Below are 53,129 nucleotides of genomic sequence, written 5' to 3' on the forward strand. Positions count from 1 at the left end.
AGACCACCCCGGCCAGCCCCGCCCGCAAAGACACCATCAGGCCTGCCTACCAGAGCCCCACAGGCCCCCGTATCTCGTTACGCAAGACCCCGCGGACTGCGCTACAGTAATCAAGCCCGCTCCAACGGGCACCGGGACGTAGCGCAGTTTGGCAGCGCACTTGACTGGGGGTCAAGGGGTCGTGGGTTCAAATCCCGCCGTCCCGACAGCAACTCAGAGGCCACTTCCGATCATCGGAAGCTGGCCTCTAGTCGTCGGTACAGCCACGATGTACAGCTACACCCGCCCGCCTGGGAGCGGTCGGCGTCATGGGGACAACGAGATCACTTCGGGATCGTTGCTGTACGTGATGTAGTTAGGATGCTTTACCTGGCGGGTTCGCAAGGTGAACGCCAGCAACGAGATCCAGTCTTTCTTGTGGCCCAACTTCACCTCCACCCGCACCTCATGGTCATTGGCCTCAAGTGGGCCGTCCCTGCCGAGCTCAGCGAAGACTTAATGCGCTGAACGTCCCGACACGGGGAAGGGGGCCGCAAACCTGTGCTCATCCTCTTTCGTCGGCCGAAGCTGGGATCGTGTGGTGATCCATGTCAGCGGCGGTTCCTCGTCAACACGGAGCCTGATGCTCTGGACCACGATTGGTCGATAGAAAAAGAGCGGGCACGGCACTAGGCGGGCCAGTAAACGGCCAGTCGGTGCCGTGCACGCTGGAGCCAGGGATTCTTCAAGTCAGTCTCGAGCCCCACCGCCAGTCAACCGCTCCCCAAGACGCCTGAGAGCCTCTCTGGTGACCTCGGTCGGCACCTCCGTGTAGACCTCCATCGTGATGCTGATCTGGCTGTGTCGGAGGATCTCCATCGCCGTCCGAGGGTGCACGTCCAGCGTGGCCAGGAGTCGACCGCAGGTGTGCCGCGTGTCGTGCACCCGGATGGGACGGACGCCGGCGCTCAGCAGGGACCGAAAGACACAGCACGGCCAGGACGGCCCCTTGTCGCGGGCCCGGCATCGAGCCGGCCTCGGCGGTGCCTATCAGGGAAGGGTCATGCAGGGCCGCTCCCCTCCGTGAGTCGCTGGTATTGCTCGTCGCTGAGCTTGATGGCGGCCGCGTGCGCGTTCTCCTGCAGGCGGTGCAGCGTCGCGGTGCCGGGGATGGGGAGCGTCACCGGGGAGCGTCGAAGCAGCCAGGCCAGCGCGATCTGGGCGGTGGTGTGATCGGCGAGCCCCTCAATGTGGGTGAAGGCGCCGAGAGCGGAAAGGTCTCCGCTGCCGAGCGGTCCCCAGGGGATGAAGGCGATGCCCTGCTGCTCGCAGTGGCTCAGGACGTGGTCCCAGTGCCGGGTGGCGAGGTTGTAGTGGTTCTGCACCGAGACGATGTCGACGATCTCGCGGGCCGCCTGGATGTCGGCGATGTCGACCTCCGACAAGCCGATATGACAGATCTTCCCGGCCTCCTGCAGCTGTTTGACCGCGCCCAGGGTGTCGGCCAGCGGCACCCGCGGGTCGATCCGGTGCAGCTGGTAGAGGTCCAGGCAGTCCACGCCGAGCCGGCGCAAGCTGGTCTCGACGCCCTGGCGAATGAACTCCGGCAGGCCCACCGCCTCCCACTGGTCTGGCCCGGGCCGGACGCCGCCGCCCTTGGTGGCGACCACGATTCCGTCATAGGGGTGCAGGGCGTCCCTGATCAGTTCCTCGTTGGTGAACGGCCCGTAGGCCTCGGCCGTGTCGATGAAGTCCATCCCGAGCTCGACCGCGCGGCGCAGAACCGCGATCGCGCCGTCGCGGTCGGCGGGGTCGCCCCAGGTCCCGGGACCGGTCAACCGGATGGCGCCGTAGCCGAGGCGATGCACACGCAGGTCCCCGAGCTCGATGGTGCCGCTCAGATGCGCGGGACGCTGGACAGGGTGAGTGGTCGTCTGCCGGTGATTCATGCACCATAGGCTGACCTCTCAAGCCAACTTGAGCGCAACCTGGAGACGCCGGTGAGTGACGAGCTGTACTCGATCACAGAGGTCGCGCGCGCGTTCGGTGTCCGCGTCTCGGCCCTGCGCTACTACGAGGAACGCGGCCTGCTGCACCCGACCTGCCGACGGGCCAGAGTCCGCTACTACGACCGCGCGGCGCTCCGCTCGCTGGCGCTGCTGCAGCTGTGGCATCTCGACGGGATGATGAGCCTGGACGACACCACGACGCTCATGACAGCGCCGGACCCCGCCCGCTGGAGAGACACCCTCGCCACCCGCGCCCACGACCTCGAACAGCAGATCGAACACCTGCGCGCGGCCAAAGACGCCCTGGACCACTTCCTGAGCTGCACCAGCGAAGACCCCGCAACCTGCCCGGTCGTCGAGGAGATCCTCACCCACCGAATCGACCGAGCCCTGAACGGCCTGCCAGGCTAACCCCCCGCCGGGACGGCTCACATCCCCCTTCTGCCAGCGAGAATCCTCAGAGCCGAGGCGTCCGCCCACGGGAGCGTGAGGGAAGGCCATGAGTTCACGATTGGCGACCCGTGCGCCGTCGAGCTCCTCGGTCAGTTCTCACCTGACCTACCCGATCGAGAGGCCACGCCGCCCACCCTCGAACGCCATACAGCCATCGCGCCGTCAAGTCGGACGCCACACCCACTTTGCCGTTGCCGTGCGTCGCGCGCGTGGGCGTCGTCCTGAACGGCGAGGTTAGGGGGCGAAAGGCAGCGAGGAAGAGACTCGCCCGCGATTGACCGGCTTAGGCCGGGCACTCTGCGCTATTTACTCGGTTCGCGGCCTGGGATACGAGAGGGGACGGAATGATCAATGCCGATCCCCCGGAGGTACGCAATGCCGCGCTCTCCGCTCCGGCCAAGGCGTGCGACCCGCGTCCTGGCACTCATCGTGATCCTGGCACCGGCGGGCGTCCTCGCCGCAGTGCCCGCCGACGCGAACACTGCGACATCGGCCGCGCCACCACGGCCGCGGGGGCCGATGGCGCCGGGAGAATACAAGGCCCGGCAGGACACCTCCGGCGGTCTCGGGCTGCCGGAGCGTGCGCTGGTCAGGGCCTCGGAAGCCGCCGCGAAGGGGCCGAGGCTGCCGGTCGACTGGCGCTCCGAGGGGCCCGCCAACATCGGCGGCCGGGTCACCGGGATCGCCGTCGATCCCAACCGGCGTGACACCGTCTACATCGGCGCCGCCAGTGGCGGGGTCTGGAAGAGCACCGACCGGGCCGCCACCTTGACCTCCGTCTGGCCGCGGCGCAACCCGCAGGCCATCGGCGCGATGGCGGCCGGCTCCGACGGGGCGATCTACGCCGGGACCGGCGAGGCCAACCCCGGCGGCGGCTCCATCACCTACGAGGGCGACGGCGTCTACAAGTCGACCGACGGCGGGCGCTCGTGGAAGCGGCTCGGCCTGCGGAACTCCGCCACCATCTCGCTGATCGCCGTCGACCCGGAGAACCCGCGGCGGATCTTCGTGGCCGCGACCGGGTCGCTGTTCCGGCCGGGCGGCGAGCGCGGCGTCTACCGCTCGGAGGACGGCGGCCGTACCTGGACGCTCGTGCTGGCCGGGGCCAACGACACCACCGGCGCCAACAGCGTGGTGATCGACCCGGGGAATCCGCGGCGCGTGTGGGCGTCGATGTGGGACCGCCGCAGGGAGCCCGACCTGCGGCGCTACGGCGGCGTCGGCTCCGGGCTGTTCCGCTCCGACGACGGCGGGAGCACCTGGCGGCGGCTGGAGAACATCGTCACGCCGACGCCCGGCGACGACATCGGACTCCGGTCCGACCCGCGGCTCGGGCGCATCGGCATCGGCGTGGCGCCCGGCGATCCCGACCGGGTGTACGTGCTGACCTCCACGTACAGCCAGTTCGGCGACGTGAAGGGGTTCTACGTCTCCGACGACGGCGGCGCCTCGTTCAGGACCGGCACGCTGCCGGCCAGCGACGTCCCCTTCTGGTGGACCGGCCACCTCTGGGTGGACCCCGCCGACCGCGACCACCTCTACATGCCCTCGGCCAACCTGCGCGAGTCGGCCGACGCCGGCCGGACGTGGAAGGTCAACGAGGGCATGCACGTCGACCACCACGCGATGGTCTGGGACGCCAAGGTGCCCGGACGTGTATACGAGGGCAACGACGGCGGCGTCTACCGTTCCGACGCCAACGGCGCCACGCAGACCTGGATCAAGGCGGCCAACGAGCCGTACACCCAGTTCTACAGCGTGACCGCCAGCGCGCAGGACGTCACCCGGATGGCAGGCGGCACCCAGGACAACGGCTCGGTGCGCACCTGGAACGGCCCGCGCTGGAACGAGTTCCTCGGCGGCGACGGTGAGGCCAACGTCATCCACCCGCAGAACCACGACATCCTCTACAGCTGCTACCAGTTCGGCGCCTGCTTCCGCTCGGAGGACGCCGGCGACACCCTCACCGAGTTGCGCGGTGCAGCGGCCGACCGCTTCAACTGGTTCAGCCCGATCGAGCTGCACCCGGCCGATCCGAGCGTCGTCTACTTCGGTGGCGACCGGCTCAACCGGTCCGCCAACGGGCTCGACTTCACCCCGATCAGCCCCGACCTCACCGGCGGCCCCGGCCGCGACGAGGTGTACCCGTTCGGCACCCTCACCACCGTGGCCGCCGCCAGGACCGCCCCCGGCACCGTCGTCGTCGGCTCCGACGACGGCCGCATCTCCCTCACCCGCAACGACGGCGCCAACTGGTCGCTGGAACTGAAGGACCAGCCCTGGGTCACCCGAGTCGAAATCGATCCGCAGAACGCCCGCCGGATGTTCGCCACCCTCTCCGGCTACCGGGCCAGCGGCACCGGCGGGAACGTCCTGCACTCCGATGACGGCGGCGACACCTGGCGCGACATCAGCGGCAACCTCCCCGGGGCCCCAGCGAACGACATCGTCATCGGCCCGCACGGGCTGCTGCTGCTCGCCACCGATGTCGGCGTCTACGCCGGGCCGCCGTCCGGCCGCTTCTGGTTCCGCCTCGGCGACCTCCCGCTGGCCGCGATCACCGACATCGAATTCCAGGCGTCCTCCAACCGCCTCATCGCCGCCACCTTCGGCCGCGGCATCTACAGCACCCGACTTCCACGCGGCTTGGCCGGCAAGGTCCACGCCGCCGGCCGCCAGACGCCGTAAGGCCGCCACGAGCAAGCGGCGCAGTGGGCTTCCACCGGCCGCAGGAGACATCGACCACCAGGGCCCGGGCATTGGCCCCACAACAATCAAGGTGCAGGCAATCACGTTCGCGGCCCCTCCTCCCAGGGGCCGCAACGTGATCCGTAAGCGCTGCTCGGTCGTCCGTCCAGTGCCGGTCAAGGCACCGTCCCTTGACTGGCCAGCCGTGCTTCGCAACCGCTTCGTCGCAGACGGGCCGCCGAAACCGCGGTCACAACTCCGCCGCAACACCGTGCGCACCATAGACGTCTGCGGCACCTCATCCAGGTGGGTTGCGGACGTGCTCTGACCTGAATGTGTCCTAGGGTCGCTGTCATGGAGATGCAGCGGGGCACGCGGCGGACCTACCCGGCGGGAGTCACCTCGTGGATCGATGTCGAGCATCCCGACCTCGCCGCCGCTCGTGAGTTCTACAGCGGCCTTTTCGGGTGGACGTTCCAGAAGGTCGGGGGTGAAGGTTCGCAGTACGTCGTCGCGCAGCTCGATGGGCGGGATGTCGCCGGGCTCGCCGAGCGTGCCGATGCCGCCGGGCCCGGCAGCGGAGGTTGGAACACCTACGTCGCGGTCGACGACGTGAACCGGACCGCGGCTCGGGTGACCGCAGCGGGTGGACGTGTCGTCCTTCCTCCGACAACGGCCGGCGATGGCGGACGGCTGGCGCTGTGCGAGGACCCCGGCGGCGTGCCGTTTCGGCTGTGGGAAGCCCGCAACCGCCTCGGTGCCCAGCTGACCAACGCACCCGGCACCTGGAACTTCAGCGATCTCCACTCGGCCGATCCCGCCGGGGCCGCCGACTTCTACACCGCGGTGTTCGGCTGGCAGGTCACCGACACCGGGTTCGGTGCGATGATCCGGCGACCGGGGTACGGCGACCACCTCGCCGCGACCGTCGATCCTCACATCCACCAGCGCCAGGCGGCGATCGAGGCACCACCCGGCTTCGCCGATGCGATCGGCTGGCTGACGGCGGCGGCCGACGACGAGCAGCCTGCCTGGCACGTGACCTTCACCGTGACCGATCGCGACGACGTCGTCGCCAAAGTCGAGCGCCTGGGCGGCACGGTGGTGAGCACCGAGGACACCGACTGGACCCGTGCCGCGGTGGTCCGCGACCCGCAGGGAGCCGCCTTCACCGCTAGCCAGTTCACCCCACCGGCGAACTGAAGACGGCTCAGCGGGCCAGAGCCGACTTACAAGGCTCCAGTTCCGCGGCTCCGATGCTGACGCCAGGGTCCCCGTTGGTGGGCTTCCACGTGTCGAACGACCCGCAGTCCCATCAGATGCAATAGCGATCAGCTGGAGGATCGGACCGCATTCTGCCGGCGGCCCCGGCGCTAACCCGCGCGTCCGGGTTCAGATGAATCTGTGCCTATGCCGCCGCGTTCGATGCTCGTCAACAAGGAGATGGGCTCTCCGTCTCGGTCACCTGGGTTTGTCGCTCATGGTCGGCCGTCTTGTGGTCGAGAGGGCTGTGGCGCGGGAAGTGGGAGGGCCAGGCCGGTTTTGATGGTGTCGAAGGCGACCAGGGTCTCGTAACGCCTGATGTTGTCGTCGGCCTTGAACAGCCGATCGCCGAGGCGGCCGCATTCGCGCATGCTCCGTGCGGTCAGGACGACCACGTAGTCCCATGGTCCCGCGACCCGGTAGCACTGCTGGACCTGCGGGTCCGCGCGCATCCGTTCGGAGAAGGCGCGGTGGTGCTCGAAGGATTCCTGATCGAGGGTCACCAGGACGGTGGCCAGAACGGTTGGTCCGAGGCGGTGCGGGTCGAGGACGGCGACCTGCCTGGTGATGAGGCCGTCCTTGCGGTAGCGGGCGATCCGCCGCTGGACGGCGCTCGGTGACAGCCCGATCTGTTCGCCGAGGTCGTGCAGGGTGCGTCCGGCGTTGTGCTGGAGCAGGTCCAGCAGCAGGGCGTCGATGTCGTCCAGGCGCGGTGGCGGCGATTCGGGCATGCAAGATTATTGCGCCGGGGCGCGATATTTCTCAATCGCTTCGATCGGGAGTTCGAATAACGTCAGCCGGGTCGGCGAGCCTCTGAGGAAAGGTGACAGTTATGGACCTGGACGCGGCGCGCATCGAGCAGGCCATGCGAGTGATCGATCCGGTGTTCCTCAACACCCCTCAGTACCTTGACGAGCAACTGTGCCGGGCGCTGGGCGGCCGCAAGGTGACGGTGAAGCTGGAGACGGCCAACCCGGTGCGCAGCTTCAAGGGCCGGGGCGCCGATCTGATGCTGAGCACGCTCGCCCGCGGCACACCGGTGGTGTGCGCCAGCTCGGGCAACTTCGGTCAGGCCGTCGCCTACGCGGGACGGGCCCGCGGGATGCCGGTCGAGGTGTTCGTGCCCGAGACGGTCAATCCCGCCAAGCGGGAGCGGATGGAGGCCTTCGGCGCCCGGGTCGTTGAGGCCGGGGCGGACGGTTCGTCGGCGCGGAAGGCCGCCGCCGCCCACGCCGGACGCCATCTGGACCGCGTCTACCTGCAGGACGGTCTACAAGCGGCGATCGCCGAGGGCGCCGGGACGAGCGGACTCGAATTGACCCGCGGCTCAGGGGAGCCGGGTTTCGACGCCGTCGTGCTCCCGGTCGGCGACGGCGCGCTGATCAACGGCGTGGCGCGCTGGACGAAAGAGCATGCACCCGGCACCCGGATCGTGGGGGTCAATGCCGAAGGCGCCCCTTCGATGCTGGAAAGCCTCCGCGCCGGCCACGCGGTCCCCATCGAACGCGCCCGTACCTTCGCCGACGGGATCGCGGTGCGCAGCCCGCTGGAGGCCTCGGTACGGCGGGCCCGCGCCCTGGTGGACGAGATCGTCCTGGTGACCGACGAGGCCATCACCGCCGCCATGGAACTGGCCGCGCGCACGCTCGGGATCGTCCTAGAACCGGCGGGTGCGGCGGGCTTGGCGGCGATCGCCGAGGGCGCGGTCGCCGGCGACCGATTGGCCACGGTGCTGACCGGCGCCAACCCGCGTCCCGAACAGGTCTGGGAGCTGGCGGCCCGGCTCACCTGCCCCGCACAGGCGGCGAGGCGCGCCGAACGCACAACCTTCTGACCAACTAGCAGCGACCCGCGACCACCTGCGCGAGATCGCCACGGCCGACGTCCAGGCGGTGCTTGACCCGTTGTGAGATTCAGGTGAGGGCATCAGACGTCTCCGGCGTGCTATCGGTCTCCTCGGGAACGGGGGCCTGCTCGTGGCGGGTCAGCAGACCGATCACGATCGCTCCGGCGGCGACGATGGCGGCGCTGATCAGGGTCGTCACTTGCAGTCCTGTGGTGAAGGCGTCCCGTGCGGCGTCCAGCATCTCGGGGCCGGCCGGTCCGGGAAGCCCCTCCGCGGTCTCGACGGCGCCGGCGAGACTCTCCCTGGCCGCGCTCTCGGCGGCGGGCGGGACGCCGGTGGGCAGGGAGTCGCTCAGGCCGCTCCGGTAGATCGCCGTTCCCAGGCTGCCGAGCAACGCCAGCCCGGCGGCGAGCCCGAACTCCTGGCCGGTCTCCGAGATCGCCGAGGCCGCGCCGGCCCGCTCCGGGGGCGCCGTGGATATGATCCGGTCCATTGCCAGGAGGATCCATGGGCCGAAGCCCAGGCCCATCACGACCAGCCCGGTGATGACCCATGCCAGGCTGCCGGTACTGATCAGTAGCACGCCGGCCGCGACGACGCCCATGGATCCGGCCAGCACCACCGCCGGGCGGAACCTGTCGACGACCTGCGGCGCGAACTGGGTGCTCAGCAGCACCGAAGCGGCCTGCGGCAGCATCCACAGACCTGCTTCAAGGGGCGACAGGCCCCGGACCAGCTGCAGGTACTGGTTGACGAAGAGCATCACGCCGCCCATCGCGATGAGCCCCACCATCATCGAGGCGAGCGAGACGCTGAAGTTGCGGTAGCGGAACAGCCGTAGATCGATCATCGGGTCGGCCAGGTGCCGCTGCCGACGCACGAAGACGACGCCGAGGGCAAGGCCGGCCACGATGGTCACCGCCACTGTCGCGTCCGTGCCATGGGTGGCGATGCGCTTGATGCCGTAGATGAGCGAGAGCACGGTGCCCAGGGAGAGGACGGCGCTCAGAAGGTCGAGCCGTCCGGCCTCCGGGTCCCGGTACTCGGGCAACAGGAACGGCCCGGCGAGCAGCAGGATCGCCATCACCGGCACGCCCAGCAGGAAGACCGAACCCCACCAGAAGAACTCCAGAAGCAGCCCGCCGACCAGCGGACCGATCGCGGACCCCACCATGAACCCGCCCATCCAGACGGCCAGGGCCTTGGTGCGTTCCGCGTCGTCGGTGAACATGTTGCGGATCAGCGACATGGTCGACGGCATCAACGTCGCCCCCGCCACGCCGAGCAATGCGCGGGACACGATGAGCATCTCGGCGGTGGTGGAGTACGCCGCCAGCAGGGACGCCACACCGAAGGCGGCCGCGCCGGCCAGCAAGACCTTGCGCCGCCCGATCCGGTCCCCCAGCACCCCCATGCTCACCAGGAATCCCGCGATCATGAAGCCATAGATGTCCAGGATCCACAGCAGCTGGTTCGCCGTCGGGCCCAAGTCAGCACCCAAGTGCGGGACCGCCAGATGCAGCACGGTCATGTCGATCGAGATGAGCAGCGTGGGCAGAGTAAGCACAATCAGCCCGATCCACCGCCTGCGAACGGTCACCATATCCGGTCCTTCCTCTCTGGAGCTCAGCCGCCCGGCCGCGCGGGCGGGCAGTCGCCTACCAGTAGAGAAGTCGTCAATCGAGCACTCGATTCCGCGACCGACGATCACCGGCGCTTGGCGCGGAGGCGAAAGCGCCGGTTTCAACCGGCGCTTAACGGCAGGACCTCAGTCAATGCGAGCGAGGAGCCTGCCTCATGAGGTAGACCGGTGAGGCTTCAGGTTCTTGCGTTCGTCGATGCAGGCCTGGGTGGTGCGCGGGGTTGGTGGGTCGGTAGGTGAGCACGACGACGCCCGAGGTGAACCTGGTGGTGTCGGTCAGTTCGAGGCCGGTGACGCTGTCGGGGCGGAACAAGGGCTCGCCGGAACCCTTGAGGACGGGGTAGATCCAGACCCGGTACTCGTCCAGCAGCCCTTGCCGGGCGAGGCCGTCGGTGAGCCGGGCCGTTTCCCCCGTGCTGGGCGGCGGCCCGGGCGGGGGGGTGCGGTCAGGTCTTCGAGGCGCTACGGGCCTGGCTCCAGGCGGCGTTGTCCACGAAGTGGTTGTCGAAGCGTTCCTGCGTGCGCAGGACTTCCTGGGGGTCGGCCTGGCCGTGCCGGATCCGGTCGAGCAGGCGGAAGTAGTCGAACCGGTCCACGCCCGGGGTCAGCACGATCAGCACGTCGGCGGCCGAGTCAGGTGGCGCGGCGAAGGCGTGCGGGGTGTGCGGCGGGACCACCAGCAGGTCTCCCTCGCGCGCGGTCACCACCTCGTCTCCGATCAGCACCTGCAGCCGGCCGTCGAGGATGAAGAACATCTCCGCCGACGCGCGGTGGTAGTGCGGGGTCGCGCCGTCCTTGCCCCGGCCCAGGGCGGTGCGGCTGCTGCTCAGGAATCCGCTCGTGGCCGATGCGTCGGCCAGCAGTGTCATCGTGCCGGGCGCCGTGCCGAGCACCTCGGCCTCGTCCCGGCGCACCAGCACCGGCCGGCCCTTCGGCGTGTCCCGTGGGTGTGGTTCGGTCATGGAGGAGATAGTTCCATACCTGATAGTATGGCGTCAAATTATCTGGCATCAAATAGCGCAACCATCGAAGTAGGATGCCCTCATGGCCACCGCTAGCGCAGACTCCCCGGACGCGATCGACGCCGTCATCACGGCCTGGCGACGCGAACGTCCCGATCTCGACCTGACCGCGATCGCCGCCGCCGGGCGCCTCGGCCGTCTGGGCCTGGTGCTGGGCCCGGCCCAGGAGAAGGTGTTCACCGCCTTCGGCCTGCAACGCGGCGAGTTCGACGTCCTCGCGGCGCTGCGGCGCTCGGGCGAGCCGTACACGCTGAGCCCCTCGCACCTCTCCGAGTTGCTGATGCTCTCGCGCGCCGGGATGACCAACCGGCTCGACCGGCTGGAGACCGCCGGATTCGTCGAACGCACCCTGGACCCCGCCGACCGGCGCAGCTTCCGGATCCGGCTCACCGAGCACGGGTACACCACCGTGGACGCCGCGATGACCGAACACACCGCCAACGTCACCCGCCTGTTCTCAGCGCTGGACGACCAGGAACTGACCGTCCTTGACAAGCTTCTAAGCAAGCTGCTGCGGGAACTCACCGAGTAGGGAGCCCTTATTCGCGTTCGGAGAGGTCGGTGCCGACCCGTTCGAGGACGGGTCGCGCGGTCCGGTCGGCGAGCAGCAGGGCGATCGCGCCGAGCGCGAGAAGGCCGGCGAGGACACCGGTGCTGTAGGGGTTGAGCACGCCGGCCGAGCCGATCGTCGCGCCGCTGGCCAACCCCGCGATCGCGGCGATGGTGCCGAGCAGGGCCGACGGCAGGATCATCTCGCGGCGCTGCGCCGCGAGCAGGACCGTCTGGGGGGTGCCGGCCAGCCGCAGGGCGATGAAGGTGTCCCGCTGGTCGAAGATGCGCGCGATCGCGCCGATGATCATCGAGGCGAGCGCGACCAGCGCCGCGGTCGGCAGGATCAGGAAGCCGATGACGACCCCGTCCCGCAGCAGCCACATGTTCGGCAGGTGCTCGGCCATGCTCATCTCCGGACCCCACAGGCCGCTCTCGATCATCGCGGTCCGGGCGCGGTCCTGTTCGCTGTCGGGGCCTCGCGTGTCCAGGGTGAGCGTGGCCCATTCGCTCGCATTGAGCCAGTCCGGCGCCCCGCCCGTCTCCACGTCGGCGCGGATGCCCTCGGTCCGGAGCACGGTCTCGGCCTTGCGGGCGTTGGCGTCCAGGGAGGCGGCGGGCACGACGGCCTGTAGCCGCTCGGTCCCGGACGCGTACGCGCCGACGTTGCCGGCTCCGGCCGGGAGGCTGATGGCGACGAACCCGGCGATGAAGGACGCGAGCGTCAGGCCCCCGACCGTCCGCCAGGCGCTGCGCGGGCTGTCCGACAGGCGCCGTCCAGCGAGGAAGGTCGCCGGACGCCGGGCGCGCCAGGCCAGCAGCCTGCCGAGTCCCGCGACGATCCACGGCCCCGTCGACACCAGTCCCCAGCCGAGGAGCACCACGAAGGTGAAGGCGACGCCGACGAAGGGGTTGCTGCTGCGCAGCCAGAACAGCGCGATCGCCGCAGCGATGAACACCACGGACCACAGCCGCACCCGCCCCGGGTCACGGCGAGCGCGGCGGTAGGTGCCCAGCGGGTCGCGGACCGCCGCCCGGAGCCCGGTCAGCGCGCCCAGCGTCAGCACGCCGACCACCGCGGCCACGGTGGCGAGGGTGAGCACCACCCCTGGCCGCACGTCCGCGGTGAACCATTCCCCGCCCTTGATGGGCACCCGTGCCGTCAACGGCACGAGGACTCGATGCAGCACGGCCCCGCACACCGCCCCGATCCCCGCGAACGTCGCCAGCTCGGCGATGGTCAGCCGGACCACCTGCGAGGTGCGGGCGCCCAGCAGCCGCAGGGTCGCCAGCCGCCGCTGCCGGCGTCCCGCCATCAGCCGGGAGGCCAGCCCGCCGAGGCCGGCGAGCGGAAGCGCGGTCAGGACGATGGCGAGCAGCGCGATGTCCCGGTAGGTGGTCTGGTAGAGATCCGGGGTGTCCGACCATCCGTCGATCCTGGTCGGCGTCACCGACGAGACCTCGTTCCACTGATGCCGCGGCCGCCGGTCGCGCATCGAGGGATCGGACGGACGCCGCCCGACCACCGCGACGAGTTCGTCGGGATGCTCCAGATTCTCCCGGGAGAGTTCGGCGGTGACCGGACCGGGGAACCTGCCGGCGAGCCGGTCTGCCGGCAGGTCCGCCATCAGCTCGGCCAGACGCGGCGAGACCCACACTTCACCCGGCGCCGGGAACCTGCCCATTCCCGGGAGATCGGGCGGGTTCTGCCCCAGGGCGGCCAGTTCGACGACCGCGAGCGGACGCTCCTCGACGTAGTCGGTGAAACCCGTCTGGATCGCCGTGGGCCCGTTCGTCGCCTTCTCGGGGGTCCGCCACGCCGTCCGCTCCGCCCGGTTGTCCAGGCCCTGCTGCAACCCGAGCAACAGCAGCAGGACCAGGGTGATGACGGCGCCCGCCACCAGCGGGAGGCCGACCTCAAGACGGGTGGACCGGCCGCCGCCGCGCAGCAGGCGCAGCCACAGTCCACGCATCACTGCACCCTCTTCGGCTCGGGCAGGGTCCGGCCGTCCACGACCTGGACGATCCGGTCGCAGCGCTTGGCCACCCGCTCGTCATGGGTGACCAGCACCAGCGCCGCCTGCCGGTCCTTCACCGTCGACACCAGCAGGGAGATGACCTCGTCGCCCGTCCGCGTGTCGAGCGAGCCCGTCGGCTCGTCGGCGAACACGACCGCGGGGGCGAGCACCAGCGCACGGGCGATCCCGACGCGCTGCGCCTCGCCGCCGGACAACTCGCCCGGACGCCGCCGTTCGAGGCCGTCGAGACCGAGCGACGGGAACAGCTCCCGGGCCCGGGCGACCGCGTCGCGGCGGGCGGTGCCGTCCAGCATCAGCGGCAGCGCCGCGTTCTCGACCGCCGAGAGTTCTGGCAGCAGGCCGGGGAACTGGAAGACGAATCCGAAGTCCGACCGCCGCAGATCAGTGCGCCCGGCGTCGGACAGTTCATCGACCCGGACGCCGTCGAACACCACTTCCCCGCCGTCGGGCATCACGACGCCGGAAAGGCAGTAGAGCAGCGTGGACTTGCCCGACCCGCTCGGTCCCATCACCGCGACCGACTCACCCCGGTCGACCACGAGCGAGGCATGATGCAAAGCGGTGGTGCGCCCGTAGTTCTTCGCGAGGTCCGCCCCGGCGAGCACTGGACGGGCCGGCCTCGCACCGCCGTCAGCCTGCGTCATGGCGGCGCGGCGCGTAGGCGTGTGGTGAACCGGGCGGAGGCTCGGTGTGCATGGTCTGCGATGGCATGGGCCCAGCCTCACCGGCCCGCCATGCCCCGGGCATCCGCCATTGTCGGGCTTCCGCCTCGGCGGAAAGTCGGAGCCCTCACGGGGCCGACGTACAACTTTCTATTGATGCCCTGGTCGCGCGGCGCGGATAGCGTGCGACCCATGAGGCCGCCAATGCCGATCGACCTGCGCCCCGCGGCGCTCTGGGCGGCCGTATGGGGAGGGCGCCATCGGGTGATCGACGCGCTGGTGGCCGTCGCCCTTGCCGCGAGCGCGCCCTCCGGTGACGGCGGCTCTGGCCGCTCCATGGGTGAGGTCGGAATCACCTACCTCGAGCGGCCACCGATGTGGATCGCGCTGTCGTCGGGGCTCGCGGTGGGCGCCGCGGCCTGGTGGCGCAGGCGCCGCCCAGCGCTGTTCGTCCTGGTCGCCTTGGCCGGCTGGGTCGTGTTGTCCGCCTACATAGCCGTCATGGTCGCGCAGTACACCTTGGCACGGCACATGGCGTCGCGGCGCACGCGATCACAGCGTGCAGCGGGGATCAGCATCCTGGTGGCGGCGGCGGTCGTGGTCGGCGTCCCGATTCAGCGGGCGGCGGGCACCGACGCCGCGACGGCGGTCACGGCCCTGATCTGCGGAGTCCCCGCCCTGCTGGGGCTCTATGTCGGTGCCCAGAGCGAGCTGATCGCCAGGATGCGCGAGCGGGCGGAACGCGCCGAACGCGAGCAGCACCAGCGTGTCCTGCAGGCGCGCAGCGCCGAACGGGCCCAGATCGCCCGGGACATGCACGACGTGGTCACGCACCGCGTGTCGCTGATGGTGCTGCACGCCACGGCGCTGGAGGTGGCGCGGGACCAGGACGCCACCGCCATCGGCACACGGATCGGCGTCATCGGACGCGAGACACTGGACGAACTGCGTTCACTGGTGGAGGTCCTGCGCGCCGACGGCGACAACGCCGCGCCGCTCACGCCGCAACCCACCCTGGCCGATCTCGGCGGGCTGGTCGAGTCGTCCCGCCGTCTCGGCATGCCGGTCACCCTGGAGGCGGTCGACGACTGCGACGCCGCGCTTCCCGCGTTCGTCGAGCACGCCGTCTACCGTGTCGTCCAAGAGGCCCTGACCAACGTGCACAAGCATGCCGCCACCGCACCGACCCACGTCCGTATCCACCACACCCACGACGCCCTTCACCTGCGCGTGACCAACGGCCGCGCGCCGCGCGCCGCCCACGCCGAGCTGCCCGCCGGCGGGCACGGCCTGATCGGCGTCGCCGAGCGAGTCCGGCTGGTCGGCGGCGAACTCACCGCACGACCGACCGCCGAGGGCGGATTCGACATCACCGCCGACATCCCGCTGACACGACAGCACACCCCATGAGCGAACCGATCCGGGTACTGATCGCCGACGACGAGTGGATGGTGCGCTCCATGCTGCGCACCATCATGGAGTCCGCCCCGGACATCACCGTGATCGGCGAGGCCGGCGACGGGGCCGAAGCGGTGACCATGGCCCAGAACCTGCGCCCCGACGTCGTGCTCATGGACATCCGGATGCCCCGCGCCGACGGCCTGACCGCCACCGAACGCCTCGCGAGATCGCCCCGCCCGCCGAACGTGGTCGTCCTGACCACCTTCGACCTCGACGAATACGTACGAACCGCACTGGCCCACGGAGCGGTCGGCTTCCTGCTCAAGGACGCGACCGCCGGTGACATGATCACCGCGGTCCGCAGCGCGGCACGCGGCGAAGCGATGCTCTCCCCCAAGGTGACCCGCCGCCTGCTCCAGCACTTCACCAAGGCCGAATCGGGACGAACCCAGGCCGAACACCGCCTCAAGGCCCTGACCACCAAAGAACGCGACGTGCTCATCGCGCTGGGCAACGGCCTGTCCAACACCGACATCGCAACCAGCCTGCACATGAGCGAGGCAACGGCCAAAACCCACGTCAGCCGGATCCTGACCAAACTCTCCCTCACCAACCGCGTCCAAGCCGCCATCCTCGCCCACCAAGCAGGTCTGCTCGACTAACGTCCCGCAGAGCGCTCGCACCACCGAAACGCGGTGGTAGTGCGGGATCGCGCCGTCCTTGCCCCCCGGCCTCAGGGCAGTGCGGCTGCTACTCAGGAATCCGCTGATGGCCGATGCGTCAGCCGGCAGCGTCATCGGGCCGGGCACCTTGCCGAACACCTCAGCCTCGTCCCGGCGCACCAGCACCGGCCGGGACTTCAGCATCTCCCGCGGGTGTGGCTCGCCCATGGCGGAGACAGCAGCCTTACTCGGCGGTCCGCGAGAACCGTCAGACGATGGCGCCGTGATGGCACAAACGACGCTTTCCAGCACCCCGCAAGACCTCACCAGCCCACACACAGGATCCTCGCGCAGCCCGCTGACCTCGCCAAACCGACCACGGCCAACCTGATCGCCTCGTCGGAATCAGCCAACGCGCGAAGACCGGCAAGAACGACGACTCGGATTCATGCTCGTCGACCAGGATCAACGACAACGCCAGCTGACCGAAATCATAGGGCGGCCGGTTCGCAATCCCGAATATTAGGTATATCTCTCCGCTGCCAGCTGGGGTGAACATTGTTCTGTCGGCCCGCACCATTTCATGTAAGGAGGGCTCGGTGGCGGGCCGCACGGAACGCTGGTGAGGTCAATTCCGGCCGCACCGGTGGGCGTGGCCTTTGGCACCGGAGCAGCCCAGGCTGCCCTTTGCCCTCTGGAACGAGCATGCATCGGAGAAACAAGAATGACAGCGAAGCACAGGATCTTTTCGGCGTGCCTGCTGGCTGCCCCGGCGCTCGCCGCCGCGGTCGTAATGGCGCCGGCCAGCGCGCAGGCCGAGCCGGGTCCGGCTCAGTCCCCGTCCCGGGCGGTCGCGAAGAAGCACTGCGTGGTCTACCTGGCCGAACACGGGAAGATGACCTGCCACTCCACCTTCCGCCAGGCGATGGCGGATGCCACCGGCGGACGGATCACCGACGCCCCCGACAGCCCGGCCGCCGCGGTGTCGGACCGGAGGTTCAACGACCGCCTCAATTCCACTTCCGGCGGAAAGAAGAGCTCGCGAGGCGCCGTCCAAGCCGGCCACATCGTCGTTTCCATCGAGTACATGCACAACGTCGACGGTCCCAGCAGGGTGTTCACGGGAGACCACCTGTGCTCGGGCCCCATCTCCGACGTGGATTTCAGCTTCGGGGACTTGAGGACCGTCGGCTTCGACAACACCATTTCGTGGTTCGCGACCTACGGCAACTGCTACGTGGCGCACTTCGAGGAACCGTACTTCGGCGGTGTCAAAACTGGATTCCTTTCGGGCCCGACGTACATCGGTGACCTGATGAACGACCGGAGCACGTCACTGCAATGGTCGTAACGGCGCCGGTGATCCTGTCGCCTTGCCACAGCGGTTCCGGCCGGCAGTGGCGGCAGTGATCACCATCCTCGCCACTCCTCGGCCCGCCATCGCTCACAGATGGCGGACGCGTCACCAAAAGGAGGCCGTATCCCGGGCCTGGCCCGGGATACGGCCTCAACGACCGGAGTGCGACGTGGTGGTGGGGCCGAGGGGTGTGACGTCGTTCGGGTGCGGTGATGCGCGGCCGGGAATGCGTTCGTTCAGCTCGCCAGAGCGGCGAGGAGCTCATCACGACCGTCCGCGCCGGTCTTTCGGTAGATTGTTTTCAGGTGCTGATTGACGGTGTGCACCGACATCTCCAGTGCGCGGGCAATGCGTTTGGGAGGCGTCGCCGTGCACAACTGCTCGATGACCTGGCGTTCACGGGCGGTGATCTCATGCCAATGGCAGAAGGAGGTCAGCAGCAACTCGCCGCCGGCCGCCTGGACGACAATGGCCACCTCGCCGGAACCATCGGCGTCCAGGGGTTGCCCCTGCAAGGCGATCCAGCGTCCGGCGCTGGTCTTCGACAAGCACATCCATGGCTTCCAGGCCCCCGGATCTGCGATGTTCTCGCGCGTGTGATGCGAGATCTCCGCGGCGAACGGGGCCAGGGCCCGTTCCGTCACACCGCGCTGCCTGGGCAGCCACACCTGCTCCAGCCACTCCTTCGCCTGTGGAGAGATCTGTTGGACCGTGTGGTCGGCGCCGACGATGATCACCCCCGCGGGCAACGCCGGGACGCCCGGGGCCAGCGGTTGCGCCCCCATGAACGTGCGGAAGGTGGCCGCCAGCACCGGACCCAACCGCGCCAACCTGGCCATCTCGTCCTGGTCGAACGGCCTGGCGCCCTCCGCCCTGGCCACGCCCACGAAACCCCATACGCCCCGGCGATCCCGCACCAGCAACCGCAGCTCGCTGCCCACCCCGTGCGCCGCGAGGATCTCCCGGGTGCGACGCTGCCGGGGCCCATCGCCCCCTCCAACACCCACCACTCCCACCGGCACAGGTCGGCGCGCAAGGTCATCGGGTCGGCACGGATCCCCGTCGGCGAAGCGGTCGAGCACCAGTTCCTCGGCGAGTTCGGGCCCGTCGCGATGCCAGCCCCGCAACGAGCCCAGCCACAATCCCGCCGCCGGATTGGTGTGCACCAGCCGCAGCACATCATGTGCCACCTGCGACCCGATCGCACCGCACAGTACCTCGGTCAGTTCCTCAACGCTGACGCCCTGCTCGGCCAAGGCGTGCAGTTCGCGCGCCAGCCGGTCCAAGCTCACTTCCACCACGACCCCCGCTGCGTGAGGAATCAAGACAACAATCACCCCGCACAGCGTCCGGCCTGCGGTGGATTCAGACATCCGTGTAAACCACGACACACATGTCCGGGCACGGCCAATCGGTTGTCGCGGTGAGGTTCGACAGGTGGGGCCAGTCAGAGCGCGCCGGACATTGTCGTGGGTGCGGTGCCGCACGAGCTCGCCGAGGACGTCGCGGTGAGCTCGTGCGGCACCGCGGGGTCACGATACGGCCGGGATCGCGATCGTCTAGTGCCGTGCCCAGAAATGCTCGCTGGGTTCGTGGCACGTCGGGGATGGGGCTGGAACCGCGGCCCGGAGCTGCGAGGCAGAGCAGCCAGGGCCGCTAAGGGTGTCGAGCGGAGTGGGGCGCGAGTGGTGGCAGGGCATCCGAATGACCCTCATTCCCCTCTCGTATGAAGACTGACGGCCGCGCCTCGCCTGTGTTCAATCGGGTCCGTCGCATCGGAGCCGAACATTGGAGGAGACGGCCGTGCACGATGACCGCGTTGCGGGGGCCGGAGGACGGACCGTGGTGGTGATCGGCGGCACCAGCGGGATCGGCGCCGCGATCGCCGGCCGTTTCGCCGCCGACGGGGACCACGTCGTCGCCGCCGGGCTCGACGCTGCGAGCGCCGCGCGCGAACTGGGCGAGAACGTGCGGAGAGTGGAGCTCGACGTCCGGCGGGAGGACGATCTCCGCGTGTTCCTGGGCACGTTCGGCGAGCTGCACGTCCTCATCAACGCGGTCGGCGTCGTCGCGCGCGGCCGGGAGTTCGAGTCCGAGGTGTTCGCCGACGTCGTCGGGGTCAACCTCACCGGCACGATGCGGAGTTGCCTGGCCGCCCGCCAGGCGCTGGCCGGCGCGCGCGGCTGCATCGTCAACATCGCGTCCATGCTGAGCTTCTTCGGCGGCGCCAAGGTCCCGGCGTACAGCGCGAGCAAGGGCGGCGTGCTGCAGCTGACCAAGTCCCTCGCCGTGGCCTGGGCGGACGAGGGCATCCGGGTGAACGCCGTCGCACCGGGGTGGATCCGCACCGGGCTGACCCGCGAACTGCACGAGAGCGCCGAGACCAGCCGCCGCATCATCGACCGTACGCCGATGCGGCGCTGGGGCACGCCCGCGGACATCGCCGGCGCCGTGTCGTTCCTCGCCGGTCCCGACGCCGCGTTCATCACCGGCGCCGTGCTCGCGGTCGACGGCGGATATCTGGCCGCGTGAATCCCGCTCGCTGAACTCCGGAAAGGATCGATGTCCATGGCCGTCATTCCCATGTCCGCCGCCGTACCGCCGGAGATCGCCGTGGCCGCCGTGCCCGACGACGACCGGGTGTGGGTGCCGCAGGCGCCGAACGTGTGGTTCCGCCCGCTGATGTTCAACACCGTGACCGGACAGTGGTGCAACCTGCTCAAGGTGACCGCCGCCGGCATCGTCTCGCGGCACCGGCATCCGGGGGTCGTCTTCGGCTTCGTGCTCAAGGGCAAATGGCAGTACCACGAGCACGACTGGGTCGCCGAGGAGGGCCATTTCGTCTATGAGCCGCCCGGCGAGATCCACACGCTGGAGGTGCCGCCGGACTGCCCCGAGATGATCACGTTCTTCAACATCACCGGGGCCATGGCGTACGTCGACGAGAACGGCGAGCAGATCGGCTACGAGGACACCTTCACGAAGATCGACATGTGCCGGGCCCACTACGCGAAGAACGGCCTCGGCGCCGGCTACGCGGACCAGTTCGTCCGCTGACGGCCCTCAGGGGCCCCGGACGACCCATCTGCACCATTTAACTATCGGTGCGCCGCGGGTAACGTTCTCGACGATCTCGGCTTGTGGGAGGACGGCCATGGACCTCAGCAGCGCGCATCACTACCGAATCGACTGGATCGCGAGCTTCGTGGCGGTGGCCCGCCACGGCAGCTTCTCCGCCGCCGCCCGCACCCTCTACCGCTCCCAGCCACGGGTCAGCAGCCACGTCGCGGCCCTGGAACGGCTGGTCGGCCGGAGGCTTGTGGACCGTTCCGTTCAGCCGGCCATCCTCACCCCCGAAGGCCGCGGGCTGCTGCCGCACGCCGAGGAGATCATCCGCCGGCTCGACCTGCTCGCCGAGACGGCGGCGGGGACCGTGTGCGGGACGGTCCGGCTGGGCTGCTATCCGAGCGTCGCGGCGTACCTGTACCCGCGTGCGGTGCGGGCGCTGCGGGACACCCATCCGCAGGTGCGCCTGGTGCTGCACGAGGGCCCCAGCCTGGAGATCGGGGAGCAGCTCGCGGACGGCGGCGTCGACCTCGCCGTGCGCCCGCTGCATCCGCTGGTCAACTCCGACCGGGTGACCAGCGAGGTGCTGTGGCGCGAGCCGCTCGTCGCCGTGTTCCGGGCCGACCACCCGCTGGCCCGCGAGCCCGAGGTGACGCTGGCGCAGGCCGCCCGGCTGCCGGTGATCAGCATCGGGGAGAGCGACGACGGCCACAGCCGCCAGTACGAGACCAACCTCGCGTTCGCCAACCACGGGCTGCACCCCGTGATCAGCGAACGCACCAACCAGCCGCAGACACTGATCTCCCTGGTCCGGCACGGCCTGGGCGTCGGCATCACGAACGCGCTCGCCATGACCACGGCCAACACCGACGGGGTCTGCCTGGTCCCGCTCGCCGGGGCGGGCTTCGAGCGGGTCGTCGCCGCCTGGTGGCGGCTGGGCGAGGGCGTGTCGCCCGCCGTGGAGGCGGTACGGGACAGCCTGCGCCGGCTGGCCCCGCCCGCATGGCCCTGGCCGGACAGCGCGCCGCCCTCGATGCCGGCCGCCGTATAGCCGCCGGCATCCAATTGTCGAATAACCGCATTCGAGCTCCGCCCTTAACCGCTCCGATAATCCGCTTCTACGGTTTCTGTAGCCGCGTCACCGAGCCGGTCGCGCCATGCCGGAAATTCCTCTCCGGAATGTGGCGCCTTGCAGGGAACGCTTTGCAGAGAACGGAGCCCAGACGACATGACCACGACGCTTCCCACGGATATCATCACCGCGTTCCGTTCCGTCGCCACCGCCTCGGTGGCCGACGCGGTCGAACTGGGCGGCCGCCGCGGCTACCTGTCCGGCAGCGTCCGGCAGATGCTCCCCGGCGCGGGCCGGCTCGTCGGCCCGGCGGCGACGGTGCTGGAGGTGCCCTCGCCCGATCCGGCCCCGCCGGCGCACGCCCTGCGGGCCATCGACGAGTCGGCGCCGGGCAGCGTCGTCTGCATCGCCGCGGGCGGCGCCGACGTCGCCGTGTGGGGCGGCCTCATGTCGGCCGGGGCCGTGGCCAACCGCGTCGCCGGCGCGGTGCTCGACGGCGCCGTCCGCGACGTCGAGGAGATCCGCCGCGACTATCCGGACTTTCCCGTCTACGCCCGCGGCAGCGTCCCCGCGACCACGGTCGGCCGCTACCGCACGGTGTCCCTCAACGAGCCCGTGGAGATGGGCGGCGTCGCGGTGCGCCCCGGCGACCTCATCGTCGCCGACGCCGACGGCGTGGTGTGCGTCCCGTCGGAGAGCGTCGCCGCGGTGCTGGAGGCGGCGCTGGAGATCGAGCGGCGGGAGCGGGAGCAGACGGCGCTGATCCTCGAATCGGGCTCGCTGCGCGGCGGCCTCGAGAAGCACGGCCGGATCTGAGCCGTGGACATCCTCGCGGTGGGCGAACCCCTGCTGGAGTTCAACGCCCGCATCGACGGCGCCCGGCCGGTCGAGGGCGACGACGCCTTCACCGTCGGCTACGGCGGCGACACCTCCAACTTCGCCGTCGCCGCGGCCCGCTCCGGCGCCCGCGCCGGCTACGTCACCCGGATCGGAGACGACGACTTCGGCGCCGCGTTCCTGCGGCTGTGGGAGCGGGAGGGCGTCGGCACCGACCACGTCGTGCGCGAGGCCGGCGGGCGGACCGGCATCTACTTCGTCTCCCGGACGCGGTCGGAGAGCAGGTTCGTCTACTACCGCGCGCACTCCCCCGCCAGCCGGCTCGCCCCGCGGGACATCCCGGCGGACGCCGTCGGCCGGGCCCGGCTCGTCCACGTCACCGGCATCACCCAGGCGATCAGCCCGTCGGCCTGCGACGCGGGCTTCCACGCCATGGAGCTGGCGCGGCGGGCCGGCACGCTGGTCAGCTACGACCCGAACCTCCGCCCCGCCCTCTGGCCGGCGGAGCGCGCCCGCGCCGTGATCATGCGCGGCGTCGAGCTGTGCGACATCGCGCTGCCGAACCTCACGGAGGGCCGTGCCCTCACCGGGGAGCACGGGCCCCGGGAGGTGCTGGACGCCTTCGTCCGGCGCGGCCCGTCCACCGTGGTGCTGAAGATGGGCGCCGAGGGCGCGCTGGTGGCGCACGAGGGCACGGTCACCCGCATCGACCCGCACCCCGTGCGGCAGGTCGACCCCACCGGCGCCGGCGACACCTTCGACGGCGCGTTCGCGGCCCGGCTGCTGGACGGCGCGCCGGCGCCCGAGGCCGCCCGCTACGCGGCGGTGGCGGCGGCGCTCACCACGACCGGCCCCGGCGCGGTCACCCCCATCCCCCGCCGCGGCACGGTCGACGCCGTGCTCGCCGGGGGCCACCGACCCGTCCGACCGTCCAGACCGATCAGGAGATGACCCATGTTGCGCGCGAAACGCCATCTCGCGGCGGTGGCCTGCTCTGGCATCGTGACGATGCTCGCGGGGTGTTCCGGCGGATCCACCGTCGACGACAACGTCGCAGGCGACGGTGCGAACGCCCCCACCAAGGTCTCCGCGGGATACGTCTCGGCCATCGACCAGCTCGGCCTGCCGGCCGGGGTCGAGGCCGGCTATTTCGACGACCAGAACCTCAACGTGAAGCTCGCCGACCCGTTCCCCACAGGCGTGGACGCGCTCAATGCGCTCCAGGCGGGCCAGGTGGACTTCGTGCAGGTCGGCACGCCGGCCATCGCCGCCACCCAGAAGGGCCTCGACCTGGTGCTGGTGGGCAACTACACCGGGTCGGCCAGCCGGCGCAGCATCGACGACACCATGGCCGTGGTGGCGAAGGGCGACTCCGGGGTGGACGCCAAGGACCTGAAGACGCTGCGGGGCAAGCGCGTCGGCGTCTCCGAGGGCTCCATCAACCACCTGTACCTGCTCGGGCTGCTGAAGAAGGCCGGGCTGAAGGCGGCCGACGTCACGATCGTGAACACCGAGCCGCCGGACATGGCGGTGGCGCTCAAGTCCGGCGGCATCGACGTCGCCATCGTCTGGGACCCGTTCTCGATCACCATCACGCAGCAGGTGGCCGGGGCGAAGGAGGTGCTGCGCGGCGGCGGGTACATCCCGTTCGTCGGCTACATCGTCACCACCCCCAAGTACGCCCAGGAGCACCCTGACGTCGTCAGCCGCTTCCTCACCGCGCGGGCGACCGCCGACCAGTGGATGCGGCAGAACCCGGCCAAGGCCGCCGATGCCGCGACGCGGTGGCTGCCCGGGATCAAGAAGTCCGTGGCGTCCGAGGCGATGACGCACAACGTGAAGCAGCTCGACCCGCGCTTCTCGGCCTGCAACTACCTCGCGCTCGACACCGTCGCCCAGCTGCTGGCCGCGCAGGGGAAGGTCAAGGCCGGGTTCGACGTCAACAAGCTCTTCCGTCCCGGACCGATCCTCAAGGTGATGGCCGCCGAGCCGAAGCTCTTCCAGGACCTTCCGGCGATGCCGGCGTCCGCGAGGATCCAGGACGGCTACACCTTCGACCGCGCGGCGGCCGAGAAGGCGTGCCCGTCGTGACGGCGCCGACCGCGAGGCGGCCGGCCGTGCGGCGGCCTCCGCGGCGGCGCGGCCTCCGCTCCACCGCCTCGGGCGCGCTGTGGTTCTTCGGACCGCTCGCCGCGCTCGTGGCGGCGTGGGCCGTCGCGGTGTCGGCGTCGGGGGCGCCGATGCGGGTCTTCCCGCAGGTCACCGACGTGCTCGGGGCGCTGGGCGAGCTGTGGACGAGCGGCGACCTGTGGCGGCATCTGGGCGCCAGCCTGCGGCGGACGGGCATCGGGATGGCGCTGGCGCTGGTCACCGCGCTGCCGTTCGGCATCGCGCTCGGGGCCAGCCGGGTGCTGTCGGCGTTCTTCCTGCCGCTGCTGCGGTTCTCGGTGGCGCTCGCCGGCATCGCCTGGATCCCGATCGCGACGCTGTGGTTCGGCTACGGCGACCGGGCCGTGATCTTCATCGTGTGGAACGCGATGTTCTTCGCGCTGACGTACAACGCGATGCTCGGCGTCCGGCAGATCCCGACGGAGCTGCTGCGGGCCGCCCGCAGCCTGGGGACGGGCCGGCTGCGGATGTTCTGGGAGATCCTGCTCCCGGGCGCGCTGCCGAGCATCGTCACCGGCCTGCGGGTCGGCCTCGGATACGGCTGGCGGGGCCTGGTGGCGGCCGAGATCATCGCGAGCAACGCGGGCCTCGGATACGCGCTGTTCCAGGCGCAGAAGTACTTCCAGACCGACGTGATCATCGCGTCGATGGTGATCATCGGCGTGCTGTGGCTGCTGATGGACCGGCTCCTGCTGGCGCCGCTGGAGCGGCGCACGGTCGAGCGCTGGGGGATGACGGGAGCGCAGGGCACATGACTTCGACCGCCTTCCCGGCGAAGGAGAAGCACGCGGGACGCGGTCCCGGCCGGCGCGGACAAGGCCGGCGCGGACGAGGGGCCCGCCGCGGCCTGGCATGGCGGATATGGCGCCGGTGCCTGCGCAGCGGAACGTTCCGCACGCTGGGGCCGTTCGTGCCGGTCGTCGCCCTGTGGTGGCTGCTGGACGTGCTGGAGGTGTTCCCCGAGTCCTTCTTCGTCGGCCCGCCCGCCGTGGTGGACAAGCTCGGCGAGCTGCTGGAGAAGGGCATCCTGCCCGGCTACCTCTCGGACTCGCTGACCCGGCTGGGCTACGGCGTCGGCTTCGGGCTGCTCATCGGGCTCCCGCTGGGCTTCGCCGTGGCGATGAGCCGCGCGGTGCGCCGCGCCTTCTGGCCGATCCTGCTGTTCTTCCAGGCCGTCGCGGACATCGCGTGGCTGCCGATCGTCATCGTCTGGTTCGGCTTCAGCCTCACCACGGTGACGTTCGTCCTCGTCTACACGATCGTCTTCCCGCTGATGCTGAGCGTCGTCGCCGGGGTCGAGCAGGTGCCGCGCGAGCTCGTCCGCGCGGCGCGCAGCCTCGGCGCCGGCCGCCTGCGGGTGTTCCTGGAGGTGATCGTGCCCGGGGCGCTGCCGTCGGTGGCGGGCGGCATCCGGACCGGGCTCGGCTACGGCTGGCGGGCGCTGGTGGCCGCCGAGATCATCGTCGGCACGAGCGGCGTCGGCTTCATGATGTTCGACGCCCGCCGGGTCGGCGACGTCAGCCAGGTGTTCCTGGGCATGGCGGTCCTCGGCGCGCTCTGGTACGCGCTCGACGCCCTGATTCTGGCCCCGTTCGAGCGGGCGACCGTCGAACGCTGGGGGATGGTTCGCGCGATGGAGGCGGATGGATGACCGCGCTGAAGATCGACCGACTGAACAAGGTCTACACGGACGCCTACAGCGGTGAGGAGGTCACGGCCATCGACGACGTCTCCTTCGCGGTGCGGGAGGGCGAGTTCGTCTCCGTGCTGGGCCCCAGCGGCTGCGGCAAGACGACCGTGCTGAACATCGTCGCCGGGTTCGTGCGGCAGTCCGGCGGGACGGTCGTCGTCGACGGACGTCCCGTCGACGGGCCTGGCCCGGACCGCGGGGTGGTGTTCCAGAGCCACGCGCTGTTCCCGTGGAAGACGGTGCTGGGCAACGTGGTCTTCGGGCTGCGCATGCGCAAGGTCCCCCGGGCCGAGCGCAACGCCAGGGCGGAGGAGTTCCTGAAGCTCGTCGGGCTCGACGGCTTCGCGCACAGGTACCCGCACGAGCTGTCCGGCGGTATGCAACAGCGGCTCGGTGTGGCCCGCGTGCTGGCGAACGAGCCGGCCGTGATGCTCATGGACGAGCCGTTCGCCAGCATCGACGCGCAGACGCGCCGCAAGCTCCAGGAGGACCTGACGGGCATCTTCGAGACGCGCCGCCCGACGGTCTTCTTCGTGACCCACGACGTCGACGAGGCGGTGTTCCTTTCCGACCGGATCGTGGTGCTGTCCCGGCGGCCCAGCCGGGTCCGCGAGATCGTGGACGTGACACTGCCCAGGCCGCGCCGCTGGCAGGAGACGGCGGAGCTGCCGGAGTTCCGCCGCACCGCCAACCGCGTCAACGACCTGCTGGCCGGAGACGAGAACGCGCAGGACGAGGACACCAGCGGCGGCGGCGCCGCGCACGGCGAGGACGCCGAGGGCGGCCGAGTGCGCGGCAAGGACGCGGGGCGCGGCAAGGACGCGGGAGGCGAGCACGGTGCCGCCTAGGACGTCGCTGCTGCGCCGGGCCGCCAAGAGCCCCACGCTCCGCAAGCTGGCCGTGGTGATCGCGATCGTGCTCGCCTACCAGATCTGGCTGAGCGTCCAGGCCGGGGGCAAGGTCGGCCCCGGCGTCGGCGCGGACCGCGACGAGCGCGGCCGCTTCCCGGTCGACGTGGAACTCGGCTTCGCGCCGGAGCGGTACCACATCCTGCGCATCCAGAAGCACGGCCGCATCGCGGGCACCGACGGCCACGTCGTGCACCTGCGGGGCGTCGCGCCGGCGGGGGTGGACGCACTGGCCCGCGAATACTGGATCAAGCGCATCGAGGCGCCGAAGCGAGGGTCCTGACCTGGCCGCGGCCAGGTCCCGAACCCATGGTGAGCACGCCGGCGGCCGCGGACCGCACGGCTATTCGGAATGCGGATCGGCCCCCATCCGAAACCAAGGCCGGGATTGTCCGCCGCCAGGCACGGCGGTAGAGCAAAGGCATGCTCCGTACCGATCTGCGCCTCGAATGGCTCGTCTCGTTCCTCACCGTCGTCGACACCGGAAGCTTCAGCGCGGCGGCGGAGGTCATCCACCGCTCCCAGCCCCGGGTGAGCATGCACGTGGCCGCCCTGGAACGGGAGGCGGGCGTCGCGCTGTTCGACCGGGACCGCCGGCCCGTGTCGCTCACCGACGCGGGCGTGGTCCTCGCCGAGCACGCCCGGACGATCCTGCGGCAGCTCGCCGGCGCGGAGGCCGCCATGGCCGGTTACCGCGGCGCGGCGCGGGGAGTGGTGACGCTCGGCAGCTATCCCAGCGCCAGCGCGGCGTTCGTGTCGCAGCTGCTGGAGCGGATGGCGCGGACCCGTCCAGCGATCAAGGTGATCCTGGTGGAGCGCTCCACGCTGGAGCTGGACGCGGCGCTTGCGGCGGGCGAGGTGGACCTCTGCCTGCGGCCCATGTCGCCGCCGACCGGGCCGTCGGTGGAGTGCCGCCCCCTGTGGCGGGAGGGGCTGATCGTCGTGCACCGCCCGGACCATCCGCTGGCCGGCCTGCCCGAGCCGCTGCCCCTGGCCGAGGTCGCCAAGTACCCGGTCATCACCATCGGCCGCCTCGGCTCGGCGAAGGCGATGGCCTTCGAGCCCTACCGCGCCTTCCATGAGCGCGGCCTCGAACCGAACGCCGTCCAGGCCACGAACCAGCCGCAGACGCTCATCTCCCTGGTCCGCAGCGGCCTGGGCGTCGGAGTCATCAATTTCCTGGCCGTCGCCACCGCCGACACGGACGGTGTGGTGGCCCGCCGCCTCGACGTCCCCTGCGGCCGCCGCGTCGCGGTCCACTGGAGCACGACCAGCCCCCTGACCCCGCCGGCCCGCACCCTCCTCCGCGAGATCGAGGTGTCGGACATCCCGGCGGGGACCACGAGGCTGACCGCGCCGGAGAGACAGCCGCAGCCCGCCGGATGACGTCCCGCGGCACCCGCGGGCGCGGGCGCGCTCCGGCCAGGGCGCCGACACCCGCCGCCGGCACCGGCACCCGCACCGGCACCCACCGGCACCTGAACCGTTCAGTGTTCCAGGAGGAATTCGTGTGCCATTACGACGACCGGAGGAATGCACTTCTCCAAGGAGACCGCCAGCATCCGAACTCCGAATACCGCCATACGAATCACGAGCTTAACGACCACTCCCGCTCGCCTTACCGTTTGACGCACCACGAACCACGAGTCGCCTGGGGTGGACCGGATGCGAACTGAGGGAATATCACGGCGGACGATGCTCGGGCGCGGCGCGGCCGCCGGCGGCGCACTGACCCTGGGACCGCTTCTGGGCGGCGAGGCGGTGGCGGCGCCGAACGGCGGCACACCCGCCCGCGCCGCCGCGAAGGGCCCGAAGGGCGGCTACGAAGCGATCGGCGTGCGCCCGCTGATCAACGGACGCGGCACGTACACCGTCCTGTCCGGGTCGCTGATGCTGCCCGAGGTGCGCGACGCCATCGACAGGGCGGCGCGTAAGTACGTCCAGCTGGACGAGCTCGCCGACGCCATCGGAAAGCGCCTGGCCGAGCTGACCAAGGCCGAGTTCGGGATGGTCAGCTCCGGCGCGTCCGCGGCGCTGGGCCACGCGAGCGCCGCGTGCGTCGCCGGCGGCAACCCCGACCTCCACGTCCAGCTGCCCGACCTGACCGGCTTCACGAAGACCGAAGCGATCATCCCGAAGCACTCCAGGAACGTGTACGAGGCCGCCATCAGCGCCACGGGGCTCAAGGTCGTCGAGGTGGAGACCCGCGAACAGCTGAAGAAGGCCCTCGGGCCGCAGACCGCGCTCGTCTACATCTTCGCCATGCCCCGCGTCGACGAGAGCGAGCTCGACACGAAGACGATCGCGCAGATCGCCCACGCCGCGAACGTGCCGGTGCTGGTCGACGCCGCCGCGGAGATCCTCACCATCCCGAACGTCCACCTGGCGCGGGGCGCCGACCTCGTGGCCTACAGCGGCGGCAAGTGCCTGCGCGGACCGCAGTCGGCCGGCATCCTGCTCGGCCGCGAGGACCTCGTCCGGGCCGCCTGGGTGCACAGCGCGCCGCACCACGGCTGGGCCCGCGGGTTCAAGGTGGGCAAGGAGGAGGCGATGGGGATGCTCGCCGCCGTGGAGATGTGGGTGCAGCGCGACCACAGGGCCGAGTACGCGACGTGGACCTCATGGCTGAAGGACATCGCCCGCCGCGTCTCGGTGGTCCGCGGCGTGACCACGAAGATCGTCCAGCCGGAGGGGCTCTCCAACCGGACCCCGTCGCTGACCGTCCTGTGGGACGCCGAGAAGCAGGGCGTCACGGGCCAGACCATCGTGGACACCCTGTGGGACGGCGAGCCGCGCATCGCCATCAACGCCGCGCGCGGCGGCGACCCGGCGCAGTCCGGCGTGTCCATCACCCCGTACATGCTGGAGCCCGGCGACGCGCGGACCATCGCCCGCGAGATCGTGAAACTGCTCAGGGACCCGCCTCCGGCGCCCGAGCCGCCCAAGCCGCCGACCGTCGACGCGAGCGGCACCTGGGCGCTGGAGATCAAGTACACGGCCAGCACGTCCACCGCGCACGAGCTGAAGCTGACCCAGGACGGCGCGAAGATCACCGGCACCCACCGGGGCGAGTTCGTCAGCCGTCCGGCGACCGGCACCGTCAGCGGCGCGGAGGTGACCGTCCGCAGCTACTACGGCGAGGAGCACGGCGACGCGCTCAGCTTCACCTTCACCGGCACGCTCAAGGGCGACCGCATCAGCGGCAAGCTCAACATGGGCGAATACCTGGGCGCGTCCTGGACCGCCACCCGCAAGTCCTGACGACCACGCCCGCCCCCGCGCTCCTTTGCACGTCCGCACCTTTGCACGTCATGCACTGAACCCTGTCTCACCCCAGCAACTCTGGAGGAACCGTGTCGTCCTCGAACCGACGGGACTTCATCCGCAAGGCCCCGACAGTGGCCGCCGTCGCCGCCGTACCGATCGTGGCGGGCGCCGGCCCGGCGGCGGCCGACGGCGGGCGCGGCCGCCGTCCGCGCAAGGAGGTCCACTACCCGGGCGGCGGGGAGCCGCCGCAGAACCCGCTGTTCAGCCCGATCGTCACGTACGGCGACATGGTCTACATCTCCGGCATCGGGGCGCACTTCGAGGGCGACATCCGCGCCCACACCGACCACGTCCTCAACGAGGTCGAGCGCTACCTGGAGTCCGTCGGCTCCTCCATGGAGAAGGTGCTGAAGGTCAACGTCTACCTCAACTCGCTGGACGACTACGACGGCATGAACGAGGTCTTCCGCGGCCGCTGGGGCCGCGAGCCCGGCGTGCGCACCACCATCGCCGCCGCGGCGGGCATCCCCGGCGACTCGCTCGTCGAGATCGACTGCATCGCCGTCAGATGAGCGCCGCCGTCAGCTGAGAACTGGAGTCCGGATGCACGCGAGAGACCGATTCCGCCGGCGGATCCTTCCCGCCACCCTCACCCTGGCCCTCGGCGCCTCCCTCGGCGCCCTCGTCCCCGGCGGCGCGCCGTCCGCCGCCGAAGCCTACGACCTCGTCATCCAGCGCGGCCATGTCGTCGACCCGAAGAACCGCCTCGACGCCGTCCGCGACGTCGCCGTCAAGGACGGGAAGATCGCCAAGGTCGCGAGGCGGATCGACGCCGCGGCCGCGAAGAAGACCGTCGACGCGTCCGGGAAGGTCGTCACCCCGGGCCTCATCGACCTGCACGCCCACCTCTTCCCCGGCCCGGAGGGCGCCTACCGGAACGGCTGGTCCGGCGTGGCGCCCGACGGCTTCACCTTCCGCTCCGGCGTCACGACCGCGGTGGACGCCGGCTCCTCGGGCGCGAAGAGCTTCGACCTGTTCAAGAAGAACGTCATCGACCGCTCCCAGACCCGCGTCCTCGCCTTTCTCAACATCGTCGGCGAGGGCATGGCGGGCGGCAGGTACGAGCAGGACCTCAAGGACATGGACCCGGCGCCGGCCGCGGCGAAGGCCGAGCAGCACCCGGGCACGATCGTCGGCATCAAGACGGCGCACTACGAGGGACCGGAGTGGACGGCCGTCGAGAACTCCGTCAAGGCGGGCGACGCGGCGGGCATCCCGGTGATGGTCGACTTCGGCGCCAACCGTCCGGAGCGCCCGCTGGAGACGCTGCTCACCGAGAAGCTCCGTCCCGGCGACATCTACTCGCACGCCTACTCCGGGCTGCGCGGCGAGCTGGGCCCGGACGGCAAGCTCAACCCGGGCATGAAGAAGGGCCGTGACCGCGGCGTGCTGTTCGACGTGGGCCATGGCGGCGGCAGCTTCGCCTACGACGTGGCCGTCCCGGCGATGAAGGAGGGCTTCACCCCCGACGTCATCTCCACCGACCTGCACATCACCAGCATGAACGCCGGGATGAAGGACCAGTCCAACATCATGTCGAAGTTCATGGCGCTGGGCATGCCGCTGAAGGACGTCGTCAACGCCTCGACCTGGGTGCCCGCTAAGGCGATCCAGCGGCCCGACCTGGGCAACCTCTCGGTGGGCGCACCGGCTGACATCGCGGTGTTCACGCTCGACAAGGGCACGTTCGGTTTCGTCGACAGCTTCGGCTTCCGCATCGACGGCAAGCGGAAGCTGTCCACCGAGCTGACGGTCCGCGCCGGAAAGGTGGTCTGGGACCTGAACGGCAAGGCCGCCCAGAAATGGACACCGGACCCGAGCCGCCTGACGGGACGCCCGCACACGCACTAACAAACCCGACAAGGGGCGGTACGCCAGATCAAGGCCCTGGCGTACCGCCCCTCACAATGCGCACCCGATAGTCGGGAGTGCGTCCAGGAAAGGCTCTCCCGGCGGATTCCTAAACTCCGGCGGCGCGACATCAAACGCCGTCGGGCGAACACCACGTGACACGGCTTCCAGCAAAGACAACAATGGCCCGTCGCTATCACGGAAAGCCACGGCGTCCGAAACTCACGATCGCGGGCCGCGCGCCCTGAATCGTAAAGAAGCCCACCTTGGCAGGTCAGAGAGGAGCACGCCCTCCGGCCATCATGCTGCGCAGGCCCTGACACGCGTCCGCGCTCCACCCGCCGTCCACCAGCAGGGTGTGGCCGGTGATGAAGGCCGAGGCATCACTGGCCAAGAAGACTGCAGGCCCGGTCACATCGTCGACGGTGCCCCATCGCCCAGCGGGCACGGCCGCGATGATGGTCTCGGAGACGACTTCCTCGGAGGTGAACAGCCGAGTCAGGTAGGTGTCGGTCCAGCCCGGCGCGAGCGCGTTCACGCGCACTCCGCGTGGGGCCCACTCCACCGCCAAGGTCTTGGTGAGGGAGATCGCGGCCGCCTTGCCCGCGCTGTAGTGAGAGGCCATCGGGATGCCGGCGGTGCCCGCGACCGACACCATGTTGATCACCGAGCCGGATCGGCGGTCCAGCATGTGCGGCGCCACCGCACGGCAGACGCTGACAATGGAGTTGAAGTTGACCGCCATCGCCTGCTCCCAATCGGCGGCGGTCAGCTCGGTGAAGGGTCCGACGTGGTCGGCACCGCCCGCGTTGTTGACCACGACGTCGATACCGTCGTGTTCGTCGATGGCGGTGGTGATCACGTCGGCGACGTGCTCGGGATCGGTGACGTCACACCGATACACGCCGACTGTGCCGCCCAGGTCGCGGATGTGCCCGGCGACTCCCTCCAGTTCCTGGTGATCTCGTGAGGTGAGGATGACATGTGCGCCGGCATCGGCATAGGCCAAGGCCACGGCGCGGCCGATGCCTCGGGACGCTCCGGTGACCAGTGCGGTAATTCCTTCCAAGCTAAAGCGGGTCATATCCCGAGCATCACTTGGCGACCACGCTCCATCAAGAAGTCGGAGGGTGCGCTCGAGCCCGGCGACGATCGCATAGAAGATGGCGCCGAGCTTCAATGACGGGTTCGGCCAGGGCACGGTCGTGGTGGAATTCTCATGGAATTTCCGCCGCGCACCGGCCCGCATGGCGATCACCAGGCGGGAAGCCCGATGAACGTGCTACCCGCTCATCGCCCGTGGCCACCGTGTCGGAAGGTCGCGCAAGTAGGCCTCCTGCTCCTCCGGCCACTGCATGTTCGCGCTCCGCCAGGAGCACCTGCACCCGCTCCCCCTGCGCTCCGGGTGTCACATGCCGGCGATGAGTTTGTCGACGCGCTCGTCGACCGAACGGAACGGGTCCTTGCACAGGACGGTGCGCTGGGCCTGGTCGTTCAGCTTCAGGTGGACCCAGTCGACGGTGAAATCGCGGTGCTTCTCCTGCGCCTTGCGGATGAACTCCCCGCGCAGCCGCGCCCGCGTCGTCTGCGGCGGGACGGACTTGGCCTCGAAGATCGCCAGATCGTTGGTGACCCGCTCCACCGAGCCGCGCTTCTCCAGCAGGTAGTAGAGCCCGCGGTCACGGTGCACGTCGTGGTAAGCCAGGTCGAGCTGCGCCACCCGCGGGGACGACAGCGGCAGGTCGTGTTTGCGGCGATAGCGCTCGATCAGCTGGTACTTGGTCACCCAGTCGATCTCCCGCGAGACCAGGTCCAGGTCGCCGGTCTCCACCGCCCGCAGCGTCCGCTCCCACAGGTCCAGGACGCGCTTGGCGGTCTCGTCACCGCCGCGCCGGTCGACGAAGTCCTTGGCCTTGCCGAAGTACTCCTTCTGGATCTCCAGCGAACTGGCCTCGCGGCCGTTGGCCAGACGTACCTTGCGGCGGCCGGTCATGTCGTGGCTGACCTCGCGGATCGCCCGGACCGGGTTCTCCAGCGTCAGGTCGCGCATCACCACCCCGGCCTCGATCATCCGCAGCACCAGGTCAGTGGCGCCGACCTTGAGCAGCATCGTGGTCTCACTCATGTTGGAGTCGCCCACGATCACATGCAGCCGGCGGAACCGCTCGGCGTCACCGTGCGGCTCGTCCCGGGTATTGATGATCGGCCGGGAGCGGGTGGTCGCCGAGGACACGCCCTCCCAGATGTGCTCGGCCCGCTGCGACACGCAGAACACCGCGCCGCGCGGAGTCTGCAGCACCTTGCCGGCGCCGCAGATGATCTGCCGGGTGACCAGGTACGGGATCAACGCGTCGGTCAGGCGGCCGAACTCGCCTTGGCGGCCGACGCAGTAGTTCTCGTGACAGCCGTAGGAGTTGCCGGCCGAGTCGGTGTTGTTCTTGAACAGATAGATGTCGCCGGCGATGCCCTCCTCGCGAAGGCGCCGCTCGGCGTCGACCAGCAGCCCCTCCAGAATCCGCTCGCCCGCCTTGTCATGCGTCACCAGATCCACGACGCTGTCGCATTCAGGCGTGGAGTACTCGGGGTGGCTTCCCACGTCCAGATACAGCCGGGCGCCGTTGCGCAGGAACACGTTGCTACTGCGGCCCCACGAGACGACCTGGCGGAACAGATAGCGCGCCACCTCATCGGGTGACAACCGCCGCTGCCCGCGGAAAGTGCAGGTGATGCCGTACTCGTTCTCAAGCCCGAAAATGCGCCGGTCCACACCGCGAGCGTATGCGGCCCGAAGCCCGGTTGGCAGTCCCTGAAGCCTCTGTTCAACCGCCGTGCACCGGCGGTGAAAGTCCGGTCGCTCCGTGACCTGGCCGATCATGACGGGCTCCCAGCGGCAGCCGTCACTGACAGGTGGCAGACGAGTTCCTGGCCGAATTCCTCAACAGGTTCAACCTGGACCCGCGAAGCCTCCCATGGCTCCTCAGGCACGCCGAACCGCCAGCCTCAGTGAGAAACTCCGACGCCTGTCCCCTCCAACCCGATGACACGCTCCGGCGAGGGCCTTCACTACCGCCCTGCGGACGACTCTAAGGTCCCATCGCAGTTCTCGTCCGAGATGACGCCCCCGCACCTCAAGCGCTCACGCCCCGCCGAGCAATGAGACAGGATTCGTCCAGCCGGATCAGAGGAGCGCTGCGATGTCCGGCCAGGAGGGCCGAGGAGGGGACCAGCGGCGGCGTACCCCGACGGGGGACCGCCATCCCTCGCGCACGAGGGCATCGCGCAAATCGGCACGCCTCCTTGGCGCGGCGGCTTGCCAGTTGTCGCGCTGCTGCAGCACGCACCTCGCCGTCGCCGTCCGCAGTCGGGCACACATTTCTTCAATCACCTGTCGCGCCTTCTGGTGACTGATCGAGGTGGTCATGAAAGTGCGTGGTCGCCGGTGGTGTAGCGGTTCCGGTGCCGGCTGGGCCCGAGTGTTCACGTGCGGCGTCCTGGAGCGCTTTGAGGCCGTGGGCGATCGGTGGCTGGCGTTCGCTGCCCCGGCGGACGCAAGTGACGATGCGGCGCACCGGCACCACCTCGCCCAGCAGCGGCACGCGGACGGTCCCATCGTCGGGTGGCAGCGGCGCGAGCCGCGGCACCAGGCCGACCCCGAACCCGTGGGCGACCAGCGCCGAGACCGCGAACCACTCGTAGGCCTCGTGGACGATCTGCGGCGCGAACCCGGCGGCGGAGCACGAGGCGAGCATCAACTGGTGCTGGTCGGAGCGTTCCGGTGAGCCGATCCAGGGCTCGCCCGCGGCGTCGGCGAGCCGTGCCGCGCCGGCGGCGGCGAGGCGGTGTCCGGCTGGGACGAGCAGGTCCTGCGGCTCGGCCAGCAGAGGCCACTGGCCGAAGCGCGTGTCACCGGGCGCGGGCGTGTGCGCGCTCGGGATGAAGACCGCGATGTCGGCGCGCCGGGCCAGGAGGAGCTGGGCGGCGTCGTCGCTCTCCCTCTCGCTCATGTGGACGGTGAGGCGCGGGTGCTCCTGCCGAAGCATCGCGGCAGCGGGCGCGACGAGCGCCGCCAAGGCGCTGGAGACGCTGCAGAACCGGACCTGTCCGGACGTCCCCTCCCGGTGCTCGGCCAGATCGGCGCGGGCCTGCTCCCACTGGGCGTGCAGGACGTCGGCGTGGCGTAGGACCGTGCGCGCCGCCGGTGTGAGCCGCACCCGCCGTCCCTGCGCCTGCAGCAGGTCCACGCCGAGGTCGCGGGCGAGCTGGCGGAGCTGCTGCGACACGGTCGAAGGGGTGAGGTGCAGCGCCTCGGCGGCGGCCGTGACCGTGCCGCACTCGGCCAGGACCCGGAGCGTCCGGAGACGAGGATCGATCATACGACCATTCAACACGGTTCTATTCGGAATCTTTCGATGGACCCGAATGATCGAGTGATCGCAGACTGGCCGTATGACGACGACCACGGACGCGCCCGCTCGCCCAGGCGGCGGGGAGGGCGGGCCGCCCCGCGTCCCGGCCCCGGCGCTGGTCCTTGGCAGCGTGGTCTCGATACAGGTCGGGATGGCCTGCGGGAAGGGACTGTTCGCGACAGCCGGACCGGCTGGTGTGGTAGCGCTCCGGCTGGGGTTCGCCGCGCTGGTCCTGCTCCTGCTCTGGCGTCCCCGACTGCCGCGCGGGGAATCGTTCGGCCTGGCCGCCGCGCTCGGCACGGCCATCGCCGGAATGCACCTCATATTCCCGGCGCTGGAGCGGCTGCCGGTCGGGGTCGCCTCGGCGTTGCAGTACCTCGGCCCGCTGACGCTCGCGCTGCTGCGTGCGCGCCGGAGGCGCGACCTGCTGTGGGCCGCGGTCGCGGGCGCGGGCGTGCTGCTCCTGCACGGCCCGTCGGGCAGCTCGCTCTCCCTCAGCGGAGCCGCGTTCGCCCTCGGATCGGGTGCCTGCATGGCGGCCTACCTCGTCCTCAACAAGCGCGCCGGGGCGAGTGCGGTGGACGGCGCGCCGCTGGCCTGGGGGGTCGCCTTCGCGGCCCTGCTCACCCTCCCGCTGGCGCCGCTCGCCGGACACGAACTGACGCGGCCTGGCCTGCTCGCGGCCGGGCTCGGCGTCGCCGTCCTGTCCGCGGTCGTCCCGTGGTCGCTCGACATGGCGGCGCTGCGCCGCCTGCCCGAAGGCGTGGTCGCCGTGCTGGTGAGCCTCGAACCCGCCGCGGGCGCGGTCGCCGGCCTCGTCCTGCTCGGCGAGCACCTTACGTGGTCCGGCTGGACGGCGATCGGCTGCGTCTGCACCGCCTGCGCGGGCGCCTCCCTCGGCGCGTGGAACGGCAGCTCACGGCGCCGGTCAGCCAAGAATGCTTGAGCGCTGGTCGCCGATATCCCGTCCGGCGTCGGCGTCGATGAGCTGCTGGAGCTGGGCGTTGATGCGCTGGGCTTCGGTGAGCTGGTCTTCCAGTACCGTGCGGCAGGCCGCCTCAGGCGCCGTGCCCTGATCGACCAGGTCGCGGCCCGCTGCGTCAGGCGCGCAGCTGGTAGCGGGAGCAGCGGCGGGGTGGCCGCCAGTCGAGCGTTGCGGGACGAACGGCCGGGATGCGTCCAGGCTGCCCAGGAACCCCGGCGGGACGCCGGATACCCGCCGGCCTGCAGCAACCCCAGCTCTGTCGCTGGACTGGCGTCAGCGGGTGGTGGTCAAGCCTCCGGTGACGCCGATGATCTCGCCCACGGTGTAGCTGGAGTCCGCCTCCGAGGCCAGGTATACGTACGCCGGCGCCATTTCCTCTGGCTGTCCCACGCGTCCCATCGGGCCCTCGCTGCCGAGCTGGGCGAGGCCTTCCTGCGGCATGTTCTGGTCGGCGATGTTGAGCACGGTCCAGGTGGGGCCTGGTGCTACCACGTTCGCGCGGATGCCGTCCTTGGCCAGGTGAAAGGCGATCGACTTGGTGAAGTTGATCAGCGCGGCCTTGCTGGCGGCGTAGTCGATCATCGTGTCGCTACCCTTGAGCGCTTCCTCCGAGGCGGTCGCGATGATGGCGTCACCCGCCTTCAGATGCGGGCGCGCAGCTTGCACGAGATGGAAGTACGCGTAGGTGTTCACCTTGAAGGACCGATCCCAGTCCTCGAAGGAGAGTTGCGACAGGTCCAGTTGGCTGTTCAGGTGTGCGGCGTTGTTCACCAGGATGTTCAGGCCACCCAGTTCCTGCACCGTCCGCTCGACGACTTCGCGGCAGAACGACGCGTCGGCCAGGTCGCCGGACAGCAGCAGGCACTTGCGGCCTTCGGCCTCCACTGCGCGACGGGTCTCTTCCGCGTCCGGTTGCTCCTCGGGCAGGTACACGATGGCGACGTCGGCGCCCTCACGCGCATAGAGCACCGCCACCGCCCGGCCGATACCCGAGTCGCCGCCCGTGATCAGCGCTACCTTGTCGCGGAGCTTGTCCGCCGCGCGGTAGCGTCGCGCCTGGTAGCGCGGCCTCGGCTCGACCTGCTGCTCGCTGCCGGGAGGCTCCTGCCGCTGCTTGGGGTAGGGCGGCGTGGGTTCCGAGAGGGTCTGCGAGTCCGTGCCGGGTTCTTTCCGGTCGTGCTCCACGTACGACAACCTCCTGACGTCTGCGGCGAAACCTGGCCCCATTACTGGTTGTGTCCGGGTTTCCCCTACGGCCTCACACCAAACTGGCGGTCGTGACTCGCGCGTCGTAGTAGACGTCGACCTTCACGTTGCTAACCGAATACGACGACTTGCGGGGCGGCCGCGGAGTACGACCGAATTCTGGGTCTCCAGCAGGTCGTCCCCGGCGCGGCGTCGTCATGCCGAGGCTGGGCAGTCGCGCGTAGCCGACGATCACCGTCCAGCAGCACCTTCGCCTCATCGTGTTCAACGCCGAGCCGGACTCGTCCTCAGCCGCCGCACTCGGCCTGCTCGCGGACATCGCTCCCCGTCACCATGGACACAGGGCACCGCTCGGCGTACCGGCTGATCCCCGCGACGCCGTCGTGGTCTGCGCGATCTCCTCGACCCTGATCAAGCGGCTGGTCGGTTTCATCGCAGCTCTGGGTGGTCGTTCGTCCAGCCGAGGTTGGCCATGTAGGTCCAGCGTGCGCCGTTTCCAGGGCACTCCCCCACCCAGCCGTGAAAGAAGACGCGCTCGCCGAGCACGTCGGCGCCGCCGGGGCCCCGCACCGCGCCGTCGAGGGTTTCGGTCGTCATCAGGGGCTGGACGGACTTGCTGAAGGGTCCCGTGAGCGAGGGGGACACGGCGTAGCCGGTAAAGTAGGTGTCGCCGCAGTATGGGCCGCCCGAGTAGAAGAGCACGTACTGCGTGGGGCGTTTGATCAGCACAGGTGCTTCGATCACGCCACTCTCGTCAGCGCGATCGTTGCGGATCAGTTCCTTGCGGGGGCCGACGAAGGTGATCCCGTCGGCCTGTACCTCCTGCAGCCAGATGATCGACGGGGGGCCGTTGTTCAGCGCGTTCCCGTCGTTCTTGTAGAGCAGGTATCTCTTTCCGCCGGTGTCGACGAAGCTCGCCGGGTCGATGTCGCCGCCCTCGCTCGGGTCGCAGACGAGGGGGCCGTTGCCGATGGGCCGGAACGGGCCGAGCGGTCCGGACGCGAGCGCGGCGCCGATGCACATGCGCGTGGGCGTGGTCGCGGCGCTCGGGGCCGTGAAGTACATGAGGTATTGGCCGTCCGCGCGCCGGGAGACGTCCGGCGCCCAGAAACCGCCTTCTTCCGCCGCCCAGGACGGCCGGGTGGGCAGGGCGTCCCGGCGTATGGTCCACGGTCCGGAGGCCGACGGCGCACTGGCGACCGGAACCGTGCCTGCCGGACTGCTGGTGGAGTACGCAAAGACGGTAGACCCGGCCTGGATCACGTCCGGGTCTGGGAAATCGGTGGCGATGACGGCCCTGGGACGTGCCGCGACCGCCGCCAGAACCGGGCCGACCTGCGCCATGACCGTCGTCAGCGTGGCGGTCAGCAGGACGGCACGTCCAGAAGACCGCATCACACCACGCCGTTCGCGCGCCGCGCCAGGTGCACCGGGCACGGGCGCGAACCGTGGTCGGATGGCTTCATCTCAGGTAGTTGAGGTCGCGCGTTCCGACCCAGGTCTGGTTGGTGATGCGGTAGTGATGTGCGGCTTCACTGCCCGCGTGCTCTGTGCCGACATTGACGGTGTCGGCCCGGGACCAGTCACCGTCGATCTTCTGGTCGACGAAGTAGGTGAACTCGTTGAAGTCCAATTCCGAGGACACGAACGTGTTGGTGATCGTGAGCTGGCGGCGCCCCACGGTCAGCACGGAGGGGAGGACGACGCTCTGGTTTTTCCAGACCCGAGGCCCCCCGTGCAGGGGTTGCCATACCGCGGCTAAGGCCCCGTTCACGGTGATGGTGGCGGTCTGCCCCGCGATGATGGCGTCCAGACGGCGAGTCAGCCTTATTTCTGTATGGGCGGGATCGACGGCCACGATGAATTGGCTCGACCCGCCGCTGCTGAACGCGCGACCGTCGTCGGTCAGGCGTCGGGGAGGGGAGCCTGGATCGGCGAACGCCAAAAGGCCGATGGCGGTGGCCAGAACAGTGGCGGCGATCAGCCCGACCAATAGTCCGATGCGTCGCCGAACAGGTTTCCGCCCGCGGACGGGCTTGTCCATGACTGGCTGCGTGTTCTGGCCGGCGATTGCGCTGCCGCCCGTGAGCTCGCCGGACGAGTGCTCAAGGACGGGCCCGCCCGGCTCCGTGCTGGACAGTTGCGCCACTGACACCTGCGTGGTCGAGACCGGCGCGGTGGAGACCGGCGCGGTGGGGAGCTGGGCGATTCTCACCCTTTCCCATGCCCGCGCCCAGTCGGCGAGCTGCTCCTCGGGCACCTGACATGCCCGCAGGAACGCCACCATCACCGCCTTCTTGGGGAACCTGCGTCCGGCCAGCATGTCCGAACAGGTGGCCCGCGCCAGCCGGGTCCCGCCCGCCTTGTTCGACCGCAGCTCCAGCTCCCGCAGCGACACATCGGCCCGCGCGTACTGCTCGGCCAGCAGCCTCGCCAGTTCCTCTCCGCACGTCACCGCGTCCAGCTCGGACCGGCGTACGGCCCGGAAGGCTTCTGGATCATCACTGATCGTCACGCCAGACCTCTGCGCTTGAGTTTCTCGGCTGTCCTGACGCCGATTATCCCTCAATCATGTCCGTACGTGTCCGGTCAGTGACTATGCGTGTCCAGAGTTGGCCGCCCGCCGTCCGAGCCCAGCCACGGCCCGGACGAAGCCGGACGAGCCCGTCCGACGCCCTGTTGGACACCCTCACCAGCGGGTTTTCCTCTTCCCAGGGCACCGGTCGGCCGCCGTCGCACCGCGACAGTCACCGACGGTGAGCAGACCCGCCCACACCGCAAGAACAGAGGCAGCCGAACACATGAGTCTCGCCGCCAGAAGCAGCGAGACGGATGGGAGAACCATGCACACCACCGCGAAAGCAGCCAGCACTGTGCTGGCCACCGCCGCCGCCGGCCTGCTGGCCCTGGGCGCCATGGGCGCCGCGGCCGGCGCCGACGCCACGGCGACCGCCAAGCCCGAGCCCGCCGCCACCCAGGGCACGACCAAGGTCCTCAAGGACCGCCAGACCCTGCCCGGCATGAAGTCCCTGAAGGGCCAGAGCGCCTCCAAGCGCATCGTTCTGAAGGGCTACACCTACGACAGTGTCTGGCACGACAACATGTCCTGGAGCGCCAACGTGCGCATCCACTCCGGCCAGTACGGCGCCTACACCAAGTGCAGCGACGGCAGCACGCGCTATGGCCCGAAGCAGGGCCCCGGGTACTGGAGGTTCGGCGGCAACTGTGAGGGCGCCGGTCACCTGACGGGCTTCGGCGTCTACGGCGAGGGTTGAGCGTAAGCCCGCTTCCGGGGTTCGCTTCCGGGGTTCGCTCCCCTGACCGCCCGGGCGGTCAGGGGAGCGCTCGATTTGCCGGGGCACATGAACGGGGCGCGGGCGCGAGCGGATGGCGAAGTCCTGCTGCGGTCGTCCGGCGGTACCGGCAGGTCATCCACTGGAGTCACCATCTGCGACCAGCCGCCGGGCGATGACCCGTCCCCGGCGCCCGATGCACGAAGAGCGTGCGGAGGACGTGAAAGCCGCCCTCCGCACGCTCCCCTCATCGTCGCGCTGAAGGGCACGCATTTCGGGGTCGATTCAAACCGGCGGGCGACAGGCTGCGCGTGATCAGCACACCGGCCACAACCTCCGGCACGACCCGCTCCACCACCACCGCCATTGACAGCCCCCGACCACCCAACCGGTTCCACTCCGGACACACCGCCCGGGTCGCCGGCGAGCTGTGCAGAATCACCGCCACCCAGGCCCGGCTCCGCCGCACCCACCGCCAATGCCGAGCCCGGCACGCCGCACTACAAAAGCGCGCATCCCGTCGCAACCAGCCCGGAAGCCAGTTCCCGCACCCCGGGCACCGCCGCGACTCGCCCTCGGTTCCCTCAAGCGTGAACGTGCTCAGCCACGCCGCCAACACCCGCACCGGCGCGAACTCCGTCCCGCAAACAAGAGCGGGCCTTCGTCACGGAACCGGTCATCCGCAGGGCGCCCGTGCGCGAATTACCTGAGTCTTGAGTAGTCCGCGCGCGGGCCACTCATTCGATCAGTGTCTACCTGATGAGGAGATCAGATGCGACGACGATTGGGCGCTGTCTTCGTGCTGCTGACCGCAGTGCTGGGAGGTTTGCTGTTCGGAGCGAGCGCCGCCCACGCGTCCGACCCCGTGTGCAGACCGGCGTTGACAAACACCCCCGATGTCGTTTGCGCCGTCCCTGCGGAATTCGACAATCGGCCGGTCGAGTCCATCGAATGGACGAGGGATGGTGACCCCCTTCCTCAGTTCGACGACATCCGGCAGATCCTGGTGAGCTGCAAACCCGGCCAGACGTTCGTGATCGGGCTGACGCTCCACTTGGCCGACGACCTCATTCCCAGCGTCGGGGACACGCAAGTCACGTGCCCGGGCAGCACGGCGCCGCCCCCGCGGATCAGCGGGTTCTTCTGCTACGCCGACGACCTCTACGGCAACCCCTTCTATTGCGACCTCTTCTGGGAGGGCGGCACCGACCCCGACGAGGTCCAGGTCAGTTCCAACGGCTCGCAGGCTCGCCGCACCAACGACTACGCCAACAACCACGTCTCCATCAGCGGCAGATGCGATCCGTACCAGGACACCCACGTCTCGGTCTCGGTCTACGACGCCGAAGGCCGCCACGCCGACGCCACCCAGGCCAGCTTCTGCCAGCGCAACTGATCACATCTCCGGCCGTCGCCGCCTTCCCCGCCAGATGCTCAGGCGGGCCTTGGTGAGTCGTGGAGGACTAGCGGCCGAGTTCATCCCGCTTTACCTGGTCGAGGAGGGCGGCGACGACCCCACCGGCAACCGCGCACCGCACACCGCGCACTTTCCGGGGACCCGGCTCACGCAACAGGCTTCCCCCGACAACACCGGACCGCACCACAACAACCCCGCCCGCAGCAGATCGTCGGGCTTTGAGCACAGGCTCCAAAGGTCAAGTAAGGCCGGGGGCGAACCCTGCCGGGCCATTTACGAACGTCATAGCCACCATGCGCATCACCACGACCGATTACCGCGAGCGAAGGTCAAGATGCGGAAGACGCTGCCCTCCGGGTCACGGAGATCGGGCCCGCGAGCGCCGTTGAATCCGCGTTCAGCCAGCCGTTCTGCACCGGGTGCGTCGCCCGCACCGCGGGGCGGCCACCGGGTCGCCGCGGGACTTCTCGTGTGTTAGCTGGGGAACATTCCGGTGGCGTTGACGAAGGAACCGGTCACGGCGCCGGCCTTGTCGGAGGCCAGGAACGCGGCCAGCTCCGCGATGTCGGCCAGTCGCGGTGAGCGGCGAAGCATCCGCATCTCATCCAACTGAGTGAGAAGTCCCTGAAAGGCCCCTTCATCGGCGAGGTTCAGGTTGTGGTCGGCCGTCCAGAGCTTTTCCCGCGACAAGGTGTCGGGGACTCCGGCCACCCACATGCCAAGAGCGCGGACACCGTGCGGCCCGACCTCAGCCGCGAGATTGCGGATGAAGGTGTCGATCGCCGCGTCGGCCGGTCCTGTGTTGCCCATCATCGGGCTGCCGTGGGCCGAGCCGCTGTTCAACGCCAGTATCACGCCGGATCCCTTTTCGATCATGTGCCGTGCCGCAGCCCGCGCGGTGATGAAGTTCGTCGTCACCCCGGTGGTGATGGCGCGGGTGAAGTCGGCGGTGGTCATCTCGGCCAATGGGATCCCCTGCACATCCCCGCGCGTGATGACGTTCAGGGACACATCGATGCCGCCTGCCGCGGCGACAACGCTGTTGGCGTGCTCGTCCACTGCCCGCTCGTCCAGGGCGTCGACCACGGCCACTTCAGCGGTGCCACCGGCATCGGTGATCTCTCCGGCCACCGCGTCGAGCTTGTCGCGGGTCCGCCCGGTCAGGAAGACTTTCGCCCCGTTACGGGCGAATGCCTTGGCGATACCGCCACCAAGCGAGCCACCCCCGCCGTAGATGATGGCGTTCTTGTTCTCCAGCATGCTCATGACTCCCGTTGTCGCGCAGTCCGGTGTCCACCATCACTGAGGTGATTCCGACCTTAACCGGCCGGGGGGTGGAGGGTGAGGATGGCCGCCACGAGCGCGGTCAGGCGGCTGGGTGAGCAGCGGGCCGTGCGCAGGATGTGCCATTGCTTAAGGGGCGCAGCGCCGCGTTCGCCCGAGCACGAACCTCGGCGTGGTGCCGGTTAAACCTGTAACCAGCAAGATCAGGATTGAATGGGCTCGCTGTCGAGGTCAGCGGTAAGCGCGCCAGGGCCACTTCGTGACCAGCGACGAAGCTCAGCAACACGAAGAGTCGACGCCGGGGGCGGTCGCCACATCCAGATTCACTAAAGGTGCCCCTCGCCTCGCCAGGCTTGGAGCACGATCGAGAAGGCGAGAGTGGTCCTGTGTCGTCCAGCGATGATTAGGGCGTAGTTCTGGTATGTGCGGTGGTGTCTCGCAGCATGTCGCAGCCGGGGCAAGGCGTGCCGGGACGGGGTCGCTTCGTGCTGAAATGCCGGTCAGCGTTGGAAGTAGAGCCGGATGGTGGTCGAGCCGGGCCTTGTGTGCATTCGGGTGAGGTCGGCGAGCTGGTTGATCAGCAGCAGGCCGCGCCCGCCGGGACTGTCAGAAGGGACGGGACGGCGACCGGCCAGTGGGTCAGAGATATGACCGTGGTCGGTGGTCTGGCAGATCAAGTGCTGCGGTTCGGTCCAGATCCGCAGGGTTCCGTGGCCGCCGCCGTGCATCAGGGTGTTGGCGGTCAGCTCGTTGACGGCGAGTTCGGCGTCTAGGACCCGATCGGCTGGCAGACCGGCGCGTCTGGCGTGCCGAATGACCAGCTCCCGGGCCGTGTCCAAGGACGCAGAATCGTAGTCCAGCTCGGTGATCTGGGTGTCGGCGGGCGCGGGGAGCGGCTGGTTGGTGGCGCGGACGACTTCGTCGGCCGCGTACCGGTCGCTGGCACGTTCGCCGTCGACGTCGGCCAGGACCGGGTGTGTGGCGGCGGCGTCGGCCAGGATCTGCGGGGCCAGCGCCTCGGCGTCATAGGGGCACAAGATCGTCGCGTGTCGTCCGGTGAAGGCGTGGTTGATCAACGCCTCATGCTGCAGGCACGCGGGGTATTCGGTAGTGCTGCGGTCCGGCCAGATCGGCTCGCCGATGATCCGCACCCGTCGGCCGGGGTGGGTGTCGGCGAACGCGCGCAGCACACCGGGGATGATCCGGCCCGGGTTGCGGCCCGCCTCCCCCATGTCCAGCAGCATCACCTGGTCGGCGGCGGCACCGAGCTCGTTGCGCAGCAGCGCGAGGTTGGGCTCGGGCACCGCGGCGGCGACCGGCTCCCCCGCGGCCAGACCGTCTTCCAGGAACGGCACGGTGCCGGCCATGTAGTCGGCGCGGCTCCGGTAGAACAACGCGGGGTGATGGAAGGGGTCGGCGATTGCGTCGCCGTGCGTCTGTGGTTCTGGATGGTTGGGGGCGTTCATCGCCGGGCCACCTCGATTCCCGCCGCCTCCGGCCACAGTAGGTCAAGGATCCGGCACAGTGCCGGGGGCGGATCGTGGAGCACCACACGGCCGCGCGGGGTCAGCCGCTGCGCGGTCGCGGCCACGGCCGCGGCGCCGCCCGCGTCCACCATGCGCAGGCCTGACAGCTCCAGATGGATGTCTGGCTCCGCCACCGCCAGCTTCACCGACGCCAGCTTCTCCAGTGTGCCAGTCCACACCGTCCGATTGCTGATGTTGATTTCGCCGGTGACCTTCAGCCCGGGACGACCCGTCAGCGGCTCCAGAACCAGACGGGTCACCGGTCCCACACTCCCGTGGCCCCGCCCCCGCCCCAACCGGCGGGCCTGCCAAGGACGGCCATCGCGCACCACCGCCTCTCCCTGCCTCCCCGGCCTACCTGGACGAACCGCAGCCGGGCCTAGTTGACGCCCTGTTATGCCCACAGATCGCCCGCCCACACCGGCACGACCCTTGATATTCGGGAGGCCGCTGCGAATACGCGCACAACCCGGCGCGCCCGTCCCAGCACCTAGGGCAGTGCCTCACCGGGCGACCAGCGCCAGGTGGCCGGACGCCAGGTGGCCAGTGTCTGGCGGGAGGTGACGGCTGGAATGGCGGCACCAGCGACTGGCCGTCGCCGGGCGAGGGATCACCGTGAGCGGACGAGCACCGGACGAGGGAACACCTGGCGGTGGTGCGCGGCGACGAAGGGCCGGAACCCGCCGGTGAGCGGTTCGCGGGACCACGTTGCGGGTGATGGTGTAGGACGTTCACGCCTGGGCGGTCGGGAGTGCCTCGCATACACGCACATGCCTAACGACTCCGGTCCTGGTCAGCAGCCTGCCCACCCGCGGTCACGGCGGCCGCAGCAATACGTCGGCACTAGCGGGTACTCGCGCGCTGCGCAGCCGGACGATCCCATCGACCCGCGAGGAGTCACAGAAATTGACCTGCGACAGTCGCGGTCGGCCCTGCTCGATCACCGCCTCGGGCAGCAGCCGTCCGATCCAGGGGAACCGAGGAGGGCGGCAACGCGCCCAAGGCGGCGCCCGCGACCACAGCGACCAGCGCCAAGGCGACCGCGAAGCGGACGGCACGAGGCGACGGCGGACGGACGGCTCGGCGTCGCGCAGTCGATCCGCGGCCGCGTCCGGGACCTGGGCGGCACAGACACAGGCCGGACCCTACGGGGCGCTATCGCCACCCGGCAGATCAGCCTCGGCGACGAGATAGCCGTCGATTACACACGCGGCGGCACCCAACCCCTCTGGTTCACCCCCCATCGCCGCCCTGGCCAGTCCTCAACGACACTGGCCGTCCGGCATCCGCCGTGATCGGCGGTCTTCGGCGCGCGACGTGGATCGCTACGAGCAGCGCCAGAGCGGTCGTCAGGTTGAGCCCCTCAGTCACGACTCGACGTGCCATCGGGCGAGGGGCCCGGACAGGAGGCGGAGCCGAGAGCGCTCTTCGCCGTCAGATCAGCCGTCGCATGGGTCTCGCAGCCAAGCGACGCCGTCCTCAAGTGACGTCGAGAGGCGTGGCGTGTCGCGGTACGAGCCTGCCTGGGGGCGGGATCACGATTGGGGTCGGCCGTCCGCGAATATCCGGCTTGGAAGCCATGGTGGAAGAGTGTCGGGAACTTGGAAGGTGGCCAGCTCGACAACCGCCCGGTCGAGCTTCGCCATAACCCCTCGGCGCATGCGCCATCGGCCGATGGTCGAGGTGTCCTTCAGCGAGTCGACGGCCTCCCGCGCGAGCTCGTTAAGTCTCTTACAGACTTCGAGGTACCCATCGGACTCGGGCCAGTGGTCGGTGTCTCCGAGTTCCAGCAGCCGTTCCACGGTGAAGACATGCCCTCTCAGGCAAGCCAACGCCTTCTTGGCCTTTAGATGATCGTGGCTGGGACGACCCCGCTGGGAGCTGATCCGTCGCGTGACCGTGAGCAGGTTCCGGGCCTCGGTGCGGACTCCACTGTCAGCCGCATGGAGAACAGCAGCGATGTCAGGGGCCGCCGTCTTCGATCTTGCCGCCCGGACAACCTCCAACCCGATCATGCCGGTGAGGATTTCAATGACCTTCTTGGTGACTTCCTTGTTGAGGGTGTCATCGACGGCGAGTACCGTCAGGCCGACTGCGGCGGTTGCCACGACGAGATTCGACAGCAGATCGACGACCGCGTGCAGCACGCGCCCGGCACGTTCACGCCACTGGGTGTCGTCGGGATCGGCGTCCTCAAGCAATTCATCGATCACCGTGAGGGCCAAGTCCAGGAGCTCTTTCAGCCCAGCGCCACCGTCACCACCTGAACCGTCATCATCGCGGCGAAGCGGAGCGCTTTGGATTCGTTCACGACGGAGCCTTCGTCGTAGTTCCTTGAGGCGCTCAGCGATCGACGGAGCCAGGCCAATGCCGTGCCTGCCCAGTTCTTTGACGATGTCGAGCTCCAGCAGCACTTCAACGGCCGCACCCGATTGACCTGGTCTGACCTCCAGGAGCCCCCATACGTCCAGTTCGGTACGGAGACTGTGAATGGCGGTCCGCGCGGTCCGCAAGGCCGGCACCAGCGGGTCAGGAAGTGCCGCCGCCTCCTGAAGTTTCAGCGTGTGCCGCATCAGATCATCGACCTGGCCCTTCATCCGTCGCCGCACCCATCGCCGATCCAATTTCTCGCGAAGATACTGGGTGGCCGGGATGAAAGGGTTCCAAGTGGAGGGAGGAGCTGACGTGCTGTAGAAGAACTCGCGGCGATCTTGGAAACGCTCTTGTCCCACCTTCAGCCTCCATGAGAGCCCACCCGACACGATAGTGGGGCGTGTGGGTGCAATGCCTCCTACTAAAGAGACGCAGCAAGGGACAGAGCGGTTTCTGAGTGGTTCCCTCCGTAGAAGGACGTGGCTGCGGTTGAGTGACCGTGGCGATCAAAGGTGCGGCCGTACGCGCTCAGGCGAACGGCATCACCCTTCGGATCATGCTGGCCGATGGTGGTTCAAGTCGGCCCTACCCGCGACACAGCTTGATCGGACGGGGCGGGCACCCTGAGCCGGTCCTAGGATTGGGGCTGGGTGAGTCGATTCGCGTGGGTGGGCACAGCTTTGTTCTGGCCTGCAACTCGCCGAGTGCCTCATTTCCCTGGGACGCTTTGGCAGCCAAGGCGTCAGGACCGGGCTGTCCGAGTGGGTCATGGCCGCCGGCGCTCGTGTGCTCGGTCGAAAAGGATCAGCGGAATAGCGCTGGCGGCGATGACGGCTCCGACCACACAGACAGCGGTGAGACCAGCTCCCTGGGTGAGGACGATCCCTGCCAGAGCTGGGGTGATGCTGATGCCCAGTTGGAACGCTGAGACAGTCGTGGCGCCGGCCAGGGTAGGTGCGTGCGCGGCGAGTGCGAACACCCGGCCGTAGATAGCCGGGTTCAGCACAAAGGCCGCAATGCCCAGCAGGAATACGGTAGGAGCCGCTGCCCAACTCTGCTGGATGGCAAGCACCAGCCCGGCTGACAGGACCGCTGTGGCCACGGCTCCGGACAACAGCGCGGCGTGGGGCCGCCTGTCAGAGATGCGGCCACCGACTGATAGGCCGATAAAGGCGCCGATCCCGAAGAGCGCGAGAACCGCCGGGATCCAAGCTTCCAGCAGCCGAGTGACGTCAGCGAGCATCGCGGCGAGGTAATTGTAGGTGATCATGTAAGCGGCGGTAGTGAGGATGGTGATCGCCCAGATACCCCAGAGCCTCGGGTTGCGGATGTTGGCCAGTTCTTGCGAAACCGTGGGCTTTGCAATTGAGGCACGTCCGGGGTTCGGGCTCGCGTTCGGGATCGCGAGCAAGCAGCCGAGGAGGCCAACGACAGTGAGGGCTACAACAGCCCAGAACCCTCCTCGCCACTGGGTGAAGTGGCTCATTAGAGTGCCTGTTGGGCCGCCGGCGACCATGGCGATGCTGAGACCGCTGATCACAACGCCCGAGGCGCGGGCGTTGCGGTCTGGAGGGACGAGGCTGATGGCGGTCACCGTTGCGACGGCGAAGAAGCCGGCGTAGGCGACACCTGCCACCGCCCTGGTGAGAAGAAGGACCGTGTAGTCGCCCAGCAATCCCGCAGCGACGCTCGCCGCGAAGACACCCTGAGCGGTCATCAGCGCGGTGCGTCGTGGCCAATGCAGGCTGAGCACGGCGAACGGTGGGCCGCCGATCACGACGCCAAGCGCGAACGCGGTGATCAAGTATCCGGCTGAGGAAAGTGATACGTCCAGGTCAGTTGCTACCGCTGGGAGGACACCGGCCAGAAGGAACTCCGCGCTTCCCATCGCGAACAGGCAGAACCCGAGCAAGTACACACCAGCAGGCAGTCTGCTGGACGTGGACTTGCGGGACGTCTCCGTGGTGGTGCCGGTCATCAGCCTTCACCCCCGAAGGCCGTGACCGACCCGGACAGTTCACTTTCCAGCAGCCGGCTCGACATCGCGATACCCGCCCCGGAGCCGGCACCGGCAGCCGTGACGACCTGGGCGCGCTGATCGACCACGTTCCCCGCCGCCCACAAGCCCTCGACGCTCATGGCCCCTGAAGCATCGACGGTGACCAAGCCACTCGCCGGATCAGCCTGAACGTCCGACGTGGTCAAGATGGCCTCATGGGGTACCGGGCGGGGAGCGACGAAGATGGCCTCACATCTGAGAGACGTCCCGGTGTCCATCTCGACGATGACCGACGGGTCGCCGTCACGCGCCGGTGCCCGTGTTGAGACTCGCTCCTCTTGCACGTCGAGAACGTTCACGTCGTAGGCCGTCAGGCGCTGTCGCTCGGTCCCCTCGAGGTCGGCTTCATTCACGCACAGCATCGCCGAGGTGCTGTGGCGGCGCATGAGGGCCGCCAGATGCACCGACCACGCGCCCACGGTTGAGCCGATCACCGCGATCTGGTGGTCGCCCACGTCGTAGCCATGGCGGTGAGGGCACTGGTGCACCGCCGATGCCCACCTCTCGGTCAGTCCGAGGATGTCAGGCAGCTCATCGGTCAGCCCCATGGCCACGAGCAGCCACCTGCCGCGAACGATGCTCCCGTCAGCGAGCCGCAGGACGAACGTGCCATCGGTGGCGCGTTCCGCCTCGGCCACGGTCGCCTGCACGATCGAGGCGCCATAACCGAAGAGTTCTTCCTGCCCGGCAGCCTGGAAGCCGCTGGGCAGATACCCGTGCATGTGCGCTCCGGGGGCACCGCCGCCGACGATGACGCTGTCCCAGATCCGTTCTACGTTCGGTTCGCCCGACGAGATTGTCGTTGTACCCATGTGGACCACCTCCGCGGAGAGGATCCGAACCAGGCACCGGGATTGACAACTTTTGTTGCCGTTTCCGGGACGGATTGGCTGACTACTCCCTGTGGGTGATCAGCCCAGCGTCGGCGCCGTGTTCGAACACATCGCACCGCGCCTACGCGCCGCCCCGCGAGAAGAAGAACCGCAGCCTGGCCGACCTCGCTCGCGCCACCGGAATCTCCACAAGCACCCTGTCCCGCCTCGAATCAGGCCAGCGCAAACCCAGCCTCGAGCTGCCTCTCCCGATCACAGCAGTTCTGGGTTTTCCGCTCGACGAGATCGTCGCCGCCCCGCCGATCTGAACCGTTGCCTCTCGGGCGAGACGGTCAAGGTAGAAGCGGAGCGAGCGCCCAGGATCTGTATTACCGCCAGCCTGCCCATGATCGTGGACAGAACTAAGCGTCACCTGCAGCACATAATAGAAGAACACTGTTAGCGCGCCGAGCACCAAGACAATAGAGGCAACACGCAACGGCATGGCATACCAGGGTCTCGTCGGAGTGGGGGGACTTCAGCTTGGCTTGCGTTACCACCATCGCTCCTTGACGCTCACTCGCTGCTATTTGAGCATGCGCTCACATATGCCTGGAGTTCATGGCGATAAACCTCCACCTCCGGCATGGCATTGAAAAGCCGGAATGGTGAGGCCGGGGACGGAGCCGCTCTATTCTACGGCTGAACCGCGGGCCGTCAGTGGCCGTGTGAGCGGCCGCTGCAGACGTTCGACGTCCCCGGACATGGGTCCATGACCGGGGACGTCGGCCGTATCCGGCCAGCGAGTAATGATCGTCTTCCTGGCGGGTAAGCACGTCGTCTCATCTGCGGAGGTGACAGATCGTGTTGACCGTCGGAACTCCCAGCCTGCTCCAGCCGGCCGAGACCTCACCCGACGAATCCGCCCCGGCATCTGCCAACCGGCTAGGCATCCGCACCGAGCACCATGGCCGAGCCGTGATCGTCTACATCGACGGCGAGCTCTACCACCGCACCGCCGACCTGCTGCGCGACCACGTCCTGACCATCACCGGCACGCCGAGCCGCCCGGACCGGGTGATCCTGGACCTGGACCGGGTCAGCTTCTGCGATTCCTCCGGCCTCGGCGCCCTGATCACCGTCTGGAAGGCCGTCCACGCTCGCCGCAGGAACCTGGTCGTCTCCCGCCCTTCGGAAGTGTGCCGCCGGCTGCTGCAGCGCACCGGCCTGGACCAGTACCTCACAATCAGCCCCACCCTCAGGCACGCCCTCACCC

General features: G+C 69.4%; 47 protein-coding genes and 1 tRNA gene. 28 read left to right on the plus strand and 20 right to left on the minus strand.

The annotated features are described in order from the left end of the window. Positions 1–132 precede the first annotated feature (132 nt). Positions 133–206, plus strand: a tRNA-Pro gene (locus E1287_RS17405). 523 nt (positions 207–729) lie between these two features. Here E1287_RS17405 and E1287_RS17410 read toward each other — a convergent pair. Continuing rightward, positions 730–954 (minus strand): tyrosine-type recombinase/integrase, encoded by a 225-nt coding sequence (locus E1287_RS17410; RefSeq protein WP_131966039.1) that lies wholly within the window; start codon positions 952–954, stop codon positions 730–732. A gap of 86 nt (positions 955–1,040) precedes the next feature. Further along, positions 1,041–1,928: an aldo/keto reductase gene (locus tag E1287_RS17415; RefSeq protein ID WP_131965998.1), complete on the minus strand. Its 888-nt coding sequence runs from the start codon at positions 1,926–1,928 to the stop codon at positions 1,041–1,043. A 51-nt stretch (positions 1,929–1,979) separates the two neighbouring features. Between E1287_RS17415 and E1287_RS17420 the strand changes: the two genes are divergently transcribed. The 3 genes from E1287_RS17420 (at position 1,980) to E1287_RS17430 (ending at position 6,332) form a co-directional block, all read left to right on the plus strand. Beyond that, on the plus strand, positions 1,980–2,399 hold the full coding sequence (locus E1287_RS17420; protein WP_207934273.1) for a MerR family transcriptional regulator: 420 nt from the start codon (positions 1,980–1,982) through the stop codon (positions 2,397–2,399). A gap of 561 nt (positions 2,400–2,960) precedes the next feature. After that, on the plus strand, positions 2,961–5,129 hold the full coding sequence (locus E1287_RS17425) for a sialidase family protein (RefSeq protein WP_131966000.1): 2,169 nt from the start codon (positions 2,961–2,963) through the stop codon (positions 5,127–5,129). Positions 5,130–5,483: 354 nt separating this feature from the next. Beyond that, positions 5,484–6,332, plus strand: coding sequence for a VOC family protein (locus E1287_RS17430; RefSeq protein WP_207934274.1), 849 nt, complete (start codon positions 5,484–5,486; stop codon positions 6,330–6,332). A 275-nt stretch (positions 6,333–6,607) separates the two neighbouring features. Here the strand turns inward: E1287_RS17430 and E1287_RS17435 are convergent, their stop codons facing one another. Next, positions 6,608–7,123, minus strand: a complete 516-nt coding sequence (locus E1287_RS17435; RefSeq protein WP_131966001.1) for an Lrp/AsnC family transcriptional regulator — start codon at positions 7,121–7,123, stop codon at positions 6,608–6,610. A 101-nt stretch (positions 7,124–7,224) separates the two neighbouring features. Between E1287_RS17435 and E1287_RS17440 the strand changes: the two genes are divergently transcribed. After that, positions 7,225–8,226 (plus strand): pyridoxal-phosphate dependent enzyme, encoded by a 1,002-nt coding sequence (locus tag E1287_RS17440; RefSeq protein WP_131966002.1) that lies wholly within the window; start codon positions 7,225–7,227, stop codon positions 8,224–8,226. A 79-nt stretch (positions 8,227–8,305) separates the two neighbouring features. Here the strand turns inward: E1287_RS17440 and E1287_RS17445 are convergent, their stop codons facing one another. Both E1287_RS17445 and E1287_RS17455 read right to left on the minus strand, forming a co-directional pair. Next, the gene (locus E1287_RS17445; protein WP_243719132.1) at positions 8,306–9,985 is read right to left on the minus strand and encodes an MFS transporter; all 1,680 of its coding nucleotides are present in this window, start codon (positions 9,983–9,985) and stop codon (positions 8,306–8,308) included. 341 nt (positions 9,986–10,326) lie between these two features. Next, positions 10,327–10,842: a cupin domain-containing protein gene (locus E1287_RS17455; RefSeq protein ID WP_131966003.1), complete on the minus strand. Its 516-nt coding sequence runs from the start codon at positions 10,840–10,842 to the stop codon at positions 10,327–10,329. 82 nt (positions 10,843–10,924) lie between these two features. Here E1287_RS17455 and E1287_RS17460 point away from each other — a divergent pair, with 82 nt between their 5' ends. Beyond that, positions 10,925–11,434 (plus strand): MarR family transcriptional regulator, encoded by a 510-nt coding sequence (locus E1287_RS17460; RefSeq protein WP_131966004.1) that lies wholly within the window; start codon positions 10,925–10,927, stop codon positions 11,432–11,434. Positions 11,435–11,441: 7 nt separating this feature from the next. On the opposite strand, the gene E1287_RS17465 is transcribed toward E1287_RS17460, so the two are convergent. Beyond that, on the minus strand, positions 11,442–13,424 hold the full coding sequence (locus E1287_RS17465; protein WP_131966005.1) for an FtsX-like permease family protein: 1,983 nt from the start codon (positions 13,422–13,424) through the stop codon (positions 11,442–11,444). Beyond that, positions 13,424–14,134 carry an ABC transporter ATP-binding protein gene (locus tag E1287_RS17470; RefSeq protein ID WP_131966006.1) on the minus strand — a complete coding sequence of 237 codons (711 nt, stop codon included), beginning with the start codon at positions 14,132–14,134 and terminating at the stop codon, positions 13,424–13,426. Before E1287_RS17470 ends, E1287_RS17465 begins: the two co-directional genes overlap by 1 nt. A 210-nt stretch (positions 14,135–14,344) precedes the next feature. On the opposite strand from E1287_RS17470, the gene E1287_RS17475 reads away from it, so the two are divergent. The 3 genes from E1287_RS17475 to E1287_RS17485 all read left to right on the plus strand — a co-directional run bounded on the left by E1287_RS17475 (position 14,345) and on the right by E1287_RS17485 (position 17,566). Then, positions 14,345–15,562, plus strand: coding sequence for a histidine kinase (locus E1287_RS17475; RefSeq protein WP_207934275.1), 1,218 nt, complete (start codon positions 14,345–14,347; stop codon positions 15,560–15,562). Further along, positions 15,559–16,215, plus strand: coding sequence for a response regulator transcription factor (locus E1287_RS17480; protein ID WP_131966007.1), 657 nt, complete (start codon positions 15,559–15,561; stop codon positions 16,213–16,215). The genes E1287_RS17475 and E1287_RS17480 overlap by 4 nt, the downstream gene beginning before the upstream one ends. A gap of 868 nt (positions 16,216–17,083) precedes the next feature. After that, positions 17,084–17,566 carry a hypothetical protein gene (locus E1287_RS17485; protein WP_131966008.1) on the plus strand — a complete coding sequence of 161 codons (483 nt, stop codon included), beginning with the start codon at positions 17,084–17,086 and terminating at the stop codon, positions 17,564–17,566. 242 nt (positions 17,567–17,808) lie between these two features. Here the strand turns inward: E1287_RS17485 and E1287_RS17490 are convergent, their stop codons facing one another. Further along, positions 17,809–18,945, minus strand: a complete 1,137-nt coding sequence (locus tag E1287_RS17490; RefSeq protein WP_131966009.1) for a helix-turn-helix transcriptional regulator — start codon at positions 18,943–18,945, stop codon at positions 17,809–17,811. Positions 18,946–19,375: 430 nt separating this feature from the next. On the opposite strand from E1287_RS17490, the gene E1287_RS17495 reads away from it, so the two are divergent. From E1287_RS17495 to E1287_RS17560, 14 genes are all read left to right on the plus strand, one after another. Next, on the plus strand, positions 19,376–20,104 hold the full coding sequence (locus tag E1287_RS17495) for an SDR family oxidoreductase (RefSeq protein WP_131966010.1): 729 nt from the start codon (positions 19,376–19,378) through the stop codon (positions 20,102–20,104). A gap of 36 nt (positions 20,105–20,140) precedes the next feature. After that, positions 20,141–20,629 (plus strand): 2,4'-dihydroxyacetophenone dioxygenase family protein, encoded by a 489-nt coding sequence (locus E1287_RS17500; protein ID WP_243719134.1) that lies wholly within the window; start codon positions 20,141–20,143, stop codon positions 20,627–20,629. A 97-nt stretch (positions 20,630–20,726) separates the two neighbouring features. Then, entirely contained in the window at positions 20,727–21,689 is a 963-nt protein-coding gene (locus E1287_RS17505; protein ID WP_131966012.1) for a LysR family transcriptional regulator, read from the plus strand. Positions 21,690–21,866: 177 nt separating this feature from the next. Continuing rightward, complete coding sequence (locus tag E1287_RS17510) at positions 21,867–22,526, plus strand: RraA family protein (protein WP_131966013.1); 660 nt, start codon at positions 21,867–21,869, stop codon at positions 22,524–22,526. Positions 22,527–22,529: 3 nt separating this feature from the next. Continuing rightward, the gene (locus E1287_RS17515) at positions 22,530–23,498 is read left to right on the plus strand and encodes a sugar kinase (protein WP_131966014.1); all 969 of its coding nucleotides are present in this window, start codon (positions 22,530–22,532) and stop codon (positions 23,496–23,498) included. 3 nt (positions 23,499–23,501) lie between these two features. Beyond that, a complete protein-coding gene (locus E1287_RS17520) occupies positions 23,502–24,638 on the plus strand; it encodes an ABC transporter substrate-binding protein (RefSeq protein ID WP_131966015.1) in 1,137 nt (378 codons plus the stop codon). A gap of 26 nt (positions 24,639–24,664) precedes the next feature. After that, positions 24,665–25,471: an ABC transporter permease gene (locus E1287_RS17525; protein WP_243719136.1), complete on the plus strand. Its 807-nt coding sequence runs from the start codon at positions 24,665–24,667 to the stop codon at positions 25,469–25,471. Then, a complete protein-coding gene (locus tag E1287_RS17530) occupies positions 25,468–26,367 on the plus strand; it encodes an ABC transporter permease (protein WP_131966017.1) in 900 nt (299 codons plus the stop codon). The genes E1287_RS17525 and E1287_RS17530 overlap by 4 nt, the downstream gene beginning before the upstream one ends. After that, positions 26,364–27,254, plus strand: coding sequence for an ABC transporter ATP-binding protein (locus tag E1287_RS17535; RefSeq protein WP_131966018.1), 891 nt, complete (start codon positions 26,364–26,366; stop codon positions 27,252–27,254). Before E1287_RS17530 ends, E1287_RS17535 begins: the two co-directional genes overlap by 4 nt. Continuing rightward, positions 27,244–27,597 carry a hypothetical protein gene (locus E1287_RS17540; RefSeq protein WP_131966019.1) on the plus strand — a complete coding sequence of 118 codons (354 nt, stop codon included), beginning with the start codon at positions 27,244–27,246 and terminating at the stop codon, positions 27,595–27,597. The genes E1287_RS17535 and E1287_RS17540 overlap by 11 nt, the downstream gene beginning before the upstream one ends. A gap of 140 nt (positions 27,598–27,737) precedes the next feature. Continuing rightward, the gene (locus tag E1287_RS17545) at positions 27,738–28,700 is read left to right on the plus strand and encodes a LysR family transcriptional regulator (protein ID WP_131966020.1); all 963 of its coding nucleotides are present in this window, start codon (positions 27,738–27,740) and stop codon (positions 28,698–28,700) included. A gap of 279 nt (positions 28,701–28,979) precedes the next feature. Beyond that, positions 28,980–30,575: an aminotransferase class V-fold PLP-dependent enzyme gene (locus E1287_RS17550; RefSeq protein WP_207934276.1), complete on the plus strand. Its 1,596-nt coding sequence runs from the start codon at positions 28,980–28,982 to the stop codon at positions 30,573–30,575. 92 nt (positions 30,576–30,667) lie between these two features. Further along, positions 30,668–31,153: a RidA family protein gene (locus E1287_RS17555; protein ID WP_131966021.1), complete on the plus strand. Its 486-nt coding sequence runs from the start codon at positions 30,668–30,670 to the stop codon at positions 31,151–31,153. 31 nt (positions 31,154–31,184) lie between these two features. Next, a complete protein-coding gene (locus E1287_RS17560) occupies positions 31,185–32,492 on the plus strand; it encodes an amidohydrolase/deacetylase family metallohydrolase (protein WP_131966022.1) in 1,308 nt (435 codons plus the stop codon). Positions 32,493–32,766: 274 nt separating this feature from the next. Here the strand turns inward: E1287_RS17560 and E1287_RS17565 are convergent, their stop codons facing one another. The 3 genes from E1287_RS17565 to E1287_RS17575 form a co-directional block, all read right to left on the minus strand. Next, positions 32,767–33,741, minus strand: coding sequence for an SDR family NAD(P)-dependent oxidoreductase (locus tag E1287_RS17565; protein ID WP_243719140.1), 975 nt, complete (start codon positions 33,739–33,741; stop codon positions 32,767–32,769). Positions 33,742–33,900: 159 nt separating this feature from the next. Further along, complete coding sequence (gene pafA, locus E1287_RS17570) at positions 33,901–35,259, minus strand: Pup--protein ligase (protein WP_131966023.1); 1,359 nt, start codon at positions 35,257–35,259, stop codon at positions 33,901–33,903. Between the two features lie 610 nt (positions 35,260–35,869). After that, the gene (locus E1287_RS17575; protein WP_131966024.1) at positions 35,870–36,865 is read right to left on the minus strand and encodes a LysR family transcriptional regulator; all 996 of its coding nucleotides are present in this window, start codon (positions 36,863–36,865) and stop codon (positions 35,870–35,872) included. A 73-nt stretch (positions 36,866–36,938) separates the two neighbouring features. On the opposite strand from E1287_RS17575, the gene E1287_RS17580 reads away from it, so the two are divergent. Then, positions 36,939–37,844, plus strand: coding sequence for an EamA family transporter (locus E1287_RS17580; protein WP_131966025.1), 906 nt, complete (start codon positions 36,939–36,941; stop codon positions 37,842–37,844). Positions 37,845–38,156: 312 nt separating this feature from the next. Here E1287_RS17580 and E1287_RS17590 read toward each other — a convergent pair whose 3' ends face one another. The 3 genes from E1287_RS17590 to E1287_RS17600 all read right to left on the minus strand — a co-directional run bounded on the left by E1287_RS17590 (position 38,157) and on the right by E1287_RS17600 (position 41,658). Continuing rightward, entirely contained in the window at positions 38,157–39,068 is a 912-nt protein-coding gene (locus E1287_RS17590; RefSeq protein ID WP_243719138.1) for an SDR family oxidoreductase, read from the minus strand. A gap of 450 nt (positions 39,069–39,518) precedes the next feature. Further along, on the minus strand, positions 39,519–40,526 hold the full coding sequence (locus E1287_RS17595; RefSeq protein ID WP_131966027.1) for a glycoside hydrolase family 43 protein: 1,008 nt from the start codon (positions 40,524–40,526) through the stop codon (positions 39,519–39,521). Positions 40,527–40,551: 25 nt separating this feature from the next. Continuing rightward, entirely contained in the window at positions 40,552–41,658 is a 1,107-nt protein-coding gene (locus tag E1287_RS17600; protein WP_131966028.1) for a phage tail assembly protein, read from the minus strand. Between the two features lie 274 nt (positions 41,659–41,932). Between E1287_RS17600 and E1287_RS17605 the strand changes: the two genes are divergently transcribed. Together E1287_RS17605 and E1287_RS17615 are read left to right on the plus strand one after the other, a co-directional pair. Beyond that, the gene (locus E1287_RS17605) at positions 41,933–42,364 is read left to right on the plus strand and encodes a hypothetical protein (RefSeq protein WP_131966029.1); all 432 of its coding nucleotides are present in this window, start codon (positions 41,933–41,935) and stop codon (positions 42,362–42,364) included. 817 nt (positions 42,365–43,181) lie between these two features. Continuing rightward, positions 43,182–43,778 carry a hypothetical protein gene (locus E1287_RS17615; protein ID WP_131966031.1) on the plus strand — a complete coding sequence of 199 codons (597 nt, stop codon included), beginning with the start codon at positions 43,182–43,184 and terminating at the stop codon, positions 43,776–43,778. A 495-nt stretch (positions 43,779–44,273) separates the two neighbouring features. Here E1287_RS17615 and E1287_RS17620 read toward each other — a convergent pair whose 3' ends face one another. From E1287_RS17620 to E1287_RS17650, 6 genes are all read right to left on the minus strand, one after another. Further along, complete coding sequence (locus E1287_RS17620) at positions 44,274–45,065, minus strand: SDR family oxidoreductase (protein WP_207934277.1); 792 nt, start codon at positions 45,063–45,065, stop codon at positions 44,274–44,276. A gap of 518 nt (positions 45,066–45,583) precedes the next feature. Next, positions 45,584–46,549 (minus strand): sensor histidine kinase, encoded by a 966-nt coding sequence (locus tag E1287_RS17625; RefSeq protein WP_131966032.1) that lies wholly within the window; start codon positions 46,547–46,549, stop codon positions 45,584–45,586. Continuing rightward, positions 46,546–46,869: an STAS domain-containing protein gene (locus E1287_RS17630; RefSeq protein ID WP_207934278.1), complete on the minus strand. Its 324-nt coding sequence runs from the start codon at positions 46,867–46,869 to the stop codon at positions 46,546–46,548. The genes E1287_RS17625 and E1287_RS17630 overlap by 4 nt, the downstream gene beginning before the upstream one ends. Before the next feature lie 1,275 nt (positions 46,870–48,144). Continuing rightward, positions 48,145–49,341: a hypothetical protein gene (locus tag E1287_RS17640; protein ID WP_131966035.1), complete on the minus strand. Its 1,197-nt coding sequence runs from the start codon at positions 49,339–49,341 to the stop codon at positions 48,145–48,147. Positions 49,342–49,748: 407 nt separating this feature from the next. Continuing rightward, positions 49,749–50,960, minus strand: a complete 1,212-nt coding sequence (locus E1287_RS17645; protein ID WP_131966036.1) for an MFS transporter — start codon at positions 50,958–50,960, stop codon at positions 49,749–49,751. Continuing rightward, positions 50,960–51,853 carry an FAD-dependent oxidoreductase gene (locus E1287_RS17650; RefSeq protein WP_131966037.1) on the minus strand — a complete coding sequence of 298 codons (894 nt, stop codon included), beginning with the start codon at positions 51,851–51,853 and terminating at the stop codon, positions 50,960–50,962. Before E1287_RS17650 ends, E1287_RS17645 begins: the two co-directional genes overlap by 1 nt. Positions 51,854–51,927: 74 nt before the next feature. Between E1287_RS17650 and E1287_RS17655 the strand changes: the two genes are divergently transcribed. Then, entirely contained in the window at positions 51,928–52,182 is a 255-nt protein-coding gene (locus E1287_RS17655; RefSeq protein ID WP_207934279.1) for a helix-turn-helix transcriptional regulator, read from the plus strand. 535 nt (positions 52,183–52,717) lie between these two features. Further along, on the plus strand, positions 52,718–53,129 hold a 412-nt coding region (locus E1287_RS17660), incomplete at its 3' end, for an STAS domain-containing protein (protein WP_131966038.1).

The sequence above is a fragment of the Actinomadura sp. KC06 genome, from assembly GCF_004348735.1.
Classification (GTDB): domain Bacteria; phylum Actinomycetota; class Actinomycetes; order Streptosporangiales; family Streptosporangiaceae; genus Spirillospora.

Bases quoted from the DNA above. Each gene is read 5' to 3' on its own strand.
- E1287_RS17490 (WP_131966009.1), bottom strand. From the start codon at position 18,945: ATGTCTGAATCCACCGCAGGCCGGACGCTGTGCGGGGTGATTGTTGTC.
- E1287_RS17620 (WP_207934277.1), bottom strand. From the start codon at position 45,065: ATGAGCATGCTGGAGAACAAGAACGCCATCATCTACGGCGGGGGTGGC.
- E1287_RS17545 (WP_131966020.1), top strand. From the start codon at position 27,738: ATGCTCCGTACCGATCTGCGCCTCGAATGGCTCGTCTCGTTCCTCACC.
- E1287_RS17560 (WP_131966022.1), top strand. From the start codon at position 31,185: ATGCACGCGAGAGACCGATTCCGCCGGCGGATCCTTCCCGCCACCCTC.
- E1287_RS17520 (WP_131966015.1), top strand. From the start codon at position 23,502: ATGTTGCGCGCGAAACGCCATCTCGCGGCGGTGGCCTGCTCTGGCATC.
- E1287_RS17455 (WP_131966003.1), bottom strand. From the start codon at position 10,842: ATGACCGAACCACACCCACGGGACACGCCGAAGGGCCGGCCGGTGCTG.
- E1287_RS17425 (WP_131966000.1), top strand. From the start codon at position 2,961: ATGGCGCCGGGAGAATACAAGGCCCGGCAGGACACCTCCGGCGGTCTC.
- E1287_RS17550 (WP_207934276.1), top strand. From the start codon at position 28,980: ATGCGAACTGAGGGAATATCACGGCGGACGATGCTCGGGCGCGGCGCG.
- E1287_RS17500 (WP_243719134.1), top strand. From the start codon at position 20,141: ATGGCCGTCATTCCCATGTCCGCCGCCGTACCGCCGGAGATCGCCGTG.
- E1287_RS17575 (WP_131966024.1), bottom strand. From the start codon at position 36,865: ATGATCGATCCTCGTCTCCGGACGCTCCGGGTCCTGGCCGAGTGCGGC.
- E1287_RS17605 (WP_131966029.1), top strand. From the start codon at position 41,933: ATGCACACCACCGCGAAAGCAGCCAGCACTGTGCTGGCCACCGCCGCC.
- E1287_RS17625 (WP_131966032.1), bottom strand. From the start codon at position 46,549: ATGAACGCCCCCAACCATCCAGAACCACAGACGCACGGCGACGCAATC.
- E1287_RS17415 (WP_131965998.1), bottom strand. From the start codon at position 1,928: ATGAATCACCGGCAGACGACCACTCACCCTGTCCAGCGTCCCGCGCAT.
- E1287_RS17465 (WP_131966005.1), bottom strand. From the start codon at position 13,424: ATGCGTGGACTGTGGCTGCGCCTGCTGCGCGGCGGCGGCCGGTCCACC.
- E1287_RS17505 (WP_131966012.1), top strand. From the start codon at position 20,727: ATGGACCTCAGCAGCGCGCATCACTACCGAATCGACTGGATCGCGAGC.
- E1287_RS17440 (WP_131966002.1), top strand. From the start codon at position 7,225: ATGGACCTGGACGCGGCGCGCATCGAGCAGGCCATGCGAGTGATCGAT.
- E1287_RS17510 (WP_131966013.1), top strand. From the start codon at position 21,867: ATGACCACGACGCTTCCCACGGATATCATCACCGCGTTCCGTTCCGTC.
- E1287_RS17645 (WP_131966036.1), bottom strand. From the start codon at position 50,960: ATGACCGGCACCACCACGGAGACGTCCCGCAAGTCCACGTCCAGCAGA.
- E1287_RS17565 (WP_243719140.1), bottom strand. From the start codon at position 33,741: ATGCGGGCCGGTGCGCGGCGGAAATTCCATGAGAATTCCACCACGACC.
- E1287_RS17580 (WP_131966025.1), top strand. From the start codon at position 36,939: ATGACGACGACCACGGACGCGCCCGCTCGCCCAGGCGGCGGGGAGGGC.
- E1287_RS17650 (WP_131966037.1), bottom strand. From the start codon at position 51,853: ATGGGTACAACGACAATCTCGTCGGGCGAACCGAACGTAGAACGGATC.
- E1287_RS17470 (WP_131966006.1), bottom strand. From the start codon at position 14,134: ATGACGCAGGCTGACGGCGGTGCGAGGCCGGCCCGTCCAGTGCTCGCC.
- E1287_RS17430 (WP_207934274.1), top strand. From the start codon at position 5,484: ATGGAGATGCAGCGGGGCACGCGGCGGACCTACCCGGCGGGAGTCACC.
- E1287_RS17475 (WP_207934275.1), top strand. From the start codon at position 14,345: ATGAGGCCGCCAATGCCGATCGACCTGCGCCCCGCGGCGCTCTGGGCG.
- E1287_RS17535 (WP_131966018.1), top strand. From the start codon at position 26,364: ATGACCGCGCTGAAGATCGACCGACTGAACAAGGTCTACACGGACGCC.
- E1287_RS17435 (WP_131966001.1), bottom strand. From the start codon at position 7,123: ATGCCCGAATCGCCGCCACCGCGCCTGGACGACATCGACGCCCTGCTG.
- E1287_RS17460 (WP_131966004.1), top strand. From the start codon at position 10,925: ATGGCCACCGCTAGCGCAGACTCCCCGGACGCGATCGACGCCGTCATC.
- E1287_RS17530 (WP_131966017.1), top strand. From the start codon at position 25,468: ATGACTTCGACCGCCTTCCCGGCGAAGGAGAAGCACGCGGGACGCGGT.
- E1287_RS17480 (WP_131966007.1), top strand. From the start codon at position 15,559: ATGAGCGAACCGATCCGGGTACTGATCGCCGACGACGAGTGGATGGTG.